Genomic DNA, 55633 nt, shown 5'->3' with positions numbered 1-55633 from the left:
CCAGCACGTACGGGCCGACCGGCAGGCCGCGGGCCTGCCACACCAGCTTCATGAAGCCCTTGTCCATGCCGACCGCGCTGGCCAGTACCCCGGCCCCGACGTAGCGGATCCCGGCCAGGTCCAGCAGGCCCTGGATCGTGCCGTCCTCGCCGTAGGGGCCGTGCAGCACCGGCAGCACCAGGTCCACCTGGCCGAGGGTCTCGGGCACCCGGTCCGGCTCGACCACCAGCAGCCCGGCGGCGTCGGGGTCGAACGGCAGCGCCAGCGCGCGGCCCGCGCCGCTCACCTCGGGCAGCCGCCCGTCCTCGATGGCCAGCCGCTGGTCGGCGGGGGCCAGCACCCAGCGGCCGTCGCGGGCGATGCCGACCGGCACCACCTCGTAGCGGTCCCGGTCGATGGCGGCCATGACGGCGCCGGCGGTGACGCAGGAGATGGCGTGCTCGGAGCTGCGCCCGCCGAACACCACCGCCACGCGGATCTTTGAAGCCTGGGACATGATGCCCGACCCTACCGCCGATCAGCCGGGGTCGGCCACGAGCGGCTCGGCGGGCCGGGACCGGGGCACCTGCCCGGCGGCCCGCGCGACGGCGTCCAACGCGTGGGTGAGGGCGCGGATCAGGTCGTCGGCGTCCTCCAGCCCGACGGCGAGGCGCACCGCGCCGGGCTCGACGCCCGCGGCGGCCAGCCCCGCCGCGTCCAGGTGCCGGTAGGTGGTCGAGGCCAGGTGGACGGCCTCGGTGCGGGCGCCGCCGGAGACGTCGGCCGCGCCCAGCGCCTCCACCAGCGCGGGCCCGGCCTCGGAACCGCCGCGCGGGGTGAGCACGACGACCGCGCCGAAGCGGGTGCCCTCGGGCCCGGCGTCGAACAGCTCGCGCGCCAGGCCGTGGCCGGGGTGGCCGGGCAGGCCGGGGTAGGCCACCGACGCCACGGCCGGGTGCCGGGCCAGCGCGGCGGCGACGATGCTGGCGGTGTCGCAGTGGCGGCGCACCCGCAGCGGCAGCGTGGCGAGCGCGCGGCGCAACGCCTGCGCCTGGCCGGGCGCGAGCACCGCGCCGGTCGCGGCGTGGACGCGCCGCACCTCCGCGAGCCGCGCGGGACGGGCGACGACCGCGCCGCCGTGGCCGCCGAGGTAGGGCGTGGCGGTGTGCACGACGAGATCCGCGCCGTGCTCCAGCGGGCGGCACACCACCGGCGTGGCCCAGGTGGACTCGACGGCCAGGACCGCCCCGGCCTGGCGCGCGACGGCGGCCAGCGCGGGCAGGTCGGCGGGCGCGGCGGGCCCGGCCAGCGTCTCGGCCCAGACCAGGCGGGTGGCGGGCCGCAGGGCCGCGCCGACCGCCGCCGGGTCGGTGAAGTCGGCGAAGGTGGCCTGCACGCCGAACCGGGCCAGCGGGCCGGTCAGCAGGGCGCGGACGGCGCCGGACGCCGAGTGCGGCGCGACCACGTGCGCGCCCGCGCCGGCGAACGCCAGGAAGACGGCGGTGGCGGCGGCGGTGCCGGACGCGAACGCCTGCCCGCCGACGGGCTCGCCGAGGCGGTGCCCTTCCAGGGCCGCCAGCCCCGCGGCGAACGCGTCGCCGGGCTCGCCCGGCAGGCCGCCGGTCGGCAGGTGGGCGGCGCGGGTGTTCTCACCTGAGGCGCGGATGTCCGTACGCATCGCGCACAGTCTGTCACACTCCGTAGCGCTCCGGCTTCGGGGAACGCGAGATCAGCGAGATCGCCGCCTCCTTGATCGGCACGTCGCGGTGCAGCACGTTGACCACCGCCTCGGTGATCGGCATCTCCACGTTGTGCTTGCGCGCCAGTTCCAGCACCGGTTCGGCCGACTTGACGCCCTCGGCGGTCTGCTTGGTGACCGCGACGACCTCCTCCAGCGACATGCCGCGCCCCAGGTTCTCGCCGAAGGTGCGGTTGCGCGCCAGCGGCGAGGAGCAGCTCGCGATCAGGTCGCCCATCCCGGCGAGTCCGGCGAAGGTGTGCTCGTCGGCGCCCAGCGCCGCGCCCAGCCGGGCGATCTCGGCGAGCCCGCGCGTCATCAGCAGCGCCTGGGTGTTGGCGCCGAAGCCCAGCCCGACCGACATGCCCACGCACAGGCCCACGATGTTCTTGACCGCGCCGCCCAGCTCGACGCCGATCACGTCGGTGCTGGTGTAGACGCGGAAGTAGGGGGTCATGGTGGCGGCCTGGAGGCGCTCGGCGTTGTCCTGGTCCACGCACGCCGACACCGCCGCGCTCGGCTCCCCGGCGGCGATCTCGCGGGCCAGGTTGGGGCCGGAGAACACCGCGACCCGCTCGGCCGGGACCTGCGCGACCTCGGCGATCACCTCCGACATGCGGCGGGTGGTGCCGAGCTCCACGCCCTTCATCAGGCTGACCAGCACCGCCTCGGGCGGCAGCAGCGGCACCCAGGCGCCCAGGTTCTCGCGCAGGGTCTGCGCCGGGACGGCGAGCGCGACGAAGTCGGCCCCGGCGAGCGCCTCGGCGGGGTCGGTGGTGGCGCGCAGCCCGTCGGGCAGCAGGATGCCGGGCAGGTAGTCGGGGTTCTCGTGCCGTTCGTCGATCGCCTCGACGACGCTCGCGCGGCGCCCCCACAGGGTGACCTCGCCGCCCACGTCGGCCAGCATCTTGGCGAACGTGGTCCCCCACGACCCGGCCCCCATCACGGCGGTGCGGAACGTCACGTGACCTCCTTGCCCTTCGCGTCGCGGTCCTGGCCCCGAGCGACCTGCCCGGCCCCGGCCTCCGGCGCGCTCCCGGCCTCGCGCTCGGCCTCGCGCTCGGCGGCCGCCGAGACGGCCGCGTCGGGCGCGGCCACCGGGTCGGCGGACGGGGCGCGGCGCTCCTCCCGGACCCTGTGGTGATCGTAGAGCTGCCGGGGCGGTTCCTCGCCGCGCAGATCGCCGAGCAGCCCGGCGATCGCGTGCATGATCTCGGCCGTCGCGCGGTGCAGGGTCTCCTTGGTGAGCGGCTCCCCGGCGTAGGCCGACAGGTCCACCGGCGGTCCGGCCGCCACCCGCATGGTCTTGCGCGGGATCGGGTGGAACCCCTTCTTCAGCCTGCCGCGCAGCCCGCTCTGCTCGCCCTTCTTGTAGGGCAGCAGCTCGTGCGCGCCCCAGCTGGCCACCGGGACGACCTGGGCGCCGGTCTTCAGCGCCATCCGCGCCACCCCGGTCTGGCCGGTCATCGGCCACAGCTCCGGGTCGCGGGTGCAGCTGCCCTCGGGGTAGAACATCAGGCACTCGCCGCGCCGCAGCGCCGCCTCGGCGTCGCGCAGCGCCAGCGCCGCGTCGGCGCTGTCGCGGTAGACGGGGATCTGGCCGGTGCCGCGCAGGATCGCCTTGAGCACCGGCACCTCGAACAGCGTGGACTTGGCGAGGTAGACGGGGTAGCGGCCGGACTCGTAGACGAAGTGGGCGAGCGCCAGCGGGTCGGACTCGGAGATGTGGTTGGCCGCGATGATCACGCCGCCGGTGCGGGGCACGTTGCCCCGGCCGCGCCAGTCCCGCCTGAGCAGCCCGTACAGCAGCGGGCGCAGGATGACGATCGTGAACCGCCGCCAGGCCGGCGAATAGCCCTCGCTCACGGCCCTTCCCTCCTCGATCCGAATCCCCGCGCCGGACGTGGGGTGTCCTCAAGTGTCGCGGTTGGGAGCGCATAGTGTCGAGCTGACATGTTTACCGCAGAGCGCGAGGCGCCTTCTCTCCCGTGGTCGCTCGTGGTGCCCGTCAAGGTGCTGGCGCGGGCCAAGACCCGCATGGCCGAGGCCGCCGGGCCGCACCGCGAGGCGCTGGCCCTGGCCGTGGCGACCGACACGGTCGGCGCGGCGCTGCGCTGCGCCCGGGTCCGCGATGTGATCGTGGTCACCGACGACCCGCTGGCCGCCGCCGAGCTGTCGGCGCTGGGCGCGCGGGTCGTCCCCGACGAGCCCGACGTGGGCCTGAACCCGGCGCTGGTCTACGGCGCTGGTCGCGGCCGCGAGTGGTCCCCCGACGCCGGGGTGGGCGCGCTGTCGGCCGACCTGCCCGCGCTGCGGCCCGAGGAGCTGGCGCGGGTGCTGGACGCCGCCGCAGCGGCCCCCGAGGCGTTCGTTCCGGACGCCGCCGGGATCGGCACCACGCTCTACACGGCCCGCCCGGGGGTGCCGTTCGCGCCCGCGTTCGGCGGCGAGTCCCGGGCCGCGCACCGGTCGCGCGGGGCGCGGGAGCTGCTGCTCGACGGCATCGACAGCGTGCGCCGCGACGTGGACACCCTGGACGACCTGAAGGCGGCGCTGGCGCTGGGCCTCGGCCCCCGCACCGCCGCCGTGGCGGCGCTGCTGCCCGCCTCGGGCTCGTTCGCCTAAGGTTGCGCCCATGCAGGCGACCGTGCGCACCTATGACGCCGAGACCCGGTCGGGCAGCGTGCTGCTCGACGACGGGACCGAGCTGCCCTTCGACGCGGCGGCCTTCGACGCGGGCGGCCTGCGGATGTTGCGCTGGGGCCAGCGGGTGCGGCTGGCGCTGCGCGACGGCGCCGTCTGGGTGATCACCCTGGCGACCTTCCCGCTCCCCGACCGTCCCGCCTAGGGCCTCAGAAACACAACAGCGCCCGGGACCGGATCGCTCCGGTCCCGGGCGCCGCCGCGGGAAGTGCCCCTACTTCTTGCCGGCCACCAGGTTCTTGAAGTCGGCGCCGGCCTTGAACTTCGGCACGGACGTCGCGGGAACGTCGATGGTCTTGCCCGTCGCCGGGTTCCGGGCCGTGCGGGCAGGCCGGTCGGCCTTCTCGAACGAACCGAACCCGGTGATCGCGACCTTGTCGCCCTTGGCGACGGCGGTCTGGATCGTCTCCAGGATGGCATCGACGGCCTCGGCGGCGGCCTTCTTGCTGCCGAGCCGCTCGGAGATGGCGTCCACCAGCTCACGCTTGTTCATGGGTTACTCCTCTAGTTCCCCCCTTGCCCGAACGAAACTAAGGGAGCCCAGGCACCGACACAATCACCCCCACGGAAGAGTTCCCGTGTCGCAGGCGTTTTTGTCGGCCTCGCCCCCGTCTCGCCGGGCGCCGGACCGAATCCGGCCACCACGCACGCTATCGGGCACCGGGCGCCCGGCGAAAATCGGCTCCGTGGTCGGCGATGAAGGCGTCCAGTCGGCGGGCGGCCAGGTCGGCGTCCCGCTTGGCCAGGTCGGTGATCGCCAGAAGGTGCCTGATCAGCCGCCTGCGGGGCTCCGGCGGCAGCGGCGCGACGAGCCGGTGCGCCTCGCGCAGCCGCCGCGCCAGGCGGGTCAGCGCCGGGTCGTCCCACTCCGGTCCGGTCCACGGGACCGTGCTCACGCGCATGCCCCCTCACGACGGTCGAGCGTGCCCTCGCACACCAGGAATTGTCCTCGGTGCGCGGGCACGCCCGACCACCCGGGGTACCGGTTTCCGGCGGATCCCCAGGTCAGGAGCCTGACCGGGCGCTGACCGGCGGGGTCACACGGTCGTGGGCAGCCAGCCGGGGCGGGCGCTCTCGAACGCGGTGACGTCGTCGGCGTGCCGCAGGGTCAGGCCGATGTCGTCCAGGCCCTCCAGCAGCCGCCAGCGGGTGTAGTCGTCGATCTCGAACGGGGCCGTCAGGTCCCCGGCGCGCACCTCCCGCCTGTCCAGGTCGACGGTGATCTCGGCCTGGGGGTCGCTTTCGGCGCGGGACTGGAGGGCCTCGACGGTCTCGGCGGGCAGCACGACCGGCAGCAGCCCCATCTTGGTGGCGTTGTTGCGGAAGATGTCGCCGAAGCGCGGGGCGATGACCACGCGGAACCCGTACTGCTGGAGGGCCCAGACGGCGTGCTCGCGGGAGGAGCCGGTGCCGAAGTCGGGCCCGGCCACCAGCACGCTGGCGCCCTGGTACTCGGGCTTGTTCAGCACGAACCCCGGGTCCTCGCGCCAGGCCGAGAACAGGCCCTTGTCGAAGCCGGTGCGGCTGACCTGCTTGAGCCAGACCGCCGGGATGATCTGGTCGGTGTCCACGTTGCTGCGGCGCAGCGGGACCGCGCGCCCGGTGTGGGCGGTGAAGGCTTCCATGGCTTCCGGGCTCCCTTACAGGTCGGCGGGCAGGTCGGCGGGCGCCGCCAGGCGGCCGCGGACGGCGGTGGCGGCGGCGACGGCGGGCGACACCAGGTGGGTGCGGCCGCCGGGTCCCTGCCGGCCCTCGAAGTTGCGGTTGGAGGTGGAGGCGCTGCGCTCGCCGGGGGTGAGCTTGTCGGGGTTCATCGCCAGGCACATCGAGCACCCGGCCTCGCGCCACTCGGCCCCGGAGGCGGCGATGACCTCGTGCAGGCCCTCGGCCTCGGCCTGCTCCTTGACCGCCATCGAGCCGGGGACGACCAGCATGCGGACGCCGTCGGCGACCCGGCGGCCCGCCAGCACGCCCGCGACGGCGCGCAGGTCCTCGATGCGGCCGTTGGTGCAGGAGCCGACGAAGACGGTGTCCACGGCGATGTCGCGCAGCGGGGTGCCCGCCGTCAGGCCCATGTACTCCAGCGCGCGCTCGGCGGCCTGGCGCTCGTCGGGGTCGGCGTAGGCGGCGGGGTCGGGCACGCTGTCGCCGAGCGGCAGGCCCTGGCCGGGGTTGGTGCCCCAGGTGACGAACGGGGTCAGGGTGGTGGCGTCGATCACCACCTCCCTGTCGAAGACCGCGTCGTCGTCGGTGCGCAGGGACGTCCAGTACTCGACGGCGGCGTCCCAGTCGGCGCCCTGCGGGGCGTGCGGGCGGCCCTTCAGGTACTCGAAGGTGGTCTCGTCGGGGGCGATCATCCCGGCGCGGGCCCCGGCCTCGATGGACATGTTGCAGACCGTCATGCGGCCCTCCATCGACAGCGACCGGACGGCCTCGCCGCGGTACTCGATGATGTGGCCCTGGCCGCCGCCGGTGCCGATCTCGGCGATGATCGCCAGGATCAGGTCCTTGGCGGTGACGCCGGCGGGCAGCGCGCCCTCGACGGTGACGGCCATCATCTTGGGCTTGACCTGCGGCAACGTCTGGGTGGCCAGCACGTGCTCGACCTCGCTGGTGCCGATGCCGTGGGCCAGCGCGCCGAACGCGCCGTGGGTGGAGGTGTGGGAGTCGCCGCACACCACCGTCATGCCGGGCTGGGTCAGGCCGAGCTGCGGGCCGATGACGTGCACGATGCCCTGCCCGGCGTCGCCCATCGGGTGCAGCCGGATGCCGAACTCGGCGCAGTTCTTGCGCAGCGTCTCCACCTGCGTGCGCGACACCGGGTCGGCGATCGGCTTGAGCAGGTCGGTGGTGGGGACGTTGTGGTCCTCGGTGGCGATCGTCAGGTCGGGGCGGCGCACCGGGCGGTCGTTCAGCCGCAGCCCGTCGAACGCCTGCGGGCTGGTCACCTCGTGCACCAGGTGCAGGTCGATGTAGAGCAGGTCCGGTTCGCCCTCGGCACGTCGCACGACGTGCGCGTCGTACACCTTCTCGGCCAATGTGCGGCCCATCGCTCCACCTCACCTGATGTCGGCGGCGGCGCTCCGCTGCGCCGCCCGTCACGGGGACCTCGACTTGCATCTCAAATTACGAGACGGCAATATCAAGACATGGACAACTCTAGCGGAGTCGGCGTACTTGACAAAGCGGTGCTGGTGCTGAACGCGTTGGAGGCCGGTCCGGCCTCGCTGGCGCAGCTCGTGCAGACCACCGGTCTGGCCCGGCCCACCGCGCACCGGCTCGCCGTCGCCCTGGAGCACCACCGGCTGGTGCACCGCGACACGCAGGGGCGGTTCATCCTGGGCCCGCGCCTCGCCGAATTGGCGGTGGCGGCGGGCGAGGACCGGCTGCTGGCGATGGCGCAGCCGATCCTGGCGCAGTTGCGGGACCTGACGGGCGAGAGCGCGTCGTTGTTCCGGCGGCAGGGCGACGTGCGGGTGTGCGTGGCCGCCGCCGAGCGGACCAGCGGGTTGCGCGACACCGTCCCGGTGGGGGCGGCGCTGCCGATGACGGCGGGGTCGGCCGCGCAGGTGCTGCTGGCGTGGGAGGAGCCCGACCGGATGCACCGGGGGTTGCGCGGGGCCAAGTTCGAGGCGACGACGCTGGCGTCGGTGCGGCGGCGGGGCTGGGCGCAGAGCGTGGGCGAGCGCGAGCAGGGCGTGGGCTCGGTGTCGGCGCCGATCCGGGGCGCGGGCGGCCGGGTGATCGCGGCGGTGTCGGTGTCGGGGCCGCTGGAGCGGCTGACCCGCTCCCCCGGGCGGCTGCACGCCGGGCCGGTGATGGCCGCCGCCGAGAAGATCTCCGAGGGGATGCGCCGCACCACCGGCTGACGTCCCCCGCCCCCGGCCCGTCCCTGCGCAGGGGCGGGCCTTCGTGCTTTAGGGACGCAGAGCCGCCAGCAGGTCTTCCAGGTGGTCGCGGAAGAGGGCGGGCATGTCCACGTGCTCGGGGTCCAGCAGCCACTGCGTCTGGAGCCCGTCCATGAGCGCGATGATCCGGGACGCGTGCGCCTCGGCGTCCAGGCCGGGCCGCAACTCCCCCCGTGCCGCCGCCTCGCGCAGCGCCTGGGCGATCTGCGCGCGGGTGCGGGTGTAGCGGGTGCGGGCCCACGCGCGGGCGGGGTGGTCGTTGGTGACCGCCTCGCTGGTGAGCACAGTGAAAAGGCGCACCAGCTCGGGCGTGCGCGCGTTGTGCTCGACCAGCCGCACCATGCCCGTCAGCAGGTCCAGCCCCGGCGGCGGCCGCCCGGCGTCGTCGAAGAACCGCTCCACGTCGCGCTGGTCACGCAACTCCAGCACCGCGATCAGCAGTTGCTCCTTGGTGCGGAAGTGGTGCAGCAGGCCGGGCTGCGAAAGCCCGGCGCGCTCGGCGACCCGCGCCAGCGAGGTGCCCCGGTAGCCGTTCTCGGCGAACTCCTGCATCGCCACGTGCAGGATCTGCTCGCGTCGCGCGTCGCCGGAGGCGTAGCCGCGCCGCCGGTCCGTCCTGGTCGCCACGGTCCCCCACTCTACGCAGCCGATATGAGTAACGTACGAATAACAAACCTACCGACTACTCGGTAAGCGGGCATAGAGTCGCCGCAGAGCGGCGATCTCCGCCCGTACGTCAAGGAGGCCCGATGACCATCGACGAATCCGATCTGCGCGCGCGGCTCGCCAGGCTCGGCCTGGAGGAGAAGGTCACGCTGCTGACCGGGGCCGACTTCTGGACGTTGCCGCCCATGGCGAAGATCGGGCTGCGGAAGCTGGTCATGTCCGACGGCCCGAGCGGCGTGCGCGGCACCCGCTGGGACGAGCGCGAGCACAGCCTGCTGTTCCCGAGCGCCACCTCGCTCGGCGCGACGTGGGACACGGCCGCCGCCGAGCGCACCGGGCGGCTGAACGGCGCGCAGGCCCGCGACAAGGGCGTGCACATGCAGCTCGCCCCCACCATCAACCTGCACCGCACCCCGCTCGGCGGGCGGCACTTCGAGAACTACGCCGAGGACCCGCTGCTGGTCGCGCGGATCGGCGCGGGCTTCGTGCGCGGCGTGCAGTCGGCGGGCGTCGCCGCGACCGTCAAGCACTACGTCGGCAACGACTCCGAGACCGAGCGCAACTCCTACGACGCGATCATCGACGAGACCACGCTCGACGAGCTGTACCTGCGGCCGTTCAGGGAGACGGTGTCGGCGGGCGCGTGGGCGGTCATGGCCGCCTACAACGCGGTCAACGGCCCGACCATGACCGAGCACGGGCACCTGCTCACCGACGTGCTCAAGAACACCTGGGGCTTCGACGGCGTCGTGGTGTCGGACTGGTTCGCCATCGGCTCCACCGTGGCCAGCGCCGAGGCGGGCATGGACCTGGAGATGCCGGGGCTGCTGGGCCCGGCCAACCACTGGAAGGACAAGCTGGTCGCAGCCGTCCGTGACGGCAAGGTCGCCGAGGAGCTGATCGACGACAAGGTGCTGCGCGTGTTGCGTCTGGCCGCCCGCACCGGCGCGCTGGAGGGCTACGACGTCCCCGCGGGCGTCACTACCCCCGACGATGCCCGCGCGCAACTGCGCGAGCTGGCCGCTCGGTCCATGGTCGTGCTGCGCAACGAGGGCGGCGCGCTGCCGCTGGCCGCGCCGCGCCGGATCGCGCTGATCGGCCCGAACGTGCGCCGCTTCGGCGCGCAGGGCGGCGGCAGCGCGCACGTCAACCCGGCCGACCAGGTGCTGCCGGAGGAGGGCCTGCGCGAGGTGTTCGGCGACGCCGAGTTCTCGGTGCACGCGGGCGTCTACCCGCACGAGCGCCTCGCCCCGCTCCCGATCGGCCTGTGCACCGACCCCGAGACCGGTGAGCGCGGCGTGCGGGTGACCTACCTGGACGCCGACGGCGGCGTGGTGAAGTCGGAGGCGCGCGCCGCGACCAAGCTGATGTTCATGGAGGGCCTGCCGGAGGGCACCGTCAAGATCGCGGTGGCGGCGAAGGTGCGGGTGGCGGCGTCGGGCGTCCACACGTTCGCGGTGGCGGGCGTCGGCCGCTACGTGCTCACGCTGGGCGAGCAGGTGCACGAGCTGGACGTGCGGCCCGAGGGCGACGACCCGTTCATGGCGTTCCTGGCCCCGCCGGAGCTGCGCGTGGAGACCGAGCAGCAGGCGGGCACCGAGCTGGCGCTGGAGCTGGTCCACACCGTGGACCCGGGCGCGCTGTTCGGCGCGGCGACCTTCGGCGTCAACTACTTCGAGCCGCACCTGCCCGAGGACGAGGAGCTGGCCGCCGCCGTCGCCGCCGCCCGCGCCGCCGACGTGGCGGTCGTGCTGGTCGGCACCAACGACGAGGTGGAGAGCGAGGGCTTCGACCGCACGACGCTCGCGCTGCCGGGCCGCCAGGACGAGCTGGTGTCGGCGGTGGCCGCCGCCAACCCCCGCACCGTCGTCGTGGTCAACGCCGGTTCGCCCGTGCTGATGCCCTGGCGCGACGAAGTCGCGGCGCTGGTGTGGGCGTGGTTGCCGGGCCAGGAGGGCGGCGGCGCGATCGCCGACGTGCTGGCCGGTGCGCGGGAGCCGGGCGGGCGGCTGCCCACCACGTTCCCGGCGAGCGAGGAGAACATCCTGCTGCCGTGGCCGAAGGACGGCGTGCTGGAGTACGCCGAGGGCACCGCGATCGGGTACCGGCACTACTCCCCCGAGGACGTGGCGTTCCCGTTCGGGCACGGCCTCGGCTACACGACCTGGGAGTACGAGGCGCTGACGGTGTCGGGCGGCGTCGCCGAAGTGACGATCAGCAACTCCGGCGGGCGTGACGGACGCGAGGTCGTCCAGGTCTACGCCTCGGGCGAGGGCGTGCCGATCCGCCTGGCGGGCTTCGCCGTGGCCGACGTCTCCGCCGGTGAGAGCACGACCGTGCGCGTCGAGCTGGACGAGCGGCTGCCCGCGTCCGCCACCCGTCTCCAGGCGGGCCGGTCGATCGCCGACCTGCGCCTGGAGACCCGGGCCTGACGGAGGATCAGAGGTCGAGGGGGCGGTAGAGCGGGATCTCCGCCTTCTCCAGCTCCTCGCGCAGCGCGAAGTAGGCGTCGCCGAAGGGGTCCTCGCCGGTCAGCGGCATCAGGCCGCGCCGGATCGCCACGTCGTGCGGGGCGAGCGCGGCGGCCGCGCCGACGTGGCGCAGGGCCGCTTCGCGGCGGCCGTCGCGGGCCAGCCAGATGGCCAGGCGGGCGTGGGCGCGGGCGCGCTGCTCGTCCTCGGTGGGGACGCGCAGCAGCTCGCGGGCCTGCTCGGCGGTCAGCCCGGCGTCGCCCTCCAGCACCCAGCGGCGCAGCGCGGCGTAGGACGCCTCGGAGTCCAGGCCGTTCATCGACCGGAACAGGTCGGTGGCGGTCTGGGTCTCCTGGGGGCGGGCGACGCGGCCCTGCTCGTCCACCCACACCACGGTCGGGACGTTGACGACGTCGTACCGCTCCGCGACCGCGCCCTCGGCGTCGATCAGCGCGGGGTGGGCGGGCGCGGCCTCCTCGATCCACGGGCGGGCGTCCTCCGGGGACCGGTCGCAGGCGATGGTGACGACGGTGAAGCCGTGCTCGGCGAGGGCGGCGTGCCGTTCCTGCCAGGCGGGCAGGTCGTAGCGGCACCCGCACCAGGACGCCCAGAACACCAGCGCCACCTTGCGGCCCCGGAAGTCGGCGAGCGAGACGCCGTCCAGGGTGAAGTCCGGTGCCAGACCCGTGGCGGGGCCCTGCGGCTTGTCGGCGAACGCGACGGCGCGCTCGGCCTCGTCGACGACGGCGACCTGGCCGGTCAGCCCGGCGAACGCGGCCACGTCCACCCCGTCCGGCGTCTCGGCCTCGGCTGCGCGGAAGGCGGGCAGGCACGCTTCGCCCCGGCACCAGCCGTGCGGCTTGCGCTCCCAGCCGAGCAGGGGGCGGTCGAGCGGGGCGAGCAGGCGCCCCCGCGCGTCCGGACGTGCGTCGAGATCGAAGTCGCGGTCGGCGGTCACGGCGGTGAACACGGCGCCCCCTCTTTGTTGGATAGTGGCGATATCCAATAGTTGGATAGAACTACTATCCAGTCAAGGGGGTAACCGGATGCTGATCTCCGAGTTGAGCGACCGCAGCGGGCTCACCGTGCAGACGATCAAGTTCTACATACGCGAGGGCCTGCTGCCCAAGGGCACGCTGGCCGGTGCCACCCGGGCCAGCTACGACCGCTCCCACCTGGAGCGGCTGCGGCTGATCCGCGCGCTGCGCGAGCTGGGCGACCTGCCGGTCTCGGCCATCCAGAAGATCGTCATGGCGATCGAGGACGAGGACACCGGGCTGCACGGGCTGTTCGGCACCACGCAGTACGCGCTGGGCCCGCACATCAGCCCGCCCGACGACCCGCACTGGCGCGCCGCCCGGCAGGACGTGGACGCGCTGATCGGCGAGCTGGGCTGGCGCGTCACCGAGCGGGCCCCGGCCCGCGACCTGCTCGCCCAGACCTTCGTGGCGCTGCGCCGCCTCGGCTTCCCGATCACCCTGGCCGACCTGCGGCCCTACGTGCGGGCCGCCACCGACGTCGCCGAGCACGAGATCGCCCGCGTCGCCGACGGCGAGCCGCGCACCCGGACCGTGCACTCGATGCTGGTGTCCACCGTCCTGTACGAGCAGGTGCTGACGGCCCTGCACCGGCTCGCCCAGGAGGACGCGTCCGCGCGGCGGTTCGACGGCTGAGGTGCGACGTCCAGGGCATTGTGTCCGATTTCACGTCGCCCATCCCGTATCATGGGAACCGCAGGTCACACCTCAGGCCACCGGGGCCCGCGACGCCGCCTCCAGCGGTGGAGCCAGTGGACCGCGTCCGTCACGGACTCCCGCCGGGGAGCCGTAGGCAAGGTCGGGCGCACCGGGTCCCGGAGTGGATGTTCTTGCGCTGAACGACGGGACCCCCTCCAGTCCCGCGAGCACAAGGAACACCTCTGATGGCTCATCCCACCCCGGCGCGGAGCTTCGACACCACGTGGTTCATCCGCGCCAGCAAGGCCCTGCTCACCTTCACCGTCGGTGGCTTCGCCCTGTTCGTCGTGTTCGGCAATCTCACCGACTACTGGACGAACTTCAACTTCGTCTCGCACGTCTTCGCGATGGACGCCCAGAAGCCCTCGCTGCGCGAGGTCAGCAACATCAACTACCGGTCCGTCCCGTGGACCTGGTTCCACCACCTGGCCTACGTCGGCGTGATCATCACCGAGGCGGCCATCATGGTCTCCTGCCTGGTGTCGGCCTGGAAGCAGGCCCGCGCCCTGCGCGCGCCCGACGCGGTGTACCGCGAGACCAAGAAGTGGGGCGTCGTCGGCTGCACGCTCGGCCTGTTCCTCTGGTTCTTCGGTTTCCAGGCCGTCGCCGGGGAATGGTTCGGCATGTGGATGAACGAGACCTGGAACGGCATTCCCGACGCGGTACGGCTGTGCACCTACATCGGCGGTGTGCTGATCTACCTCACGCTCGCCAATGACCGCCTCGTTGAGACCGTCGTGGAAAAGACCGGCGGCAAGAAGGCCGTCAAGCAGTCCTGACCTGGAAGTCCGCTCCGGCCGGACCGCTCGCGCGCACGCGGGCGGCCCGGCCTTCGGCGTCTCCGGAAAACAATTCCTGCTTGCCATATAGGAATTACCCAGCAAAAGCCGTCGCCTAATATGAAGCGACTTCACCCCCGACCCGCGCCCGCGTTCTCCGCCCCACCCTTCAAGCCCCGCCCTTCGACATTGCAGAGTGAACCGCCGATGACCGCGATGGACCCCCCGGGCCCGCCGTCCGGCAGGTGGCACGACCGCCTGCTGGCCGAGGGCGAGGACCCCGACCCCCGCTTCACGCTGGCCAACGAGCGCACGTTCCTGGCCTGGATCCGCACCGCGCTGGCGATGATCGCCGGTGGGATCGGGCTGGCGCTCAGCGACCACCTGGTGGCCGGGCCGCTGCGCACGGGGCTGGCGGCCGGGTTGTCGGCCACCGGGGCGCTGGTCGCGGCGCTGGCGTTCCGCCGCTGGTTGCGCACCGAGCGCGCGCTGCGCCGGGCCGAGACGTTGCCGCTGCCCGCGCTCGCGCCGGTCCTGTCCTACGGGCTGGCGATCGCGGCGGTGGTCCTGCTGGTGGCGCTGCTGGCCGCCCGATGAGCCCGCGCGCGCCCCGGGCCCTGTGGGACCACGGGGCGCAACCCGAGCGCACCGCGCTGGCCTGGTCCCGCACCGTGCTCGCGCTGATCGTGGCGGGCCTGGTGTGCGTGCGGTTCGCGCCCACCGCGACCGGGGCGGGGCTGGCGGGCGCGGCGGTGTGCGGCGCGGCGGCGCTGCAACTGCGCCGCGCGGGGCGGCGGCACCGCAGGCGGCACCGGATGCTGGCGGCCGGGCGGCCGGTCGCCGACCCGGTCTCGATCCTGGTGGCCACCGCCGTCACGGTCGGCCTGGGAATAACGGGGACGGTGTTCGCACTGACGTGATCACCGGAAGGGTTCCGAGGGCCGTGCCGGGTCCGCCGACTCTCTACCGTCTTGGTAGGCTTTACTCTCGCTCTTCATTGTTTTCGCAGGTCTGAGGCTTCTCTGTGTCCGAATCCCGCCCGTTCATCAGTCTCGCCACCGATTTCGGCAACGCCTACAGCGCGATCTGCGCCGGAGTGATGTACTCGATCGCCCCGTCGGCCAACGTGCTGGTGCTCAGCGACGAGATCACCCCGTACGCCATCGTCGAGGGCGCGCTGCTGCTGCGCCAGGCGCTGCCGTACCTGCCCGCGGGCGTGCACGTCGGGATCGTCGACCCGGGCGTCGGCACCCCGCGCCACCCGATCGGCGTCGAGACCGGCCGCGGCGACGTGCTGATCGGCCCCGACAACGGGCTGCTGGTCCCGGCCGCCGAGGCGCTGGGCGGCGTCCGCCGCGCCCACCTGCTGGAGAACCCCGCCTACCGGCTCCCCGCCGTCTCCACCTCCTTCCACGGCCGCGACATCTTCGCGCCCGCCGCCGCGCACGTCGCCGGGGGCGTCGACCTGGCCGACCTCGGCCCGGCCGCCGCGCCGATGGAGCTGGCGCTGCCCACCCCCGAGGTCGGCGACGGCGTGCTGACCACGACCGTGCTGTACGCCGACCAGTTCGGCAGCCTGATCCTGTCGGCCGACCGCGCCGACCTGACCGCCGCGCTCGGCGACCTGCCCTACGGCACCGAACTGGAACTGACCTGGACCGCCGCCGACGGCGCGGAGCGTTCGGCGCGGGTGCCGTTCGCCGAGACCTTCGGCGCGGTCGCCCCGGGCGAGCCGCTGGTGTGGGTCGACTCCTCCGGCCGCCTCGGCTTCGCGATCAACCAGGGCGCGGCCAACGCCCGCTTCGGCCTGGTCGCCACCGGCGCCCTGACCCTCCGCACCACCTGAGACCCCACCCGCACCATCCGCACCGCTGACCGTCCGCACCACCGGACAGGCCCGACCCGCTGGAGGCCCGCCATGGCCCGCCGTTCCCTGCTGACCGCCCTCGCCGGGGTGGCCGCGCTCGCCATCGCCGCCACGGCCTGCGCCCCGCAGGAGGACTCGTCCTCCTCCGGCGCGTCGGCCTCGCCCGCCTCCTGCGCCAAGGACCAGCTCAAGCTGGTCAAGGCCGGGCAGCTCACCGTCGCCACCGACAAGCCCGCCTTCGAGCCGTGGTTCAAGAACAACGACCCGTCCAACGGCGAGGGCTTCGAGAGCGCGGTCGCCTACGCGGTGGCGGGCAAGCTGGGCTTCGCCAAGAACGAGGTCACATGGGTGACGCAGTCGTTCGACGCCTCCTACGCGCCCGGTCCCAAGAACTTCGACTTCGACATCAACCAGATCTCGGTCACCCCCGCCCGGCAGAAGGCCGTGACCTTCTCCGACGGCTACTACGACGTGCGCCAGGGCGTGGTCACCATGGGCAACGGCAAGTTCGCCGGGGCCAAGAGCCTGGCCGAGCTGAAGGACGCCAAGATCGGCGTGCAGGTCGGCACCACCTCGCTCCAGGCGGTCCGCGACCAGATCAAGCCGGGCGACGACCCGAAGGTGTTCAACAGCCAGATCGACGTGGTCAACGCGCTGAAGGGCAAGCAGGTGGACGCGGCGGTGCTGGACCTGCCGAGCGCCTTCTACGTCACCGCCGCCCAGGTCGAGGGCTCCAAGATCGTCGGTCAGTTCGACGTCGGCGGCGGCTCGGGCAAGGAGTTCTTCGGCCTGCTCCTCCAGCAGGGCAACACGCTGGTCGGCTGCCTCAACAAGGCGATCGGCGAGCTGAAGTCGTCCGGCGAGCTGGCCAAGATCCAGGACAGGTGGCTGACCGCGGCCGCGGGCGCCCCGGTCCTGAAGTGACGGTGCGCCAGTGACCGCACCCGACCACGACGCGCCGCCCGGGGCGGCCCCCGCCTGGGTGAAGAGCGCCCGGCAGCTCGACCGGGAACGCCGCCAGCGGCGGCAGAGCGTGCGTTCGGGCTCCATCGCGACGGCCTCCACGATCCTGTTCGTGGTGGTCGTCGCGGTGGCGCTCACCGCCACGCCGGGCTGGTCCCGCGTCAAGGAGACCTTCTTCGACTGGGACGAGTTCGCCACCGCGTTCCCCGACGTGCTGAGCGGCTTCTGGCTGAACGTCCAGATCTTCCTGCTCGCCGAGCCGGTCATCCTGGTGCTGGGCCTGCTGGTCGCGCTGGCCCGGGGCCTGCGCAACCCGCTGTTCTTCCCGCTGCGCGCCCTGGCGACCCTCTACACCGACGTGTTCCGGGGCATCCCGACGATCCTGCTGGTGTACCTGGTCGGGTTCGGGCTGCCCGCGCTGCGCCTGGAGGGCGTGCCGAGCAGCCCGGCCGTGCTGGGCGGGTTCGCGCTGGTGTTGTCCTACAGCGCGTACGTGGCCGAGGTGTTCCGCTCGGGCATCGACTCCATCCACCCGAGCCAGCGCGCGGCGGCCCGGTCGCTCGGCCTCAGCCAGGCGCAGAGCCTGCGCTTCGTGGTGCTGCCGCAGGCGGTGCGGCGGGTCGTGCCGCCGCTGCTGAACGACTTCGCCTCGCTCCAGAAGGACACCGCGCTGGTGGCGGTGCTCGGCCCGCTGGAGGCGCTGCGCCAGGCGCAGATCCACTCGGCCGAGACCTTCAACTACACCCCGTACCTGGCCGCGGCTGTGTTGTTCATCGCGCTGACCGTGCCAATGGCCCGCTTCACCGACCATCTCGCGGCGCGCGCCGAGCGCCGCCGCGCGTCCGGAGGGGGCGGCAAGTGAAGCCGAGCAAGCAGACCGGGCCCGACACCGGCGCCGAGCCGCTGCTGCGGATCGAGGGCGTCTGGAAGAACTACCACGGCCACCACGTGCTGCGCGGCGTCGACCTGGAGGTCGCCCCGCACGAGGTGGTCTGCCTGATCGGGGCGTCCGGGTCGGGCAAGTCCACGCTGCTGCGCTGCGTGAACCTGCTGGAGACCGTGGACGACGGCGCGATCTGGCTGGGCCGCGACGAGATCACCGACGTGGGCACCGACCCCGACGAGGTGCGCCGGCGCATCGGCATGGTGTTCCAGTCCTACAACCTGTTCCCGCACATGTCGGTGCTGGACAACATCACGCTGGCGCCGGTGCGGGCGCACCGGTGGACACGGCGCGACGCCGAGGCGCGCGCCCGCGAGCTGCTCGACCGCTTCGGCCTGGCCGACAAGGCGCACGCCTACCCCGACCGGCTGTCGGGCGGCCAGCAGCAGCGCGTGGCGATCATCCGCGCCATGGCGTGCGAACCGAGCCTGCTGCTGCTCGACGAGGTCACCTCCGCGCTCGACCCGGAGCTGGTGACCGAGGTGATGGGCATCATCCGCGAACTCAAGGACTCCGGCATGACGATGGTGCTGGCCACCCACGAGATGGGCTTCGCGCGCGACATCGCCGACACCGTCTGCTTCCTCCAGGACGGGGTGCTGCTGGAGCGCGGTCCGGCCGAGCAGATGTTCACCGAGCCGCGCGAGCCCCGCACCCGCGCGTTCCTGCAACGCGTGCTGGAGTCGCGACGGTTGTGAGCACCGATCTGGACGTGGTCGCCTGGGTGCACGCCCGCGACGGCCGGATGCTGGCGGTGCGCTCGCGCGGCCGCGACCTGCTGTACCTGCCGGGCGGCAAGCGCGAGCCCGGCGAGGACGACTGGACGGCGGTGTCGCGGGAGGTCCGCGAGGAGCTGGCGGTGGAGCTGGACGCGGGCTCGTTCCGCGCGCTGGGCGTCGTGCGCGCGGCCGCGCACGACCAGCCCGCCTTCTCCCACGTGCGGATGGCGTGCTTCACCTCCGGCTTCACCGGCGACATCACGCCGACCGGCGAGGTGAGCGAGCTCCGCTACGTGGACCGCGCCGAACGCGACCTGCTGGCCCCCGCCTCGCAGGCCGCGCTGGACCTGGCGATCGAGCACGGTCTCGTTCCCTAGCCCGCCGACCTCGGCCTTTCGCCACATCATCAACTAGCGGCGAGCGGGCCGACATGCGCCAACAGTGATTGACGTCGGCCCGGCGCACCCCGCACACTGGCCTCACCGGCACCTTTAATGAACAGAATCATCTTCGGTTGATTCAGGTGAGGACTGCATGGACGACTACATCGCCTACGCGACCGACCGCCTCAACACCGCCACCAGCACGCCCGAACTCCTGGCCGCCGCGTTCGACGGCCTGGAACTGGTGGAGCGCGCCGCCACCGCCCTGACCGCGCGCACGCCCCGCTACACCACGGCGCTGTCGGAGGCCAGCGAGGCGTGGTGGGCACTGTCTATGGCCCCCTCCCTCAACGGCCCCGCCGACGCCCGGACCGAGGCGCTGGCGACCTTCGCCCTCACCCTCGCTCAGTCGCTGGTGGCCGCGACGGCGCGGATCACCGATCCGGGCGACCGCGTCGCCTGCCTCCAGGCGGCCCGGCACCTCGGCCGAGTGCACAGCGCCCTCTGCTGACCCCTTTTCAACAACGCTCTTCACCGGCGAACACGCCCCACCAAAAACAGCGGTTAACGCCTGCCTTCTCCCCTTTTCGCCGCCCTTTTCCCTCACCCGCGCTTTTCGTACACTGCACCTTTGTGCTTTCGCGAAGGGGGCGACCGTGGGCGCGGACGAGCAGAACCGCAGGGAGCCGCCCGCACCGCCGCCGAGTTGGGGCCACTCGACCGAACCGCCCACCAGCGAACCGCCTCCCCTTCCCGCCCCGCCATGGCTCGCCTCGCAGGAGCAGCAGCCGGTAGAAGAGACGCGGCCCGAGCCGAACGCGGAGCACGGAACGGCGGCGATGCCGCTGGCCGCCCCCGTCCACCCACCGCCTGCACCGCCTGCACCGCCTGCACCGCCTGCACCGCCTGCACCGCCTGCACCGTCCGCTCCGCCCATTCGCGAAGCCGAGCAGGCACGGCCCGCCCCTCCCCCGGAGAACCCCTTCAAGGCGGACGCGTTCGAGCGTCCCCAGTCCACGCCCGAGCCGCCCGGCATCGGCCCGTCGCGGATCATCCGGCCGGGGTTGTCGTCCGGGATCGCGGTCGCCGCGATCGCCGCACTGCTGGCAGGCGGGATCGTCTACCTGGTCCGTGACGACGGCGGCGACGCGCCCGCCGCCGGAACGCGCGAGGCCGCCGCGCAGAACGCGGGCGCGCGTCCCGCCGGTCAGCTCTTCCCGGTGCCGCCCGCCCTGTTCGACGGGCACGAGCAGGCCATCACCGGCGTCGCCTCCCGGGGCGGCACGGTGGTGACCATCGGCAGCGAGACCGCCGGACGCCCCCGGGGCCAGTTCCTGACCTCCGACGACGGCGGCAAGCAGTGGCGGGCCGCCGCCGGAGGCGACGGCGTGCCCAAGGCGATCGCGGCCGGACCCAAAGGCTGGGCCGCGCTCGGCGACAACAACGGGGTCACCACCTGGTCGAGCCCGGACGGCAAGGACTGGACGGCACGTCCCGGCGATCCGTCGGCCTTCCAGGACGACGACGAGGCCACCGCGCTCGCCGCGACCGCGTCCGGGTTCGTGGGTGCGGGCGTCGCCAAGGACGGCAAGCCGGTGATCTGGAGTTCAACGGACGGCGCGGCCTGGCAGCGCGTCGCGGCCACCGGCCTCAAGGGCGCGCCCACGCGCCTGGCCGCCAGCGGCGACACCCTGGTCATGCAGGGCGAGGACGGGATCTCGCGCTCCACCGATGGCAGGACGTGGACGCCCGTCGAGATCCCGCAGAGCGACGGCTCCTACGGCGGGATCGTGGGCCTGGTCTCCGGGCCCGGCGGTTTCTACGCCGCGCGCGAAGGCCGGGGCAAGAGCAAGAAGAAGCGGCCCATCGCGGTGTTCTTCCGCTCGGCGGACGGCGTCGGCTGGGCGCGGTCCGGTGTGATCGACCGGCGCACCTACGTGCGGCTGACGGCGTTCGGCGGTTCGGAGGCGGGGCTCGCGGCCGTCGCGCCGCTGTCGGACGGGCGGCTGGCGGTGCACCGCAGTGGCGACGGCGCGTCGTGGCAGCCCATCGAACGGCTGGACTCGGGCGGCGGCCGCAAGGCCGAGAACACCGTCGCGCTGCCCAAGGGCGTGCTCGTCGCGGGGCGGCAGGACAACGGCGCGTACCTGACGGTGCCCGGCGCCAAGCACGGCGACGTGGACCTGCTCGCGGTGCCCGGAGCCGTGACGGCCGACCGCACCCTCGCCCGCCTGGTCGCGGACGCCGGGACGGTCCTGGCGGTCGGCAGCGCCAACGGCGACGCCGCCGTGTGGGGCACCCGCGACGGCGGTACCTGGACGCGCGCGGGCGGCACCGGCATGACCGGCGCCGGGATACAGCGGCTCGCCGGAGCCGCGCACGGGCCCGCCGGATGGGTCGCGGTCGGCCGGGGCGCGGGCCGCACGCGGCCGCTGCTGCTGACCTCCCCGGACGGCACGGCCTGGCAGGCGGCCGACGTCAGGTCCGGCGACGGCGAGTTGTCCGGCGTGGCCCACGGCCCGGCGGGCGCGGTCGCGGTCGGCTGGACGGGCTCGTCGGCGGCCTCGTGGTCCTCGCGCGACCTGAAACGCTGGGACGCGGGCGGCGGCGACCTCAAGAACTCCTGGATGCGGGACGTCGCGGCCGTCTCCGGTGGTTATGTCGCCGTCGGGGGCCGCAAGGGCGACGTGCCCGCCGTCTGGACCTCGCCCGACGGCGGCAAGTGGACCTCGGTCGCGCTGCCGCGCGAAGCGGGATCGGGCGCGCTGTTCCAGGTGGCGGCCAAGGGCGACGCGCTGGTCGCGCTCGGCCGCAACGTCCTGGTGACCTCGACCGACGGCGGACGCACGTGGAAGGCCCAGGCCGTGCCGTCCGACGCGCTGACCGCCGTGACGGCGACGCCGCGCGGGTTCGTCGTGGCGGGCGAGGCCGGATCGGACGTGGCGCTGTGGACGTCGGCGGACGGCGCGTCCTGGCGGACGGACCGGCCGCGCGGCGACGGACTGGCCGGGGACGGCGCGCAGCGGCTCACCGGCCTGGCCGTCCTGGGCGGCGACCTGCTGGCGGTCGGCACCGACCGGGGCGAGCCCACCCTGTGGCGGCGTCCCCTGCCCTGACCGGACGGCCGCGCCCGGACGGCCCGCTCAGTCCTCGGCGGAGCGCTCCGGACGCAACCGCCCCTCCCGGTCGACGCGGGCCGCCGCCAGGATCATCTCGTCCACCAGCCGCCGCGCCTCCGGCGACAGGTCCACCAGGGCGCGCAGCACCTCGGCGCGCAACGTCCCGGCGTCGACCTCGCGGCGCAGCGCCTTGAAGGTGAGGTCGTCGTCGATGGGCCCGGCCTCGCCGGGGAACCCGAAGTAGCCGATCGGCACGCCGAAGAAGGTGGCCAGCGCCGTCAGCGTCTTCAGCTGCGGGTTGTCCTGGCGGCCGGTGCGCAGCTTCCACACCGTGGTGGAGGAGATGTCCTCGCCGGTCGCCTCGGCGATCGCGGCGGCGGTCTCCACGTTGTTGCGGGCCGGCGGCGCGCCGTCCGGCCACATGTTGCCGATCAGCCACTCGACCTTGTCGGCGAGGGTCGCCGCCGGCGAGACCCCCCGAACCGCCCCCGCACGCATCTGCCCCACGACACTCCTCCGCATCACCGGTCCAACGACTTTAGTTGACCACACCGCTCCGTGTCAGCCAAGGACACGGACACTAGCCTCGGGTATCGAGGTGATCACGGAAAGCTAACCTTCCGCCGTGCCGCCGTGTCGGCGCGGCGGCCCGCCCCGGCGCGGCTGCTTTGATCGTGATCAGGTCGCAGGCCAGTCGGGGAGGTGGCCACCTGTGACAACCCGCACCACCCTTCGCGGCGCCCTGCTGGGCGGCGCGCTGCTGGCGTCGCCGCTGGCCCTGCCGCTGTCCGGCGCGTCTGCGGCGGCGGCCGAGTGCGCCGACCTGCGGGGAGCGGCCGCCTCGGCGTTCGACGCCGAGGCGTTGTGCCGGAGCCTGCGGTCGGAGATCGTTTCAGGGCGGCCCGACCTCGGCCGCGCGCTGCGCGGGTCGCTGAGGAGCGCTCCGGCGCGGCGCGAGCCGCTGTCGGGCCGCCCTTCGAAGTCCGCCCGCCGGACCGCGCCGGAAACCGTCCGCGCACCAAGGAGCAGCCGACCCGAACCCACCCCCGAGACGCCGCACGCCGGAGCCCGGACCAGCCCCGAGACGACGCGCACACCACGCCCTCCGGCCACTCCCGTCAGGGTTCCGGCACCGGCTGACGTGTCGAACCCCACGCGGCGTGCGGTGCCCTCCCCCGCCCCGACGGCGACCGTACGGGTGACGGTCCCGGCCGCGCCCACCGCGACCCGCGTGCCCGCCGAGGGCGGGATGCCGCCGAGCACCCTGGCCGCCATGGGGATCATCGGTCTGATGCTGGGCGCGTTCGCGGTGCGTCGGCGCAGGCCGCTGCCCGTTCCTGGCGCGCTCGGCGCGCGCCGGGAGCCGTCCGCGCGCCGCCTCCGGTCCGCGCCGACGTGCCCGGCCCTCCCGCCCGTTCGCGGGGAGGCCGCCACGACGGCCATCGACCTGGCCGCCCCGTCCGGGCTGGGCGTCGTCGGTCCGGGCGCGAACGCGTTCATGCGCGCGGTCCTGGTCGATCTCCTCACCGGGAACCACGCGCCCGCCAAGGTGGTGGTGTCGCGCGGCGAGATCCGGCGGATGTTCGAGGACGGCCTGGACGAGGCGCTGCTCCAGGCCCTCGCGCCCCGCCTGCACGTGTGCGAGCTGCTGGAGGACGCCATCGAGCATCTGGAGCTGGAGATCCTGATGGCCGACGCCGAGCGCGCCAACCCCGACCTCAGCCCCACCGGCGGCCGCGACCTGCCCACCGCCTACTGGATCGCGACGCCCGGCCAGGACGACGACGTGGTGCTGCCCCTGGTGCGGCGCGGCACGGCGCACCGCCTGGTCGGCCTGATGTTCGGCACGTGGCCGCACGGCCGCACCGCCGTCCTGGAGGCCGACGGGACGATCCCCGGCGGCCCGGCCGTGGTCACGCTCACCGCCGGGGAGGCGCTGGACCGGCTGCGCGCCTGCGTCACCGCCGAGCGCGGCGGCTGGTTCTGACCGGGCCCCGGACAGCGAAAAACCCCGATCGCATGATCGCGATCAGGGTTTCTTCCTGCTGGTACCCCCGAGCGGATTCGAACCGCCGTTACCGCCTTGAGAGGGCGGCGTCCTAGGCCACTAGACGACGGGGGCCGGGACTTTCGTCGCCGTCGCGATCTCTCGCTCCGGCTCGGCCAGCTTAGCGGAGTTTCCCTATCGAAAAACCCCGACCGCGTTGCGGTCAGGGCTCCGCATGCACTGTGCGCGTACCCCCGAGCGGATTCGAACCGCCGTTACCGCCTTGAGAGGGCGGCGTCCTAGGCCACTAGACGACGGGGGCTTGCCTGTGCTCCACCCACTTTCGTGGGTGAACCGCTGGGGTACCAGGACTCGAACCTAGACTAACTGAACCAGAATCAGTCGTGCTGCCGATTACACCATACCCCAGTGCCGTGAACTTCCGTCCCGGTCCGAAACCGTTCTGGTTGCTCGCGCCTCGAAGAGAATACAGGACCTCGGGACTTGCGCCAAAACGAATAGCCGGGCCCGCCCGCCGGACGGGCCCGGCCCCCGCCAGGCGGGCCCGTTCTCGCAGGTCAGCCCATGGATTCGACGACGAAAAGCTCCAGTTGCACGTCGTCGGGGTCGCGGAAGCTGAGCACCGGCCCCCACGCCGTCTCGGCGACCGGCGAGTGCACCACGCCCCGCTCGGCGAACCGGGCCCGCCACCGCTCCAGCTCCGCGCGGTCGGCGACGCCGAACGCCAGGTGGTCCAGGCCGGGGTTGCGGTGGTCGAAGGGGACGCCGCCGGCGTCGTCGTGCTGCGTGAAGCCGATGATCATCAGCCCCTCGGGGTAGACGCAGATGACCTCCGTCCAGCCGTCGTTGTCGAGCCTGGCGAACTCGGTGAGGCCGAACAGCTCGCGGTACCAGCGCACGCTGGTGTCCAGGTCGCGGACCGTCAGGGACAGGTGGGACCAGCCGGTGATGGCGGGCACGGCGTCTCCTCGATACTCCGGGTCGGAGCATCCGACGATACTCCGGACTGGAGTATCGTCAAGGGCATGTCCCGGGAACCGACGACCACCTCGTACGCGATCCTGTCCCTGCTCGCCGTGCGGCCGTGGACGACCTACGAGCTGAAGCAGCAGATGGAGCGCAGCCTGCGGGTGATGTGGCCGCGCGCCGCCAGCGTCGTCTACGAGGAGCCCAAGCGGCTGGTGGCGGCCGGCCTCGCCGCCGCCCGCGCCGAGTACACCGGCCGCCGCCGCAGCACCGTCTACGCGATCACCGACGCGGGGCGCGCGGCGCTGCGCGCCTGGCTGGACGAGCCGGGGGCCGGGCCGGTCACCGAGTTCGAGGCGATGGTGAAGGTCGCCTTCGCCGACCACGGCGACCTGGAGCAGCTGCGCGCGCAGCTCGGCGCGATCCGCGCGGACGCCGAGCGCCGCGTGGCGGTCGTGCGCGAGCGGATGGAGCAGTACGAGGGGTCCGGCGGCCCCTATCCCGACCGGCTGCCCGTCATCGCCCTGGCGGCCCGCTTCCAGCGCGAGCAGAACGAGATGTTGCTGCGCTGGGCGCGCTGGGCCGAGGAGGAGGTCGCCCACTGGGACGGCGTGACGCCCGAGACCGGCGCCCGCGTCCCGCCGGACGCCTTCGGCGAAGCCGACGGCGAGGAAGGCCCCGATCAGGTCAGCGGGTGAAGTCCGGCGGCCCCATGTGCTGGTCGCCCCACTCCACCAGCGGCCGCAACCGCCGCCACGCGTCGCGGACGCGGTCCACGACCTCGGGGGTGTGCATCCAGGGATCGGCGGGCCAGCCCTGGTGGGCGTACAACGAGCGGTGCCGCATCAGCTCCAGGCGCGGGTGGTCCTCGGGCGTGCCCCGGGGGCGGGTCTTGAGCCGGTCCCCCGAGATCTCCAGCCCGGAGGCGCGCAGCCCGGCCACGATCTCCTCCAGCGCCTTGCCGGACAGGTCCTCGGTGACGGCGGCGCGGTAGCGGCGCAGCTGCTCGGGCGTGGGCGAGTACAGGCCGCCCGCGGCCAGCACGCCGTCGGCGTCGACCTCGACGTAGAAGCCGGCGGTGGTGATGGCGCCCTGGTGGGTCTTGTAGGGCGTCTTGTCCTTGCTGAACCGCACGTCGCGGTAGGGGCGGAAGAGCTTGGCCGCGCCGAACCCGTCCTCCAGCTCGGCGCACAGCAGCCGCAGCGGCTCGCGGACGTGCTCCTCGTAGACGTCCCGGTGCGCCGCCCAGTAGGTCTTGCTGTTGTCGGCGAGCAGGCCCTCGTAGAAGGCGAAGGTCTGGTCGGTGAAGCCGCTGAACGTCATGGCAGCCCCCTGAGAGTGAAAGGTCGTACGGCGTCCCCGCCAGAGTAGGGACGCCGTACGACAGAACCGCTCAGCAGAACCGCTCAGTCGCGGGCGACCACCCGGTTGCTGAGGTCGCCGACGCCCTCGATGCTGACGGTGACCTCGTCGCCGATCTCCAGCGGCCCGACGCCCGCCGGGGTGCCGGTCAGGATGACGTCGCCGGGCAGCAGGGTCATGACCTGGCTGACGTGGGCGACCAGCGTCGGGATGTCGTGCAGCAGGTCGGAGGTGCGGGCGTCCTGCCGCACCTCGCCGTTGACCAGGGTCCGGATCGCCAGGTCGGAGGGGTCGACCTCGGTCTCGATCCACGGCCCGAGGGGGCAGAAGGTGTCGAAGCCCTTGGCGCGGGTCCACTGGCCGTCGCGCTTCTGGAGGTCGCGGGCCGTGACGTCGTTGGCGCAGGTGTAGCCGAGGACGGCCTCGTGGGCGCGGGCGACCGGGATCTCGCGGACCATGCGGCCGATGACCACCGCCAGCTCGCCCTCGTAGTCCACCTGGCGGGACAACTTCTCGGGGTAGGCGATCGCCTCCCGGGGGCCGATCACGGCGGTGGACGGCTTGGCGAAGATCACCGGCTCGGCCGGCGGCTCGCCGCCCATCTCGCGCGCGTGCTCGGCGTAGTTCTTGCCGATCGCGATGACCTTGCTGGGCAGGATCGGCGCGAGCAGCCGCACGTCGTCCAGCGGGAAACGCCGCCCGGTGAACTCCAGGTCCCCGAACGGGTGGGCCGCGATGACGGCGATGGTGTTCTCTTCGACCACCCCGAAGGCCATGCCCTCGGCGGTGGAGAACCTCGCGATACGCATGTCCGCAGCCTAGTGCCCGCCTGACCTGGAGCGGCTAGAAGCCGCAGGGTCGCTTGTCCAGGCGGCAGCCCTTGGGGTCGGCGGCGGTCCCGGCCGCGCCGTACTGCACCTCCCAGGTGCCGCCCGGCTCGATCGGCGCGGCCTTGGGCAGGTTGCGGATCTCGACCTTGGAACCGCGCTTGACGAGCTCGGCGCCCCAGATGTTGCGCACGTTGCCGCCGGGCGCCTCGAAGGTGATCCGCCACCCCTTCATGGGCTTGCTGCCCTTGTTGGTGATGACGAACCTGCCCTCGAAGTAGCCCGGGTCCTGCTGGACGAGCTGGTAGGAGACGCCGTTGCCGGGCTTGAGCGGCCCGACCGGCGGAACCGAGGAGGGCGCGGTCGGGACCGGCTGCCCGGCCGACGGGGCGGTTGCGCCGGGCTGGGCCCCGGGCGGGGCGGACGACGCGCCGGGCTGGCCGGGCGCGGCTCCGGGGCTCGCGCCCGTGGTCGGGGCCGTTCCGGGGCTGGCTCCCGTACTCGGGGTCGCTCCGGCGGACGGCTGGGCGGAGGTGGCGGCGGCCGTCGAGGGGGAGGTCTTCCCGGCGGCGGCGGGCTTGCCGGAGCCGCCGTTCAGCAGCAGGGTCGCGGCCGCGCCCGCGCCGAGCACCAGGACGGCGGCGACGGCCGCGATGAGCACGGCCGGACGGCGGGACCGCTTGCCTGCGGGCGGTCGCGGCGGGGGCGGCGCGGACTGGGGAGGCGAGGCGGGCGGCGCGGGCGGCGTCGCGAACGGGGTGGGCGGCAGGACGACGTGCGGCCCTTGCTGGGACTCGGCGCGCATGCTGGTCGGCGCGGTGGGCGCTTCGGCCACCATGTGCGCGGGGGCCGGGCCGACCGGGGTGCCGTGGTCGGGCGTCGGGGCGGTGGACGACGCGGCGGCGGCCCCCGCGACCGCCGGTCCGGGCGGCGGCTGCTCGGACGGGACCGCCTGCTCCGCGCCGAACTGCTCGGTCCAGGGCGCTTCGCCGCCCTGCGGGACGCGGTGCGGCTCGGTGCGGCCCTCGGGGTCGGGGCCGGTCGGCGGCGGAGGCACCGGGGTCGGCTTGGCGAGGTCGGTCACGGTGGCGGGCGGGCCGTCGTCCTGCCCGGCCGGAGCCGGACGGTCGACGATGGTGACCTCGACCTCGTCGTCCCGGCGGTCGTCATCGCGCGGCGCGTCGACGACGGTGCCGTCGGTCCCGCTCCCCTGCGGCTCCGCCGGAGGCGTGCGCCCGGGAAGGCGGAACTCGGTGGTGCTCATGTGGTCCGGGGGCACGTACCCGGGGTCCTCGCCGCTCAACTCGTCACCTTCTCCACCGCCGGCTCCACTGCCGGTCTCACCAGAGTCCGACGGCCGGCGCGCCGTTCCGGTTCGGCCCGGAGCGCGGTCAACCGGCCGGGGCCGGTTCCAGGCCCCGGCGGGCGGCCTGCCGCTGGTGCCGGTCGAGCATGACGGTGATCAGCTCGATCGCGTCGGGGGTGGTGGCGTCCGGCGCGCCGCTCAGCCAGCGGCTGGCCTCGGCCAGCAGCTCGGCGGCGGTGTCGGGCGCGGCGGGCAGCCGCTGGTCGGCCAGCCGGCCCAGCACGTCGCCCAGCCGCAGCGCCGCGTCGGCGCGCCCGGCCTCGGCGGCCTCGCGGTACCACTCGGCGGCGCGGTCCAGGTCCCCGTCGCGCTCGTAGAGGTCGCCCAGCCCGAAGGCGACGTCGGACCACGGCCCGTCCGCGCGGGCTCCCGGGACCTCCGGGCACCAGGGTCGCACAGGCATGAGATCACTCCGGCTCGGGACGAGGAGAACGGCGCGCGGGTTCCGCACACGGCCGCGGCTACACATGGTGGCGGTCACACGTGATCTCCGCCACCGCTTTGGCCAGGTTTGCCGACTTTTCTTCGCACCGGTCCGGCTACCGTCAGCGACGAACCGTTCCGTGGTGCCAGCACGGGCCGTGCGGCGGCCGGTCGATAGGGTCGGGTGCAGTCGTCCGTACAGCTGTCTGCTCAGTCGTCTCGCAAGGGGGTGCGACGGTGTCCGTCGTCAAGATCAATGTGCTCACGGTGCCCGAGGGCATGGGATCCGAACTGGAGAAGCGGTTCGCGGGCCGCGCCGGGCTGGTCGACTCCGCCGAGGGGTTCGAGGGCTTCCAGCTGCTGCGTCCGGTGGAGGGCTTCGACCGCTACCTGGTCGTCACCCAGTGGCGCGGCGAGGAGGACTTCCAGCGCTGGACCGAGAGCCAGGCGTTCCAGCGCGGCCACGCCCAGGCCGCCAAGGACGCCGAGGCCCGGCAGGGGCACGGGGAGGGCCAGGGTCATGGCCACGGCCATGGGCACGGCGGGCCGGTCTCCTCCGCCGCCGAGGTCTGGGGCTTCGAGATCGTCCAGACCGCCGAGCCCAAGGGCTGACACGGCGCGAGACGGCCGCCGGAGGGTCTCCGGCGGCCGTCGTCGTGTCCGGCGTCAGGACGCGACCAGGTCCTGGTAGTCGGGGTGCTTGTCGATCCAGCCCTTGATGAACGGGCACTGCGGCACGGCCTTCGCCCCCTTGGCGCGGACGTCGTCCAGCGCGCCGCGCGCCAGGGCGCCGCCGACGCCCTTGCCCTCGTAGGCGGAGTCCACCTCGGTGTGGGTGAAGACGAGCGTGTCGCCCTCGGTCTCATATTCGGCGAATCCCGCCAGCTCGCCGTCCACGCGAATCTCGTAGCGGCTCTGGTCGGCGTTGTCGGTGACCTTCGTGTCCATGAACCGATCATGCCCGGCGCAGGGCGCGATGAACTCCGGCAGGGCGACCGCCCTGATCAGCCCGCCTCGTAGCCCGCGTGCAGCAGGCAGTAGCTGACCGCCTCCTCCAGCGCCTGCCAGGACGCGGCGATGACGTTGTCCTCCACGCCGACGGTGCCCCACTCGCGCTCGCCGTCGCTGGACTCGATCAGCACCCGGGTCCGCGCGCTGGTGCCGTGCGAACCCTCCAGGATGCGGACCTTGTAGTCCACCAGCTCCATCCGGGCCAGCTCGGGGTAGAGCCGCTCCAGGGCGGTGCGCAGCGCGTTGTCCAGCGCGTTGACCGGGCCGTTGCCCTCGCCGGTGGCGATGATGCGCTCGCCCTTGGTGTGCAGCTTGACGGTGGCCTCGCTGACCATGACGCCGTCGGCGCGGCGCTCGACGATGGTGCGCCAGGACTCGACCTCGAAGTGCCGCTGCCGGACGCCGGTCAGCTCCTCGCGCAGCAGCAGCTCGAAGGAGGCGTCGGCGGCCTCGAAGGTGTGGCCGGTGTTCTCCAGCTCCTTCACCCGGTCCACCACCTGCCGGGCCTTGTCGCCCGACAGGTCGTAGCCCAGCTCGCGGCCCTTCAGCTCGACCGAGGCGCGCCCGGCCATGCTGGACACCAGCATCCGCATGTCGTTGCCGACGGCGGCCGGGTCGATGTGCTGGTAGAGGTTGGGGTCCACCTTGATCGCCGAGGCGTGCAGCCCGGCCTTGTGCGCGAACGCCGACAGGCCCACGTAGGGCTGCTGCGAGCCGGGCGCGACGTTGGTGACCTCGGAGACCGCGTGCGCGATGCGGGTCATCTGGGCGAGCTGCCGGTCGCTGACCAGGTCCATGCCGCGCTTGAGCTGGAGGTTGCCGACCACCGTGAACAGGTTGGCGTTGCCGCTGCGCTCGCCGTACCCGTTGGCGCAGCCCTGCACGTGGGTGGCGCCCGCCTTCACGGCGGCCAGGGTGTTGGCGACCGCGCAGCCGGAGTCGTCGTGGCAGTGGATGCCGACGCGGGCGCCGACGCCGACCACGTCGTGCACGACGTCGGCCAGCTCGTCGGGCAACATCCCGCCGTTGGTGTCGCACAGGGCGATGACGTCGGCCCCGGCCTCGGCGGCGGTGCGCACGACCTCCAGCGCGTAGGCGCGGTTGGCGGCGTGACCGTCGAAGAAGTGCTCGGCGTCCAGGAAGACGCGTTGGCCCTCCGCACGCAGGTGGGAGACCGTGTCGCGGATCATCGCGAGGTTCTCCGCCAGCGTCGTGCGGAGGGCCAGCTCGACGTGCCGGTCGTGACTCTTGGCGACCAGGGTCACGACGGGCGCGCCCGAGTCGCGCAGGGCGGCCACCTGGGGGTCGTCGGCGGCCTTCGCACCGGCCCGGCGGGTCGCGCCGAACGCGGTGAGCTGCGCGTGCCTCAGGTCCAGCTCGGTCCGAGCGAGCCTGAAGAACTCGGTGTCCTTGGGGTTGGCGCCCGGCCACCCGCCCTCGATGAAGCCGACGCCGAGGTCGTCCAGGTGCCGCGCGATCGCGAGCTTGTCGGCGACGGTGAGGTTGAGCCCCTCCTGCTGTGAGCCGTCGCGCAGCGTGGTGTCGTAGACGTGGAAGGCGTCGCCCTGCATCTGCTTCCCCCTAGGGATGTGGGCCGGGTGGTGATCATGGCGTCCGGAGAAACAAAAAGACCCCTCACGGACGTGAGAGGTCTGCGCGCCGGCGGTGTTCCGTCAGTGGCCGGCGCGCCAGCCGATAATCAGGAGGCTGTGGCGCATGATGACGGAAGTCTGCCACAGCCGTCTCGTATTCGTCACATCGCGTCTCGCCTGTTGAGACGCGAGGGACCGGCCGCCCGGCCCGTGGGGGCATGCCGGGCGGCCGGGACGGGCTCAGATGATCTTGTGGACCCAGCCGTAGGGGTCGGGCCGGGAGCCGGACTGGATGCCCAGCAGCTCGGCGCGCAGCTTCATCGAGATCTCGCCGGGCTCGCCGTCGCCGATGCGCCACTCCCGGTCGGGGCCCCTGACCGCGCCGACCGGGCTGATGATGGCGGCGGTGCCGCAGCCGAACACCTCGCTGATCTCGCCGGACTCGCAGCCCGCCTGCCACTCCTCGATGCTGATCTTGCCCTCCTCGACCGGGATGCCGAGGTCGGGGGCGAGCTTGAGCATGGAGTCGCGGGTGATGCCCGCCAGCAGCGTGCCGGTGAGCGCCGGGGTCAGCAGGCGCGCTTCGGAACCGGAGCCGTAGACGAACATCAGGTTCATCGACCCCACCTCCTCGACCCAGCGGTGCTCGACGGCGTCCAGCCAGACGACCTGGTCGCAGCCCTGCGCGACGGCCTCGGCCTGCCCGGCGAACGAGGCGGCGTAGTTGCCGCCGGTCTTGGCCTCGCCGGTGCCGCCGGGCGCGGCGCGGGTGTAGTTCTGCGACAACCAGACGGTGACCGGCTTGATGCCGCGCGGGTAGTAGCTGCCCGACGGCGAGGCGATCACCATGAACAGGTACTCCTGGGACGGCTGGTTGACGCCGAGCACCCGGGAGGTCGCGAACATGAACGGGCGCAGGTAGAGGCTGTAGCCGGGCGTGCCGGGCACCCAGTCCCGGTCGGTGCGGACCAGGACCTCCAGCGCCTGGACGAACAGCTCCTCGGGGATCTCCGGCATCGCCATGCGCCGGGCCGAGCGGTTCATCCGGGCGGCGTTCATGTAGGGGCGGAAGGACACGATCGAGCCGTCGTCCTGGCGGTAGGCCTTGAGGCCCTCGAACAGCTCCTGCGCGTAGTGCAGGACCTGGCTGGCCGGGTCGAGCGGGATCGGCCCGTACGGCTGGAGCCGGGCGTCGTGCCAGCCCTTCTCCGCGGAGTACCGGATGGTGACCATGTGGTCGGTGAAGTGCTGCCCCCAGCCGGGGTTCGCCAGGATCGCCTCGCGGTCGGCGGCCGGCGTCGGCCGCTCGTTCGGCGTGACCTCGAAGTCCAGGGTGTTGCTGCTCATCGCGGTTTCCTCTCGCGGATCGCCGGCGCGGCCCCGTTGCCGCACGGCATTCCTTAGTCCCTATTGTCGTACTTCGTCTAGACCCACTCCTCGTCCACGGCGCGCATGACGAAACCGGGCGCGCCGCGAGGCACGCCCGGAGTGTCCTGCTCTACAGGTGGCGCGCCGCTAGCCGGATACTCGCTTGGCGATGGCGTCGCCGATCTGGGCGGTGGAGCGCGCGCCCTGCCCGCGCCGCTCGGCCAGGTCGTCGGAGACGGCCTGCTCGACGCGGCGGGCGGCGGCGTCCGCGCCCAGGTGGTCCAGCAGCATGGCGACCGACAGGATCGTGGCGGTCGGGTCGGCCTTGCCCTGCCCGGCGATGTCGGGGGCGCTGCCGTGCACCGGCTCGAACATCGAGGGCGCGGCGCCGGCCGGGTTGAGGTTGCCGGAGGCGGCCAGGCCGATGCCCCCGGCGATCGCGGCGCCGATGTCGGTGATGATGTCGCCGAACAGGTTGTCGGTGACGATCACGTCGAAGCGCTGCGGCTGGTTGACGAAGAACATGGTGGCCGCGTCGACGTGCACGTAGTCCGTGGTGACCTCGGGGAACTCCGCGCCGACCTGCTTGAGGACCCGCTGGTAGAGCTCGCCCGCGTAGGTGAGGACGTTGTCCTTGTGGACCAGCGTCAGCTTCTTGCGGGCGCGCTTGGCGGCGACCTCGTAGGCGTAGCGCACGACCCGCTCGACGCCGAAGGCGGTGTTGACGCTCTCCTGGGTGGCGATCTCGTGCGGGGTGCCCTTGCGCAGCACGCCGCCGGTGCCCGCGTACAGGCTCTCGGTGCCCTCGCGGACCACGACCATGTCGATGTCGGCGGGCTTGATCCCGGCCAGCGGGGTGGTGACGCCCGGGAACAGCTTCACCGGGCGCAGGTTGACGTAGTGGTCCAGCTCGAACCGGGCGCGCAGCAGCAGCCCGCGCTCCAGGGTGCCGCTGGGGACGCTCGGGTCGCCGATCGCGCCGAGCAGGATGGCGTCGTGGCCGCGCAGCTCCGCCAGCACCGAGTCCGGCAGCGTCTCGCCCGTGCGGTGCCAGCGCGCCGCGCCCAGGTCGTAGGGGGTCTGCTCGAACGCCAGGTCGAAGGCGGGGGCGACGGCCTGGAGGACCTTCAGCCCCTCGGCGACGACCTCGGGGCCGATCCCGTCACCGGGGATGACCGCGAGGCGGATGCTGCGGGAAGCCATGCGCGCACTCTACCGCAACCGTCTCAGTTCGTGAGCATTGGTCTCAGCCATCGAGACGGGGGTCTCGCCCGGCGCGGGCGCGCGACTTGACGGCGGAGGCAGGCAAAGGGGACGCTCTGGGCGACAAGTTAACAATCGAGGCGGCAGTGCGCAGGAACCTGGTGCGATTCCAGGACGGTCCCGCCACTGTGACCGGGGAGTCTCCCCCGCACGCGACCACGGCCGTGGCACGGCTGGAAGGTCGGAGGGAGACGGCGATCCGGGAGTCAGGACACTCACCTGCCGTCCTCCCATCACCGGGGCGAGTGAACCCCGTGAGGAGAGCATGACATGGCGCAGTCCGCCGTTCCCTCGTCGTCGGCACGCCCGGCGCCGGTGCGCGTCCCCGTCCGCGACATCCTGCCCTGGGCGGTGTTCGCCGCGGTGCTCGGCGTGGTGCTGATCTACTTCGTCGGCGCGGAGCAGGGCGCCACCTCGTTGTTCGGCGGCACCTGGGTGCACGAGTTCACCCACGACGGCCGGCACCTGCTCGGCTTCCCCTGCCACTAGAGCGGCGGTCGAACCACCATCATGATGAGATCACTGCTGGTCCGGGGCATGCTCGCCGGGCTGGCCGCCGCGGCGGTTGCGTTGCTGATCGCCTGGATCTACGGCGAGCCCCAGGTCGGGCACGCCATCTCCTTCGAGGAGTCGCAGGCCGCCGCCGAGCACGCCCACCACGCGGCCGGAGCCGCCGCCGAGGCACCGGAGGAGGAGGTGGTCAGCCGCACCACGCAGAAGACCACCGGCCTGATCACCGCGCTCGGCTTCTACGGCGTGGCGGTCGGCGGGCTGTTCGCCATCGCGTTCGCGTTCGCCTACGGGCGGCTCGGCGCGCTGGGCGCCCGCGCCACGGCCGCGCTGGTCGCGCTGGCCGGGTTCGTCGCCGTCGAGCTGGTGCCGTTCCTGAAGTACCCGGCCACTCCCCCGGCGGTCGGCAACCCCGACACCATCGGCAGCCGCACCGCGCTGTACTTCGGCATGGTCGCGCTGGGCGTCCTCGCCACCGCCGCCGCGGTCATCGTGGGGCGGCGGCTGACGCCGAAGCTGGGACTGTGGAACGCCTCGATCGTCTCCACGGTCGGCTTCGCCGTCGTGCTGGGCGTCGTGTACCGGCTGACGCCCAAGCCGGACGCGGTCGCCGACGGGTTCCCCGCCACGGTCCTGTGGGACTTCCGGCTCGCCTCGCTCGGCCTCCAGGTCGCCCTGTGGGCCACGCTGGGCCTGCTGTTCGGCTACCTGACCGAGCGGGCCTTCGAGAAGCAGCGGGCCAAGCCCGAACCGGTGAACGCCTGACCGTTCCCGACCCGGACCCGCGCAGGTGACCTCCTGCGCGGGTTCAGTGTTTCCGGAGGCCGCAGTCGCCGCACATCTCGCCGCCGGGCGGCACGCGGTAGTACAGGCAGCAGCTCCGCCGCACGAACCCGGCCCGGCCGAACGAGCCGGTGCCCAGCAGCGGTTCGCGGAGCAGCAGGTCGTCGATGAGGGCGCGGACGGGCGCGGCCAGCTCGGGGCGGGCCGTCGCGGCGTGGACGGTGCCCACCAGCGCGGACGCGACGTTGCCCCACATCAGGCCGTCGGCGAGGCGGGCCACCTCGCGCATGGCCTCGCGCAGCGGCCGCAGATGGCCGTCCACGACGGTGCGGTGGAGCAGCGCGGCACCATCGCGGGTACGGCCGCCGGTATGCCAGCCCGTGGGCTCGGCCAGCCTCAGGGAGATCGACGCGCCGGGCACCCAGCGCCAGTGCAGCGTGGACAGGTTGGGCACGACGCCGAGCGCCGCCGCCGCGACCGCCGGGGACCACACGCGCGCGGCCAGGCCCTGGAACAGGATCGAGGCCCCCACGCGCGGCTCGCCGGTGCCGAGGCCCTCGGCGTACCGCTCGGCCATCCCGCGCAACTGCGCAGCGTCGATCTCCGGCATCGGCCGCCACGCCGGGTCGGCGGCCTCGGCCGGATCGGTGGAGAGGGTGAAGAACGGGCCCAGCGCCGCGACCTCGCGCAACACCCCGGCGACGTCCGTTCCGGCGGCTGTTCCGGCAGTCGTGCGAGCAGTCGTGCGGGCGGGCTCGGTTCTCACCCGGCCCAGGCTACTTGCCCGAGCTGCCCCCGTTGTCGCGGCGGTCCAGGGCGGTCTGGAGGGCGCGCGCCGCCTCCTCCTGGGAGTCGTCGGCGGGCACGGCGAAGGTCGTGTCGTTGTTCATGGGATGCGCTCCATGGTCGCAGGGACGCCGCCGTGGGGACGGCGGCGCGGATGGCGTTGTCGGGCCGCCCTCCGGGAGCGCCGTGGTTCACACGGCCCGCCGGCCGGCCCGCGCGGCTGCGAAGGGTCACTACGAAGCGCCGCTCGGCTACCAGTCACGGTACCTTCGGGTTCGCCGGGTGTCCCGAGCGGTGGCCGAACTTCCCACATGGTGAGACAGTCAACGCGTTGAGCTGCGGAAACGCGGAACGCCGCGTCCCCAGGATCGGGGACGCGGCGCTCGCGGTGTCGCGGTGGGGGCTCAGGCCTCCAGGTCCACCCGGCGGCCGGCGTCGGCGCCGACCTCGGCGCAGATGGCGTCCACCAGCTGGGTCGGGATCGCCGAGTCGACGGTCAGCGCGATCAGCGCCTTGCCGCCCTTGACGTCCCGGCCGACCTGCATGCTGGCGATGTTGACGCCCGCGTCGCCCAGCAGCTTGCCGACGGTGCCGACGATGCCGGGCCGGTCGGTGTAGGCGAAGAAGCCCATGTGCGCGGTGGGCACCAGCTCCATGTCGTAGCCGTTGACCTCGATGATGCGCTCGATGTGCTTGGGCCCGGTCAGGGTGCCCGACACCGAGACCACGGTGCCGTCGCCCATGGTGCCGCGCACCTGCACGACGTTGCGCCAGTCGGGGCTGTCCTCGGTGGTGGTGAGGGTGACCTCGACGCCGCGGTCGCGGGCCAGCAGCGGGGCGTTGACGAAGGTCACCGCCTCCTCGGTCACGTCCACGAACACGCCCTTGAGCGCGGCCAGCTCCAGCACCTTGACGTCGTGCTCGGCGATCTCGCCGCGCACCACCACGTCGAAGCGCACCGGCACGCCGCCGGCCAGCGCGGTGAAGATGCGGCCGAGCTTCTCGGCCAGCGGCAGGCCCGGCTTGACGTCCTCGGCGACCGCGCCGCCCTGGACGTTGACGGCGTCGGGCACGAACTCGCCCGACAGCGCCAGCTTCACCGAGCGGGCGACCTGGGTGCCGGCCTTCTCCTGCGCCTCGTGGGTGCTGGCGCCCAGGTGCGGGGTGACCACGACGTTGTCGTGGTGGAACAGCGGGCTGTCGGTGCACGGCTCGGTGGAGAACACGTCGATGCCGGCGCCGGCCACGCGGCCGTCCTTGAGGGCGAGGTCGAGCGCGGCCTCGTCCACGATGCCGCCGCGCGCGGCGTTGACGATCCGCACGCTGGGCTTGACCTCGTGCAGCTCCTTGTCGCCGATGAGGCCGAGGGTCTCGGGCGTCTTGGGCAGGTGCACGGTGATGAAGTCGCTGCCCTGCAGCAGCTCGTCGAGGGTGACGAGCTTGACGCCGAGCTGGGCGGCGCGGGCGGCCTGCACGTACGGGTCGTAGGCGACCACGTTCATGTCGAAGGCGGCCAGACGCTGGGCGACCAGCACGCCGATGCGGCCGAGGCCGAGGACGCCGACGGTCTTGCCCTGGAGCTCGACGCCGGTGTACTTGGAGCGCTTCCACTCGCCCTGCTTGAGGGCGGCGTGGCCCTGCGGCACGTTGCGCGCGGTGGCCAGCAGCAGCGCGACGGCGTGCTCGGCGGCGGTGACGATGTTGGAGGTGGGCGCGTTGACGACCATGACGCCGGCCTTGGTGGCGGCCTCGACGTCGACGTTGTCCAGGCCGACGCCCGCGCGGGCGACCACGCGCAGCTTGCGGGCGTGCTGGAACACCTCGGCGTTGACCTTGGTGGCGCTGCGGACGATCAGCGCGTCGACGTCTTCGACGGCGGGCAGCAGCGCGGCGCGGTCGGCGCCGTCGACGTGCCGGACCTCGAAGTCGGATTCGAGGACGGCGATGCCGGCCGGGGAGAGTTCTTCTGCGACGAGGACGACGGGCTTGCTCAAGGAACAGTCCTTCGGAACGTAGGTGCGGTGCGGGTTGCCGTGAATGCGCGAGTCCACCTCGTCGTGTCCCCCGCCTGCGCCCGAGTCTATCCCTCCCGGGGCCGCCGCTTCGCGAGCGAGGCGACACACCCCGGAACGAGCCGAATGTCACCTGGAGGGCTCTTTGCCAGGTAAGAGACCCCGTGCAAGGCTCCGGCCCGTTCCCGGGGGGCGGGAACGGGCCGGAGCGGTGGGGGGTGCGGGACACCAGAGGAGGGGGCGCCCCGCACCCGGGCGGGGAGCGGCCGCTAGTGGCCGGGGCCCTTGGCGGGCCTGCCCGGCGTGAACAGCCAGGTCCGGAAGACCTGGTCAAGGCGCTCGCCGGAGACGCGCTCGGCGTGTGCGACGAACTCCTCGATGGTGGCGGTGCCGTTCCGCTTGGCGGCGGTCCAGGACCTCACGATGCGGAAGAAGTCCCGGTCGCCCACGGCGGCGCGCAGGGCGTGGACGGCCAGCGCGCCGCGGTCGTAGACCGCGCCGTGGAACTGGTTGGCCGCGCCGGGGTCGCCCGGCTTGACCTGCCAGAACTTGTCGCCCGCGGCGTACTGGGCGTAGGTGCGGTCGGCCCACTTCTGGGCGCTGTCGCCGCCGTGCTGCTCCGACCAGAGCCACTCGGCGTAGGAGGCGAAGCCCTCGTTCAGCCAGATGTCGCGCCAGGTGCGCAGCGAGACGCTGTCGCCGAACCACTGGTGGGCCAGCTCGTGCACGACCACGTCCACGTTGGGGCCCTTGCGGAAGAACGCCGGGCTGTAGAACGGGCGGGTCTGGGTCTCCAGCGCGAACCCGGCCTTGACGTTGGGCACGTAGCCGCCCAGCGCGTCGAACGGATAGGGGCCGAACACCTTGCTGCCCCACTGCACGACCTCGGCGCTGCGCTCCAGGCTCTGCTGGGCGTTCTTGCGCACGTCGGCGGGCAGGTCGCGGCTGTAGGCGTTGACGACCGGCAGGCCGTTGGGCGCGCGCGAGGTGGTGACGTCGAACTTGCCCACCGCGAGCGTGGCGAGGTAGCTGGCCTGCGGCCGGTGCTCGCGCCAGTCGTAGCGGGTCCAGCCGCCCGCGCGGCGCGTCCCGGTGGCGCGGCCGTTGCTGACGGCCTGGTAGCCGTCGGGGACGGTGACCGACACGTCGTAGGTGGCCTTGTCGGTGGGGTGGTCGTTGCTGGGGAACCACCACCAGGCGCTCTCGGGCTCGTTGGCGGCGACCGCACCGCCGTCCGGGGAGCGGTGCCAGCTGGTGATGCCGCTGACCTTGACCTGGCCGGGCGTGTCGCCGTAGGTGACCACGGTGGTGACGCGCTGGCCCTTGCGCAGCGGCCGGGCGGGGGTGATGACCAGCTCGTGCGCGCTCGCGGTGCGGAAGGCGGCGCGGCGGCCGTTGACGGTGACGCCGGTGACCTTGAGGCCGAAGTCCAGGTTGAAGCTGGTCAGGGCCTGGGTGGTGCGGGCGGTGACGGTGGCGGTGCCGTCGAGCCGGTCGGTGGCGGGCTGGTACTTCAGCTTCAGGCCGTAGTGGGAGACGTCGTAGCCGCCGTTGCCGTATTCGGGATAGTAGGGGTCGCCTACGCCGGACGAGCCGGGGCCCGCGTGCGGGGGTGCGGCCTGTGCCGCGCCGGTGAGCGCGCCGCCGGCCAGGACGACGGCGGCGCTCACGGCCACGCCTGCGGAACGGGTCGCGATCCGCGTGCTGGTGTTGCCCAATGCGCTCAGCTCCTTGGGGGAGGGAGGGATTGGAGAGTTAACCTACTGGAAAAGTATGAAATAAACAGGCAACACGCCCGTGACGGCGCTCACACGGGCCGCCCGGCACCGCTCGGGGCTCAGGCCGCGTTCGGCTCCTCGGGCTCGGGCAGGGCGGCCAGCACGGCGGCGACCCGGTCGGCGTCGGCCACCTCCACGTGCGGCACGTCCACGAACACCCGCAGCGGCCCCGCCGACAGCCCCAGCCCCTCGGCGACTTCCATCTGGACGCCGCGCAGCGGGATGTAGGACAGGTAGGCCCGGTAGACGTTCTGCGAGCGGAACATCGCCGTCATGATCAGCCGGTAGCCGCGGATGCGGAACGACAGCGCGGCCAGGCACGGCACGGTGTCGGCCGCCTCCCCCGGCACCGTCAGCGAGATCCACGCGCTGGTGGTCCAGGGCCGGGCGCGCAGCAGGTCGGCGACCCAGCGCAGCTGGTCCACCCCGTGCAGGTCGCGCAGCCGGACGCCGTACTCCCCCGGCCGCTCCCGGCGCGTGCGCTCGCGCGACCAGCGGGCCAGCCGGGCGCGGTCGCCGTACCGCTGGAGCAGGGGGTCCTCCCAGCTCAGCGAGGAGATCTCGAACAGGATCGGCGGGCCCTCGATGATCGGGCCGCGGTCCTCCAGACCGGCCTCGCCGGCGGTCCAGACGTGGCGCAGCAGGGCCGCCCACGCCAGCCCGCAGGTCTCCCAGCGGCGGACGGCCCGATCGGCGGTCGCCATGTCACGACTCCCCGCCATTTTCCGCCCCGGAGTCCGCATTGCGGAGCGGGGAATTACCTGCCAGGGGGAATGCGCTCCCGGAAACCAATTGCGGCCCCGGTGTCCTGTCGGGCCCCCGGCTCCCGTGAAGTTGATGGACATTCATCTCTTCCGCCCCACCGCCGCCGCGGCACGGGTCACCGGCGGGTTTTCGCTGGTGCGCCGGGGATCACCACCGCTGATGCGACTTTTACCCAAGTATCGGACAAAGAATGCCAAAGCGATAGGGCAATTCTCGGTCGTGACCACCTAGTGGACGGATCATCCAAATCGGCGCGCCGAAAGTGGCGGCCGCCGCCGCGCCCGTCACCAGGGATCGGGAACGTCCCGGTGCAGCACCACATAACCCGAACCCCGGAACACCTCGCGGTACCCCTGGTCGCGCAGCGTCTCCACTCGCTGACGCTGCTCGCCGAGGTCGCGGAACGGGAACGTCCACGCCCCCACGTCGGCCACCACCCACGGCGCGCGGCGCGGCTCGCGGTCCCACAGCAACACCCGCGCCCGCCCCGACAGGGCGGGCCCGACGGAGTTGGCCGACTCCACCAGCGCGCCGTCGGGGACCAGCGCGGCGGCGCGGGCGGCGGCCCGGCCGCGCTCGTCCGTCCCGTAGAAGGAGGGCCGGGCGAGGTCGCCGAGCGCGAAGAACGGCACCGTCGCCATCGTCGCCAGCAGGACCACGCCCAGCGCCCCGGTGACCGCCGGGACGGGCGCGCGGCGGCCCGCCGCGCGGCGCAGCCGGTCCGGGAGGCCGCGCGGGGAGGAGCCACGCGGGGACGGGCCGCCCCGGGACGGGCCGCGCAGGCGCGGGGCGAGCAGCCGGTGCAGCCGGAGCGCGCCGTCCACCGACGCCATGACCAGCACCGCGATCAGGAACGCGTTGTAGTGGTACTTGGGCTCCCACCAGTTGGCGAACCGGTCGGCCAGCATCCGCTCGGCCAGCAGCGGCACGGCGGTGAGGGTCAGCGGGGAGGCCAGCGGCAACAACAGCAGCGGCAGCAGCAGGACCGCCAGCGTGGTGAGCTTCATCGGCGGCGTGCCCAGCGCGACCAGCGCGTCCCAGGGGTGGGTCAGCAGGTGCACGGCGACGTCGGGCATGTCCCGGCCGAGCGACCCGTAGGCCCAGTAGTAGTCGTTGTCGCCGCCGAACGCCGCGATCAGCACCTTCGACGACACCCACGTGGCGGCCAGGCCCACCGCCACGTACCCGGCGGCCCGGCGGCGCTCGCCGCGCCGGGTCAGCAGGTACAGGCCGAAGCCGACCAGCAGCAGGCCCATGTCCTCCTTGACCAGCAGCAGGCCGGACGCGGCGAGCGCGGCCTGCCACCGGCGGCCCGCGTCGTGCCGCTCCACCATGAGCGCCGACAACACCGGGACGAAGGCGACCTCGTGGAAGTCGAAGGCCAGCGCCTCGGCGACCGGCCACGACAGCGCGTAGGCCCCGGCCGCGCAGTGGGCGGCGCGCGGGCCGGCATGGCGGGCGGTGTAGGCCCAGATCGGCACGATCGCCAGCGCGAACAGCACCGCCTGCGCCACCAGCAGCGTCTCCGGGCCGTCGTGCAGCCGGTAGAAGGGGGCGAGCACGGCCAGGATCGGCGAGAAGTGGTCGCCGAGGATGGAGAAGTCCGGCCCGAAGCCGTTGTGCACACCCTTGACCATCGCGATCGGCGGGTCGAGGCGGCTGTAGGAACGGACCGCCTGGTCGAAGATCACCAGATCGTAGGTGCTGGCCCGGAACCGCCACAGCCGCACCAGCGAGTAGGTCGCGTAGACCGCCGCCGCGAGCACGACCGCCAGGCCCAGGCCCACCGGCGCGCGCCGGGACCTCCGGGGGGACGACGACGGGGCCCGCTCGGTCTTCCGCTCCACCGCTACCGCCTCAGCCACGCGCCAGGAGGCTACCAGCCTCCCGGCACACGCCCGATCCACCCGCCCAACGGCACGCCGGGCGGATGGACCGAGTGGATGAACCGAGCAGGCAGACCGAGCAGGACGCCCAGGCGCGTGGACCAGGCGCGTGGACCGGACGGGCAGGGCAGGCGGACCGGGCGGACGGGCAGGGCAGGCGGACCGGGCGGACGGGCAGGGCGGACAGATTGGGTGGGTCGGGCAGAGGGGTCGGGCCGGGCGGGTCAGGCGGCCGTCCGGCGTGCCAGCGGCAGCCGCGACCGGGTGAACAGCCCCGCCGCCGCCATCGCGACCAGCGGCACCACGATCCCGATCAGGCTGAGCGTGGTCCACGGGATGTCCACAATCACGCCGTGCGCCAGGCCGGCCGACTGCTCGCCCGGTGGAACGGTCTCGGGGGTGGTGAGCGGGCGCGCCACCGCGATGCCCGGCACCAGCCCGGCCGCGATGCCGAGCCAGCAGCCGAGGACGGCGATGAACCCGGCCTGGCCCATCATCAGCAGCCGCCGGGTGCGCGGGCGCGCGCCGATCGCGGCGAGGGTCGCGAGGTCGGGCCGGGAGTCGGCGGCCGACAGGCCGGTGGCGATCAGGGAGCCGCCGAGCGCCAGCACCGCGCCCGCCAGCGCCATCAGCAGCAGGGGCAGGGTGTTGGAGCTGGTGAAACCGCGCTCGACGTAGATCGCGTCGAGCACCCCTTCCGCTCCCCCGGGGGCTCCGGCGAGGCGCTCGGCCAGCCGGTCCTGCTCGTCCCTGGTGATCCGGTGGTCGGCGCGGTCCACGCCGAACCCCCTGGTCTGCAGGGGCAGCCCGAAGCGGGCGGCGACGCGCGGCGGCACCAGCGCGCCCACGTGCGCGTCGGCGCGGACGGCGACCGCCGGGACGCCGGTGACGGCGCGCAGCTTCTTGAGCCGGTCGTTCTCGTAGACGCTGACATCGACGTCGATCGTGTTCCCGGCCGGCGGCGGCGCGCCGAACAGCACGACCTTGCCCGCCGCCAGCGCGCCGGTCACCTCCGGCACGTCCCGGCCGAGCAGCAGCCGCGCCTCGCGCGCCCCGCCGACCACGTTGTCGGCGACGCCGTCGTCCGCGTGGGCGGGGAAGGAGGCCAGCGGGCACGGCGTCGGGCTCAGGCAGGAGGAGTCCGGGCCGGGCAGGCCGCGCAGCGGGACCGCCGGGACGCCGGGCAGCTCGCGCGCCAGCGCCTGCCGGACGCCGTCCTCCCGGCCGTCCTGCGCGCGCAGCAGCGCCGACCCGTCGGGCAGCCGCGGCCGGTACTCGACCCGGTTCTGCGCGAAGTCGCTGGCCGCGCCGATCGCCAGCACGGTGAGCCCGGCGACCGCCGTCATGATCGCGGCGACGGCGGGGGCGGCCCGGCCCCGGTTGCGCGCGCCGTCGCGGACCGCCAGGCGCAGCGGCAGCGGCAGCGCCCCGGCGGCGCGCCCGGCCAGGCCGACCACCCACGGGCCGACCATGACGCAGCCGATGATGATCGCGACGGTGCCGAAGGCCGCGCCGTACTCCCGCCACCACCGCACCCCGACCAGGCTGAGCGCCATCCCCGCCGCGATCAGCAGGCCACCGGCGATCGGCCAGCCCCGGCGGGCGGGCGCGCGGTCGCGGCGGCCCGCCAGCGCGGCCACCACGTCCATCCGCGCCGCCTGGAGCGCCGGGGCGAGCGCGGCGAGCACGCCGCTGCCCGCGCCGAGCAGCATCGTCGCCGCCAGCAGCCCCCAGGGCACCTCGAACGGGCCGAACGGCTCGGCCGTCCGCGGGTTCAGCGTCCACGCGGCGAGCCCGGCCGCCGCGATCCCGCCCGCCGTGCCGAGCAGGGCCGCGGCGCCGCCGATGACCACGCCGCTCGCCAGCACCACCGCGCGCAGGTGCGGCGCGTCGCCGCCGACGGCCGCGACCAGCGCGAGCTGGCGGCGCTGGCGGCGCAGCCCCACCGCGAACGCCGGGCCGGCCAGCAGCACGATCTCCAGCACGATCATCGCGACGGCCATGGCCACGACGGCGACGCCGGACGCGTCCGTGCCGCCGCCCCGCGAGGAGGGCTCGCCGGGCGGCGGGTCGAGGACCACCGCACGCGACAGGGCGGTGATCCCCTCGGCGTTGAGCCCCTTGACGTCGGACCAGGTCACCGGCTTGCCCGCCGCCAGCAGCCACTGCGGCCGGTCGGCCTGCCGGGCGGGCAGCGCGCCGGGCAGGAGGAGGGCGGTGGCCTCCTTGGGGGCGCGTGGCGCGGCCACGAACCCGACCAGCTTCTTGGCCGTGCCGTCCCGGCCCACCCGCACCGGCGCGCCCAGCCGGAACCCGCCCTTCTCGAACACCGGCCCGAGCGCGATCTCGTCGGGCGCGGCGGGCAGCCGCCCCTTCCTGACCTCGAACATGCCGCGCAGCAGCGGGTCGCGCGCGTCGGTCTCGGTCACCTCGGCCTGGCGGGAGCCGCGTGGCGTGCGCACGGCCTCCTTCCGGACGCCGATCGGGACCAGGCGGGCGGACGGCCCGAACCGGGCGGCGGCCTCGCGCTGGATCTCCGGCGTCGTCCAGGGGCGCTCGTCGCCGCCGGGCCCTGCCTCCCCCTCCCGGAAGAAGGTGGCGCCGTCGTCGTCGGGCAGCTGGTTGACGGGTGTCCGGGCGGTGCCGGTGAGCCGCGCGTCGGCCCGGCCGATCTCGTACGGCAGCGCCTCGCGCGGCGTCCACTCGCCGGTCCGCAGCAGCACCGCCATCGTGCTGACCACCAGCACCGGCAGGCCGATCATGGCCAGCACCAGCGCGGTGCGGCCCCTGGAGCGGCGCGCGTCGCGCCAGGCGATCCGGTACGCCGCCCTCATGCCGCTCACCGGGCCTCCAGCAGCGTCTCGGGGCCGGGGCGCGGGCCGGTGCCGTCCACCATGCGGCCGTCGCGCAGGAAGACCACGCGGTCGGCCCAGGCGGCGTGCCGGGACTCGTGGGTGACCATCAGGCAGGCCGCGCCCGCGTCGCAGCGGCCCCGCAGGATCCGCATGACCTCCTCGCCGGTGTGGCTGTCCAGCGCGCCGGTGGGCTCGTCGGCCAGCACCAGCCGCCGGTCCCCCGCCAGCGCGCGGGCGATGGCCACCCGCTGCTGCTGGCCGCCCGACATGTCCTCGGGGAAACGGTCGGCCAGCTCGGGGACGCCGACCTCGGCGAGCGCGTGCACGGCCTCGCGCCGGGCCTGGCGGGCGCGCACGCCGTCCAGCTCGCGCGGCAGCATGACGTTCTCGGCGGCCGTCAGGCTGGGGATCAGGTTGAGGTCCTGGAAGACGTAGCCGATCCGCTGGCGGCGCATCCGGGCGACGCCCGCGCGCGGCAGCGCGCCGAGGTCGACGCCCTCGACCAGCACCTGCCCGGAGGTGGGGGTGTCCAGGCCCCCGGCCAGCGTCAGCAGGGTGGATTTTCCCGAGCCCGACGGGCCCATGACCGCGACGAACTCGCCGGGGTCGAGCCGCAGGCTGAAGTCGCGCAGCGCGTGCACCAGGCCCGCGCCGGAGCCGTGGTCGCGCGCGACCCGGTCCATGATCAGGACGCTCATCGGCGCGCCTCCTCGTCGTCGGGGGCGGCGGCCTGGGCGGGATCGGAAGCCGGGGCGGGCTCCGCCGCCGGGAGCGGGCCCAGGCGCGCCAGGTAGCTCTCGCAGTGGTCCAGCCAGCGCACCTCGGCCTCGGCCTGGAAGATCATCGATTCGAGGACCAGCCGCCAGGCGCGGTCGCCGGCGTCGGCCGGGGCGGCGGGCGCGTCGCGCTTGAGGCGGGTGAGGTCCTGCAACGAGCGCAGCGTGGCGGTGCGCTGGGTCTGCACGACCCGGCCGACGTCCACGCCGGGCGCGGTGACGGCCATCGCCAGCTTGATCGCCAGCTCGTCGCGGGGCCGGTCGGCGCGGGCGACGGGCGTGGCGAACCAGCGCCGCACCTCCGCCTCCCCGGCCGGGGTGACGCGGTAGACGAGGCGGCCCTCGTCGTCGGCGCCGACCCGGACGACCAGCTCGTCGCGCTCCAGCCGCGACAGCGTGGAGTACACCTGCCCGATGTTGAGCGGCCAGGTCGCGCCCGTGGCGGTCTCGAACTCGGCGCGCAGCTGGTAGCCGTAGCGAGGGCCGTGGGAGAGGAGGGCCAGGAGGCCGTGACGGATGGACATGGATACCAAGTATGCATACCGAGTATCCCCTTGGCAATACTCAGTATGTACGCGCCGCGACGCGTCACCGTGTTTCACTGTGCGCGATCAGCCCGGGGCCTACCGTGAAAAGCCCCGCCGACCTGGAGAACCCCCGTGACCTCGGACTGCACCGTCAGCGTCCTGCGCGACGTCCTCCGCGTGTACGACCACCGCTTCCTGGACCTGGGCCGCGCGCAACGCGACCGCCTGGTGGACGGCACCCGCCGCGTCCTCGGCGACGGCGGCCTGAGCGACGCCGCGCGCGCCGCCCTCCCCGCCTCCTACCGGCTGCGGGCGTTCTGCATCCAGAACGGGCTGCGCGAGGAGCTGGAACGCCTCATCCGCGACGAGGTGCGCGGCAGCCCGGCGGGCGCCGTCGTGGTCGGCGGCCGCGTCTACGCCCTGTACCCCTACCTGCGCGGCGTCCCCCGCCAGGACGCCGACATCACCGCCGAGGTCGGCGTCGAGCACCGGCTGGACGCGGTGTGCTGGCAGAACAAGCGCGAGGTGCGCGTCCGCGGGCTCGCGCGCCTGGAACGCATCGAGACGCACCGCACGGCGGTGGACGTCGTGCTGCGCGAGCGGCGGAGCAGGACCGAGCACCGCATCGCCGCCGAGCCGTGCGAGGACGGCTTCGAGGCCGTCGCCGACATGGACGTGCCGGGGCCGGGCCGCTGGGACGTGTACGTGGCGGCCACCGCCCTCGGGGTGACGCGCGAGGCGCGCTTCGGCACCGTGCGCGGCCCGAGGCTGAGGACCGAGCCGCAGTCCAGGACGCTCGGCTCCGGCGACGAGGCGACCGTCTACCTCACCAAGGGCGGGCACCTGGCGGTGCTGGTGCGGGGCGCGGTCAGGCCCGCGCCGTTGCGCACCAAGATCCGGCGGCGGCTGGTGCGCTGAAACGGCCGCCGGCCGGGTGGTGGAACACGACCGCCGCGCCCGGAAGGCTCCGGGCGCGGCGGTCGTCGGGACGGGACCGGCTCAGTCGTTCAGCCAGCTCATCATCGGGCGCAGCGCGCCGCCGGTCTTCTCGATCGGGTGCTCGGCCAGCTCCTGGCGGTACTTGCCGAACTGCACCTGGCCGCCCTCGAACTCGGCCACCAGCTCCTTGGCGAACTCGCCGGACTGGATCTCGGCCAGGATGCGCTTCATCTCCGCCTTGGTCTCGGCGTTGATGACGCGCGGGCCGCGGGTGTAGCCGCCGTACTCGGCGGTGTCGGACACCGACCAGTACATCTTGGAGATGCCGCCCTCGTACATGAGGTCCACGATCAGCTTCAGCTCGTGCAGGCACTCGAAGTAGGCGACCTCGGGCTGGTAGCCCGCCTCGGTCAGCACCTCGAAGCCGGTCTTGACCAGCTCGGCGGCGCCGCCGCACAACACGGCCTGCTCGCCGAACAGGTCGGTCTCGGTCTCCTCGGTGAAGGTGGTCCTGATGCCGCCCGCGCGCAGGCCGCCGATGGCCTTGGCGTAGGACAGCGCCAGCGGCCAGGCGTTGCCCGACGGGTCCTTCTCCACCGCCACGATCACCGGCACGCCGCGGCCGGCGGCGAACTGGCGGCGCACCAGGTGGCCCGGCCCCTTGGGCGCGACCATGGCCACGTCCACGCCCTCCGGCGGCTCGATGAGGCCGTAGCGGATGTTCAGGCCGTGGCCGAAGAACAGCGCGTCGCCCTCGACCAGCGCGGGCTTGATGTCGTTCTCGTAGATCCCGCGCTGGAGGTGGTCCGGCGCCAGGATCATGATCAGGTCGGCCTCCTCGGCCGCCTCGGCCGGGGTCAGCACGCGCAGGCCCTCGGCCTCGGCCTTCTCCCGGCTCTTGGAGCCCTCGGGCAGGCCGATGCGGACGTCCACACCGGAGTCGCGCAGGGACAGGGCGTGCGCGTGGCCCTGGCTGCCGTACCCGATGACCGCGACGTGCCGGCCCTGGATGATGCTCAGGTCCGCGTCGTTGTCATAAAACATCTCGGCCACTGTGCTGTTGCCTTTCTCTCGGTACGGGTCGCCCGTGGCCCGCGCGCGGTGGCGCGGGCCCGGCGCCGTGTCTGTGGGTGTAGGCGGGTGCGCCGGGTCAGGCGCTGCGTTCGATGGCGCGCAGCGAGCGGTCGGTGATGGAGCGCGCGCCGCGCCCGATGGCCACCATGCCCGACTGCACCAGCTCCTTGATGCCGAACGGCTCCAGGATGCGGATGAACGCGTCCAGCTTGTCGCGGTTGCCGGTGATCTCGATGGTCACCGCGTCCGGCGCGACGTCCACGACCTTGGCGCGGAACAGCTGCACGGTCTCCAGCACCTGGGACCGGGTGTCGGCGTCGGCGCGCACCTTCACCAGCAGCAGCTCGCGCTGCACCGACTGCGTCGTGTCCAGCTCCACGATCTTCAGGACGTTGATCAGCTTGTTGAGCTGCTTGGTGACCTGCTCCAGCGGGAGCTCCTCGACGTTCACCACGATCGTCATCCGGGAGATCTCCGGGTGCTCGGTGGTGCCCACGGCCAGCGACTCGATGTTGAACCCGCGCCGGGAGAACAGGGCCGCGACCCGCGCCAGGATGCCCGGCTTGTTCTCCACCAGCACTGACAGGGTGTGCAGGCTCATCGTCAGTCTCCGTTCTCCCAGTCGGGGGCGAGGTCGCGCGCGATCTTGATGTCGTCGTTGCCGGTGCCGGCGGCGACCATGGGCCACACCATCGCGTCCTGGTGCACCACGAAGTCGATCACCACGGGGGCGTCGTCGATCTCCATGGCCTTGGCGATGACCGCGTCCAGGTCCTCGGCGTTGTCGCAGCGCAGCCCCACGCAGCCGTGCGCGTCGGCGAGCTTGACGAAGTCGGGGATGTACTTGGCGTCGGCGGCGGCGCCCTTCAGCCGGGTATTGGAGTAGCGCTCGTTGTAGAACAGCGTCTGCCACTGCCGGACCATGCCGAGGTTGCCGTTGTTGATGACCGCGATCTTGACGGGGATGCCCTCGATCGCGCAGGTGGCCAGCTCCTGGTTGGTCATCTGGAAGCAGCCGTCGCCGTCGATGGCCCACACCTGGGTGCCGGGCGCGCCGACCTTGGCGCCCATCGCGGCCGGGACGGCGTAGCCCATGGTGCCCGCGCCGCCGGAGTTGAGGAAGGCGCCGGGCCGCTCGTACTTGATGAACTGCGCGGTCCACATCTGGTGCTGGCCGACGCCCGCCACGTAGTAGGCGTCCGGGCCGACCAGCCTGCCGATGCGCTCGATGACCTGCTGCGGCGACAACGAGCCGTCCGAGGGCTCGTCGTAGCCCAGCGGGTAGGTCTCGCGCCAGGCGTTGAGCTGGCGCCACCAGTCGGCGTAGTCGCCCTTGCGGCCGGCGTCGTGCTCGGCCTGCACCGCCACGATCAGGTCGGCGATGACCTCGCGCGCGTCGCCGACGATCGGGACGTCGGCGTGCCGGTTCTTGGAGATCTCGGCCGGGTCGATGTCGGCGTGCACGACCTTGGCGTGCGGCGCGAACCCGTCGAGCTTGCCGGTGACCCGGTCGTCGAAGCGCGCGCCCAGGGTGACCAGCAGGTCGGCCTTCTGGAGCGCGCCGACCGCGCCGACGCTGCCGTGCATGCCGGGCATGCCCATGTGCTGGGGGTGGCTGTCGGGCAGCGCGCCCTTGGCCATCAGGGTGGTGACGACCGGCGCGCCGGTCAGCTCGGTCAGCACCTTCAGCTCGGCCGCCGCGCCCGCCTTGATGACGCCGCCGCCGACGTACAGCACCGGCCGCTCGGCCTCGACGATCAGCTTGGCGGCCTCGCGGACCTGCTTGGAGTGCGGCCGGGTGACCGGGCGGTAGCCGGGCAGCTGCATCTGGACCGGCCACTGGAAGCCGAAGGTGGCCTGCAGCGCGTCCTTGGAGATGTCCACCAGGACCGGGCCGGGCCGGCCGGTCGAGGCGATGTGGAACGCCTCCACGATCGTGCGCGCGATGTCCTCGGCCCGCGTGACCAGGAAGTTGTGCTTGGTGATCGGCATCGTGATGCCCGCGATGTCGGCTTCCTGGAAGGCGTCGGTGCCGATGGAGGCGCTGGCCACCTGCCCGGTGATCGCCACGATCGGCACCGAGTCCATGTAGGCGTCGGAGATCGGGGTGACCAGGTTGGTGGCGCCCGGCCCGCTGGTGGCCATGCACACGCCGACCTTGCCGGTGACCATCGCGTAGCCCTGCGCGGCGTGCCCGGCGCCCTGCTCGTGGCGGACCAGGATGTGGCGGACCTTCTCCGAGTCGAAGAGCGGGTCGTACGCGGGGAGGATCGCTCCTCCGGGAATGCCGAACACCGTGTCGACGCCGACGTTCTCCAGGGCGCGGACCAGCGCTTGGGCTCCCGTCATCTGTTCGGTCGTCATGTTCCAGTTTCCTTGGGGAGAAGTCTGTGCTCCTGGGAACGGGTGATCGTTCGAAGGTCACACGGCCAACAAAAAACCCCCGCCGCCGGATGGCGGTCGAGGGGCGCGCGCAGGTGGAAAGACTTGATCAGCCTGCGCGCCGACCAAGTACTACGAGGATGATGGAGCTGTTCTGCACGGTGCCCACTTTCGCCGACTTCCCGCCGCTGGTCAAATCCGTGGACATATCGTCTCACAGTTCGAGACGGCGCCGGTTCGGACGGCGGGTCAGCCCGCGGGCAGCGCCGAGCCCTCCAGCGGCAGCGGGGACGGGCCCTGCGCGCCGTCGCGGGGGCCCAGGTTGGTGCGCACCAGCGACTCCACCCGGCCCGCCGCCATCGGCCGCGCCACCAGGTAGCCCTGGCCGCGCGGGCACTCCATCTCGCGCAGCAGCTCCAGCTGCTCGGGGCGCTCGATGCCCTCGGCCACCACGGTGAGGCCGAGGTCGCGGCCCAGCCGCACGATGGTGCGGGTGAGCAGGGTGAGGGTCTCGTCGCGGCCGAGGCCCGCCACGAACGACGGGTCGATCTTGATGATGTCCACCGGGAGCTGGCCGAGGTAGGCGAGCGAGGCGTAGCCGGTGCCGAAGTCGTCGATGGCCAGGCGCACGCCGAGGTCGCGCAGCGCCGACAACCGCCGCGCGTTCTGCCCGCCGTCCTCGACCAGCACCTCCTCGCGCACCTCCAGGGTGAGCGCGTGCGGCGGCAGGCCGGTGTCGGCGAGCGCCGCCGCGACCGACTCGACGAAGCGCGGCGCGGCGATCTGCCGGGCGGTGAAGTTGACCGACAACGTCACCTCCCAGGCGTCGGCGCGCCAGCGGGCCACCTCGCGGCACGCCTCGCGCAGCACCCAGTCGCCCAGCGGGATCATCAGGCCGGACTCCTCGGCGGGCCCGATGAACTCCTCCGGCGGCACCGCCTCGGTGCCGCGCCACCAGCGCACCAGCGCCTCCACGCCGGTCACCCGGGAGGTCGCCAGCTCCACCACCGGCTGGAACTCCACCGCGAACTGCTCCTCGGCGAGCGCCCGTTGCAGGTCGCTGCCGAGCTCCAGGCGGCGCACGACGTCGGCGTGCATGTGCGGGGCGAACACCTCGACGCGGCCGCCGCCCAGCTCCTTGGCGCGGGCCATGGCCAGGTCGCCGTTGCGGATCAGGTCGGCGGCGCTGCGGCGGACCCGGCGCGCGCCGTCGCGCGGGGAGTCGGGGGCCTCGTCGCCGGGGAAGGCGATGCCGACGCTGGCGGACAGCACGATGCCCTTGCTGCCGACCCGGTAGGGGTCGGCCGACAGCACGCGCAGCAGGCGCTCGGCCAGCTCGACGGCGGTCTGGGAGTCGCGGCCGCCCTGCGGCTCCTCGGGGAGCTGCACCAGCACGGCGAACTCGTCGCCGCCCCAGCGGGCCACGGTGTCGTCGGCCTGCACGGTGGCGCGCAGCCGCCGGGCGGCCTGGGCCAGCACCTGGTCGCCGGCGGCGTGCCCGGCCGAGTCGTTGACGGCGGTGAAGCCGTCCAGGTCGACGAACAGCACCGCGACGCGGCCGCCGCCCTGCCGGATCAGCACCTCGCGGGTGCGCTCCTCGAAGTAGGCGCGGTTGGGCAGGCCGGTCAGGCCGTCGTGGAAGGTCAGGTGCGCGACCTGGCGCTGGAGGGCGGCCTGCTCGCTGAGGTCGCGGGTGGTGATCAGCAGGCGGCCGGGGGCCTCGCCGGTGCCGCTGTAGCGCGACACGGTGGACTCGGTGGGCAGCCAGGTGCCGTCGGCGGCGCGGACGCGGCAGGCCACCCGCAGGGTGTCCAGGCCCGTGTCGAAGCCGGGGTCGGCGAGGTCGCCGGCGTCGTCGTCCAGGAAGTCGGCGAACACGCCCTGCACGCGGGGCAGGTCCTCGGGGTGGATGATCTCGCCGAGGGGGCGGCCCAGCAGCTCGTCGGCGCTGTAGCGGTAGGTGCGCAGCGCGCCCTGGCTGGCGTACTGGACGACCGCGTCCAGATCGCAGATCAGCACCGCGTCGTTGATGCTCTCCGACAGCGCGCGGAAGTGGTCCTCGCCGGTGTCGACGGCGCGGCGCAGCGCGGCGTTCTCGTGCAGCAGGCCCGCCAGCCGCACCAGCAGCACCACCGTGGCCGACCCGGCGACCAGGGTGACCACCGGCTCCAGGCCGTGCGAGGCGGTCAGCGACTGCCCGGCCACGAACACCGCGGCCGCGGCGGCGACCGCGGCGGTGGTGATGCCGGGGCCGATCATGCGGCCGTGGCCCTGGTCGCCGTCGGCGTCGTCGGCCTCGTCCTCGGGGCGCGGCGCGGTCCACGGCACCAGCAGCAGGAGCAGCAGGCCGCCCAGGCGCAGGATGTCGGCGGGGTCGTCGGCGGGCGCGCCGCCGCGCAGCCGGACCACGGTGGTCACCACGTCGGCGGCGGCGAAGGCCACCAGCGCGCCGTAGCCCATCCAGGCGGGCCGCCGGTGCCCGCGCCCGGCGCCCAGCGCGAACGGCAGCGCGCCGCAGACCAGCACGATGTCGATCAGCGGGTAGAGCAGCTCCAGCAGGAATTCCAGGGTGGTCTCGCCGGACTGCTGGTACAGGTTGCCGAACAGCCCGACCCAGCCCAGGACGAACAGCGCGCAGGCGCAGACGTAGGTGTCGGCGGCGTATCTCAGCCAGGTGCGGGCGTCGCGGGACGGCCTGATCGGCACGACCAGGCCCACCACCAGCGCGACCACGGCCGCGACGTAGAACAGGTCGGTGACCGAGAGCGACAGCGCGCTGCGGCTCAGCACCGAGGCGGTGAACGCCGAGCCGACCGCGCCGACCGTCCAGCAGGCGGCGGCGATGCCGTACCAGCGCCAGGAGGCGCGCCACAACGTGCCGCCGGAGCCGTCGGCCGCGCCCTCGGGCCGCCGGGAGGCCGGCAGCAGGGAGGCGGCGGCCGCGCCCGCGGCGGCGGCCTCGGCCCAGGCGATGAAGGCGGTGCCGCCCCAGCCCAGCAGCGAGCCCACCGCGTAGAGCAACCCGACGATCGCGACCGTGCCCACCGGCACCGCCCGTCGCGGCAGCCGCCTGGCGTTCTCGCCGCTCATCGCGCCGTGTCCCTTTCTGCCCAGCGGAGCGTCCGTGCTCCACGCGGACGCCGCATCACGTCCCGGATATCGGCCCGTCCATCCCACCCGGCGCATGGATAACGCCCGGCACCTGTCGGATCGTGCCCCGCGCCGGATGAGCGCCGGGGCCGCGACGAGCACCTCGGCTGCGCCGGTGCTCGGTCAGCGACGTTGCTGCAGTGCGGGATCACCGTGATGTTCAATGTACGTTCCGTAGGTCACGGAGCGATTGAGGCTGGGCGTCCTCCCGGCGACAAAGCTCGGGCCAGGCGATCGCGACGGGGCGTAACGAAGCATAGCCGGTGCGTACCCGGCGTGAACGGCGGCCGGACGTGGCCGTTGTGCGGCGGGACCGGGTTGTGCCTTGATGGCCCTATGCGCCGCGCCCTCGCCCTAGCGACCGCCGTGACCCTGCTGGCCTCCGGCGCGTGCAGCGCCGAACCGGAGAGCGCGGCCCCGGCGACTTCGCCCCCGCCCCCACCGTCCCCGGCCGCCAAGGGCGGCCTGGGCGAGCCGCGAGTGCTGGTGAAGGGACGGCAGGTCACGTGGGGTCTGGCGTTCCTGCCGGGCGGGGACGCGCTGATGACCGAGCGGCGGAGCGCGCTGCTGCTGCGGGTCTCCCCCAGCGGCAAGGTGACGGAACTGGGCAGGGTGCCCGGCGTGGCGCCCCACGGCGAGGGCGGCCTGCTGGGCGTGGCGGTCTCGCCTTCCTACGACTCGGACAAGAACGTCTACGTCTACTTCACGGCGGCGTCCGACAACCGGATCGCCCGCGTCCGCTACGAGGGCGGCGCGTCGTTCGGCAGGCCCGAGGTCCTGGCGACGGGCATCCCGAAGGCCGTGAACCACAACGGCGGCCGCCTGGCGTTCGGCCCGGACGGCATGTTGTACGCCAGCACAGGCGACGCGGCGCAGCAGGGCAACTCCCAGGACCGCCAGTCCCTGGGCGGCAAGATCCTGCGCCTGACGCCGGACGGGAAACCGGCCCCCGGCAACCCGTTCAAGACGCGGGTCTGGACCTGGGGCCACCGCAACGTGCAGGGCCTGGCCTGGGACGAGGCCAAGCGGATGTACGCCACCGAGTTCGGCCAGGACCGCTTCGACGAGATCAACCACATCGTGAAGGGCCGCAACTACGGCTGGCCGCTGGTGGAGGGCATGGCCCCGAGCAACGGCGAGTTCACACAACCTCTGCTCACCTGGGCGACGAGCGAGGCGTCCCCGTCGGGCCTGGCCTACGCGAACGGCTCGCTGTGGGCGGCGGCGCTGCGGGGCCGCCGCCTGTGGCA

53 protein-coding genes, 3 tRNA genes, 1 pseudogene and 1 riboswitch (2 of these 58 only partly in view) are annotated in these 55633 nt (G+C 73.5%); of the genes and pseudogenes, 22 read left to right on the top strand and 35 right to left on the bottom strand.

Annotation, left to right across the window (positions count from 1 at the left end; translation table 11 throughout):
* The 4 genes in view from AH6_RS19095 to AH6_RS19080 are tightly spaced (at most 21 nt apart) and all read right to left on the bottom strand, a layout consistent with a single transcriptional unit that may run on beyond the window.
* Positions 1–496, bottom strand: partial view of a D-alanine--D-alanine ligase family protein gene (locus tag AH6_RS19095; protein ID WP_067481653.1) — the 5' end (the start) only. The gene continues 614 nt to the left of window position 1, outside the view; 496 of the gene's 1110 nt are visible here — the first part of the coding sequence; the start codon lies at positions 494–496; the stop codon falls past the left edge of the window.
* A 21-nt stretch (positions 497–517) separates the two neighbouring features.
* Positions 518–1657, bottom strand: coding sequence for a trans-sulfuration enzyme family protein (locus AH6_RS19090; protein WP_067481652.1), 1140 nt, complete (start codon positions 1655–1657; stop codon positions 518–520).
* A gap of 13 nt (positions 1658–1670) precedes the next feature.
* A complete protein-coding gene (locus tag AH6_RS19085; protein ID WP_067481765.1) occupies positions 1671–2660 on the bottom strand; it encodes an NAD(P)H-dependent glycerol-3-phosphate dehydrogenase in 990 nt (329 codons plus the stop codon).
* A gap of 17 nt (positions 2661–2677) precedes the next feature.
* Positions 2678–3583 (bottom strand): lysophospholipid acyltransferase family protein, encoded by a 906-nt coding sequence (locus tag AH6_RS19080; RefSeq protein WP_083983152.1) that lies wholly within the window; start codon positions 3581–3583, stop codon positions 2678–2680.
* A gap of 87 nt (positions 3584–3670) precedes the next feature.
* Between AH6_RS19080 and cofC the strand changes: the two genes are divergently transcribed.
* Complete coding sequence (gene cofC / locus AH6_RS19075; protein ID WP_067481651.1) at positions 3671–4342, top strand: 2-phospho-L-lactate guanylyltransferase; 672 nt, start codon at positions 3671–3673, stop codon at positions 4340–4342.
* A gap of 10 nt (positions 4343–4352) precedes the next feature.
* A complete protein-coding gene (locus AH6_RS19070) occupies positions 4353–4565 on the top strand; it encodes a hypothetical protein (RefSeq protein ID WP_067481649.1) in 213 nt (70 codons plus the stop codon).
* A 69-nt stretch (positions 4566–4634) separates the two neighbouring features.
* Here AH6_RS19070 and AH6_RS19065 read toward each other — a convergent pair whose 3' ends face one another.
* The 4 genes from AH6_RS19065 to leuC all read right to left on the bottom strand — a co-directional run bounded on the left by AH6_RS19065 (position 4635) and on the right by leuC (position 7470).
* On the bottom strand, positions 4635–4913 hold the full coding sequence (locus AH6_RS19065; RefSeq protein ID WP_067481647.1) for an HU family DNA-binding protein: 279 nt from the start codon (positions 4911–4913) through the stop codon (positions 4635–4637).
* Between the two features lie 157 nt (positions 4914–5070).
* Complete coding sequence (locus AH6_RS19060) at positions 5071–5316, bottom strand: SCO5555 family protein (protein ID WP_067481763.1); 246 nt, start codon at positions 5314–5316, stop codon at positions 5071–5073.
* Between the two features lie 141 nt (positions 5317–5457).
* The gene (gene leuD, locus AH6_RS19055; protein WP_067481645.1) at positions 5458–6045 is read right to left on the bottom strand and encodes a 3-isopropylmalate dehydratase small subunit; all 588 of its coding nucleotides are present in this window, start codon (positions 6043–6045) and stop codon (positions 5458–5460) included.
* 15 nt (positions 6046–6060) lie between these two features.
* On the bottom strand, positions 6061–7470 hold the full coding sequence (gene leuC / locus AH6_RS19050; protein WP_067481643.1) for a 3-isopropylmalate dehydratase large subunit: 1410 nt from the start codon (positions 7468–7470) through the stop codon (positions 6061–6063).
* 99 nt (positions 7471–7569) lie between these two features.
* Between leuC and AH6_RS19045 the strand changes: the two genes are divergently transcribed.
* Positions 7570–8289 (top strand): IclR family transcriptional regulator, encoded by a 720-nt coding sequence (locus AH6_RS19045; RefSeq protein WP_083983150.1) that lies wholly within the window; start codon positions 7570–7572, stop codon positions 8287–8289.
* Positions 8290–8337: 48 nt separating this feature from the next.
* Here the strand turns inward: AH6_RS19045 and AH6_RS19040 are convergent, their stop codons facing one another.
* On the bottom strand, positions 8338–8955 hold the full coding sequence (locus AH6_RS19040) for a TetR family transcriptional regulator (RefSeq protein ID WP_067481640.1): 618 nt from the start codon (positions 8953–8955) through the stop codon (positions 8338–8340).
* Positions 8956–9077: 122 nt separating this feature from the next.
* Between AH6_RS19040 and AH6_RS19035 the strand changes: the two genes are divergently transcribed.
* Positions 9078–11426, top strand: coding sequence for a glycoside hydrolase family 3 protein (locus AH6_RS19035; RefSeq protein WP_067481639.1), 2349 nt, complete (start codon positions 9078–9080; stop codon positions 11424–11426).
* A 7-nt stretch (positions 11427–11433) separates the two neighbouring features.
* Here the strand turns inward: AH6_RS19035 and AH6_RS19030 are convergent, their stop codons facing one another.
* Positions 11434–12435 (bottom strand): redoxin domain-containing protein, encoded by a 1002-nt coding sequence (locus AH6_RS19030; RefSeq protein ID WP_245679376.1) that lies wholly within the window; start codon positions 12433–12435, stop codon positions 11434–11436.
* A gap of 76 nt (positions 12436–12511) precedes the next feature.
* Between AH6_RS19030 and AH6_RS19025 the strand changes: the two genes are divergently transcribed.
* The 11 genes from AH6_RS19025 to AH6_RS44720 all read left to right on the top strand — a co-directional run bounded on the left by AH6_RS19025 (position 12512) and on the right by AH6_RS44720 (position 21971).
* Positions 12512–13138: a MerR family transcriptional regulator gene (locus tag AH6_RS19025; RefSeq protein ID WP_067481637.1), complete on the top strand. Its 627-nt coding sequence runs from the start codon at positions 12512–12514 to the stop codon at positions 13136–13138.
* Between the two features lie 248 nt (positions 13139–13386).
* Positions 13387–13980 (top strand): DUF2165 family protein, encoded by a 594-nt coding sequence (locus tag AH6_RS19020; protein WP_067481635.1) that lies wholly within the window; start codon positions 13387–13389, stop codon positions 13978–13980.
* A 207-nt stretch (positions 13981–14187) separates the two neighbouring features.
* Positions 14188–14577 (top strand): YidH family protein, encoded by a 390-nt coding sequence (locus AH6_RS19015; protein WP_067481633.1) that lies wholly within the window; start codon positions 14188–14190, stop codon positions 14575–14577.
* A complete protein-coding gene (locus AH6_RS19010) occupies positions 14574–14900 on the top strand; it encodes a DUF202 domain-containing protein (RefSeq protein ID WP_067481632.1) in 327 nt (108 codons plus the stop codon). Before AH6_RS19015 ends, AH6_RS19010 begins: the two co-directional genes overlap by 4 nt.
* Before the next feature lie 104 nt (positions 14901–15004).
* Positions 15005–15826 carry an SAM hydrolase/SAM-dependent halogenase family protein gene (locus tag AH6_RS19005; protein WP_067481629.1) on the top strand — a complete coding sequence of 274 codons (822 nt, stop codon included), beginning with the start codon at positions 15005–15007 and terminating at the stop codon, positions 15824–15826.
* A gap of 72 nt (positions 15827–15898) precedes the next feature.
* A complete protein-coding gene (locus AH6_RS19000) occupies positions 15899–16771 on the top strand; it encodes an ABC transporter substrate-binding protein (protein ID WP_067481627.1) in 873 nt (290 codons plus the stop codon).
* A 10-nt stretch (positions 16772–16781) separates the two neighbouring features.
* Positions 16782–17672: an amino acid ABC transporter permease gene (locus tag AH6_RS18995; RefSeq protein ID WP_067481625.1), complete on the top strand. Its 891-nt coding sequence runs from the start codon at positions 16782–16784 to the stop codon at positions 17670–17672.
* Positions 17669–18451: an amino acid ABC transporter ATP-binding protein gene (locus AH6_RS18990; protein WP_067481623.1), complete on the top strand. Its 783-nt coding sequence runs from the start codon at positions 17669–17671 to the stop codon at positions 18449–18451. The genes AH6_RS18995 and AH6_RS18990 overlap by 4 nt, the downstream gene beginning before the upstream one ends.
* The gene (locus AH6_RS18985) at positions 18448–18849 is read left to right on the top strand and encodes an NUDIX hydrolase (RefSeq protein ID WP_067481621.1); all 402 of its coding nucleotides are present in this window, start codon (positions 18448–18450) and stop codon (positions 18847–18849) included. The genes AH6_RS18990 and AH6_RS18985 overlap by 4 nt, the downstream gene beginning before the upstream one ends.
* A 157-nt stretch (positions 18850–19006) precedes the next feature.
* The gene (locus AH6_RS18980) at positions 19007–19366 is read left to right on the top strand and encodes a hypothetical protein (RefSeq protein ID WP_067481619.1); all 360 of its coding nucleotides are present in this window, start codon (positions 19007–19009) and stop codon (positions 19364–19366) included.
* A gap of 145 nt (positions 19367–19511) precedes the next feature.
* Entirely contained in the window at positions 19512–21971 is a 2460-nt protein-coding gene (locus tag AH6_RS44720) for a sialidase family protein (protein ID WP_169807880.1), read from the top strand.
* Positions 21972–21998: 27 nt separating this feature from the next.
* Here AH6_RS44720 and AH6_RS18970 read toward each other — a convergent pair whose 3' ends face one another.
* A complete protein-coding gene (locus AH6_RS18970) occupies positions 21999–22481 on the bottom strand; it encodes a hypothetical protein (RefSeq protein WP_083983146.1) in 483 nt (160 codons plus the stop codon).
* A 205-nt stretch (positions 22482–22686) separates the two neighbouring features.
* Here AH6_RS18970 and AH6_RS43850 point away from each other — a divergent pair, with 205 nt between their 5' ends.
* Positions 22687–23961 (top strand): hypothetical protein, encoded by a 1275-nt coding sequence (locus AH6_RS43850; protein WP_157431564.1) that lies wholly within the window; start codon positions 22687–22689, stop codon positions 23959–23961.
* A 59-nt stretch (positions 23962–24020) separates the two neighbouring features.
* Here AH6_RS43850 and AH6_RS18955 read toward each other — a convergent pair.
* From AH6_RS18955 to AH6_RS18940, 4 genes are all read right to left on the bottom strand, one after another.
* A tRNA-Glu gene (locus AH6_RS18955) sits at positions 24021–24096 on the bottom strand.
* A gap of 114 nt (positions 24097–24210) precedes the next feature.
* Positions 24211–24283 (bottom strand) — tRNA-Glu (locus AH6_RS18950).
* A gap of 35 nt (positions 24284–24318) precedes the next feature.
* Positions 24319–24390, bottom strand: a tRNA-Gln gene (locus AH6_RS18945).
* A 149-nt stretch (positions 24391–24539) separates the two neighbouring features.
* Complete coding sequence (locus AH6_RS18940; protein WP_067481610.1) at positions 24540–24941, bottom strand: VOC family protein; 402 nt, start codon at positions 24939–24941, stop codon at positions 24540–24542.
* Between the two features lie 66 nt (positions 24942–25007).
* Between AH6_RS18940 and AH6_RS18935 the strand changes: the two genes are divergently transcribed.
* On the top strand, positions 25008–25646 hold the full coding sequence (locus AH6_RS18935; protein ID WP_067481609.1) for a PadR family transcriptional regulator: 639 nt from the start codon (positions 25008–25010) through the stop codon (positions 25644–25646).
* Here the strand turns inward: AH6_RS18935 and AH6_RS18930 are convergent.
* The 4 genes from AH6_RS18930 to AH6_RS18915 form a co-directional block, all read right to left on the bottom strand.
* Positions 25636–26271 carry a DUF2461 domain-containing protein gene (locus AH6_RS18930; protein WP_067481607.1) on the bottom strand — a complete coding sequence of 212 codons (636 nt, stop codon included), beginning with the start codon at positions 26269–26271 and terminating at the stop codon, positions 25636–25638. The genes AH6_RS18935 and AH6_RS18930 overlap by 11 nt on opposite strands.
* Positions 26272–26354: 83 nt before the next feature.
* The gene (locus AH6_RS18925; RefSeq protein WP_067481605.1) at positions 26355–27119 is read right to left on the bottom strand and encodes a fumarylacetoacetate hydrolase family protein; all 765 of its coding nucleotides are present in this window, start codon (positions 27117–27119) and stop codon (positions 26355–26357) included.
* 34 nt (positions 27120–27153) lie between these two features.
* Positions 27154–28440, bottom strand: coding sequence for a cellulose binding domain-containing protein (locus tag AH6_RS18920; protein WP_067481603.1), 1287 nt, complete (start codon positions 28438–28440; stop codon positions 27154–27156).
* An 88-nt stretch (positions 28441–28528) separates the two neighbouring features.
* Positions 28529–28906, bottom strand: coding sequence for a hypothetical protein (locus AH6_RS18915; protein WP_067481601.1), 378 nt, complete (start codon positions 28904–28906; stop codon positions 28529–28531).
* Between the two features lie 257 nt (positions 28907–29163).
* On the opposite strand from AH6_RS18915, the gene AH6_RS18910 reads away from it, so the two are divergent.
* A complete protein-coding gene (locus tag AH6_RS18910; RefSeq protein WP_067481599.1) occupies positions 29164–29538 on the top strand; it encodes an antibiotic biosynthesis monooxygenase family protein in 375 nt (124 codons plus the stop codon).
* A 54-nt stretch (positions 29539–29592) separates the two neighbouring features.
* On the opposite strand, the gene AH6_RS18905 is transcribed toward AH6_RS18910, so the two are convergent.
* The 4 genes from AH6_RS18905 to AH6_RS18890 all read right to left on the bottom strand — a co-directional run bounded on the left by AH6_RS18905 (position 29593) and on the right by AH6_RS18890 (position 34100).
* Entirely contained in the window at positions 29593–29874 is a 282-nt protein-coding gene (locus AH6_RS18905; RefSeq protein WP_067481597.1) for a GNAT family N-acetyltransferase, read from the bottom strand.
* Positions 29875–29930: 56 nt separating this feature from the next.
* Positions 29931–31508: a citramalate synthase gene (cimA, locus tag AH6_RS18900; RefSeq protein WP_067481595.1), complete on the bottom strand. Its 1578-nt coding sequence runs from the start codon at positions 31506–31508 to the stop codon at positions 29931–29933.
* 261 nt (positions 31509–31769) lie between these two features.
* Positions 31770–32876 (bottom strand): branched-chain amino acid aminotransferase, encoded by a 1107-nt coding sequence (locus tag AH6_RS18895; RefSeq protein WP_067481593.1) that lies wholly within the window; start codon positions 32874–32876, stop codon positions 31770–31772.
* 168 nt (positions 32877–33044) lie between these two features.
* Complete coding sequence (locus AH6_RS18890) at positions 33045–34100, bottom strand: 3-isopropylmalate dehydrogenase (protein ID WP_067481591.1); 1056 nt, start codon at positions 34098–34100, stop codon at positions 33045–33047.
* A gap of 128 nt (positions 34101–34228) precedes the next feature.
* Positions 34229–34397: riboswitch (cobalamin riboswitch) on the top strand.
* Between the two features lie 33 nt (positions 34398–34430).
* Between AH6_RS18890 and AH6_RS18885 the strand changes: the two genes are divergently transcribed.
* Both AH6_RS18885 and AH6_RS18880 read left to right on the top strand, forming a co-directional pair.
* A complete protein-coding gene (locus AH6_RS18885; protein ID WP_067481588.1) occupies positions 34431–34649 on the top strand; it encodes a CbtB domain-containing protein in 219 nt (72 codons plus the stop codon).
* 21 nt (positions 34650–34670) lie between these two features.
* Entirely contained in the window at positions 34671–35435 is a 765-nt protein-coding gene (locus AH6_RS18880) for a CbtA family protein (protein WP_067481586.1), read from the top strand.
* A gap of 43 nt (positions 35436–35478) precedes the next feature.
* Here AH6_RS18880 and AH6_RS18875 read toward each other — a convergent pair whose 3' ends face one another.
* The 8 genes from AH6_RS18875 to AH6_RS18840 form a co-directional block, all read right to left on the bottom strand.
* On the bottom strand, positions 35479–36219 hold the full coding sequence (locus AH6_RS18875; protein ID WP_067481584.1) for a (2Fe-2S)-binding protein: 741 nt from the start codon (positions 36217–36219) through the stop codon (positions 35479–35481).
* Positions 36220–36643: 424 nt separating this feature from the next.
* The gene (gene serA / locus AH6_RS18870; RefSeq protein WP_067481757.1) at positions 36644–38233 is read right to left on the bottom strand and encodes a phosphoglycerate dehydrogenase; all 1590 of its coding nucleotides are present in this window, start codon (positions 38231–38233) and stop codon (positions 36644–36646) included.
* A gap of 287 nt (positions 38234–38520) precedes the next feature.
* Positions 38521–39969, bottom strand: coding sequence for a M1 family metallopeptidase (locus AH6_RS18865; RefSeq protein WP_067481579.1), 1449 nt, complete (start codon positions 39967–39969; stop codon positions 38521–38523).
* Between the two features lie 119 nt (positions 39970–40088).
* Positions 40089–40733 (bottom strand): thymidylate synthase family protein, encoded by a 645-nt coding sequence (locus tag AH6_RS18860; RefSeq protein ID WP_245679375.1) that lies wholly within the window; start codon positions 40731–40733, stop codon positions 40089–40091.
* 345 nt (positions 40734–41078) lie between these two features.
* Positions 41079–42659 carry a DUF2079 domain-containing protein gene (locus tag AH6_RS44715; protein WP_169807879.1) on the bottom strand — a complete coding sequence of 527 codons (1581 nt, stop codon included), beginning with the start codon at positions 42657–42659 and terminating at the stop codon, positions 41079–41081.
* 245 nt (positions 42660–42904) lie between these two features.
* Entirely contained in the window at positions 42905–45514 is a 2610-nt protein-coding gene (locus AH6_RS18850) for an FtsX-like permease family protein (protein ID WP_307190392.1), read from the bottom strand.
* 5 nt (positions 45515–45519) lie between these two features.
* Positions 45520–46233 carry an ABC transporter ATP-binding protein gene (locus AH6_RS18845; RefSeq protein ID WP_067481573.1) on the bottom strand — a complete coding sequence of 238 codons (714 nt, stop codon included), beginning with the start codon at positions 46231–46233 and terminating at the stop codon, positions 45520–45522.
* Entirely contained in the window at positions 46230–46835 is a 606-nt protein-coding gene (locus AH6_RS18840; RefSeq protein ID WP_067481571.1) for a PadR family transcriptional regulator, read from the bottom strand. The genes AH6_RS18845 and AH6_RS18840 overlap by 4 nt, the downstream gene beginning before the upstream one ends.
* A gap of 135 nt (positions 46836–46970) precedes the next feature.
* Between AH6_RS18840 and AH6_RS18835 the strand changes: the two genes are divergently transcribed.
* Complete coding sequence (locus AH6_RS18835; protein ID WP_067481569.1) at positions 46971–47756, top strand: hypothetical protein; 786 nt, start codon at positions 46971–46973, stop codon at positions 47754–47756.
* An 81-nt stretch (positions 47757–47837) separates the two neighbouring features.
* Here AH6_RS18835 and ilvC read toward each other — a convergent pair whose 3' ends face one another.
* From ilvC to AH6_RS18815, 4 genes and pseudogenes are all read right to left on the bottom strand, one after another.
* Entirely contained in the window at positions 47838–48821 is a 984-nt protein-coding gene (ilvC, locus tag AH6_RS18830) for a ketol-acid reductoisomerase (protein WP_067481753.1), read from the bottom strand.
* 106 nt (positions 48822–48927) lie between these two features.
* A complete protein-coding gene (ilvN, locus tag AH6_RS18825; RefSeq protein WP_067481567.1) occupies positions 48928–49452 on the bottom strand; it encodes an acetolactate synthase small subunit in 525 nt (174 codons plus the stop codon).
* A 2-nt stretch (positions 49453–49454) separates the two neighbouring features.
* Positions 49455–51218: pseudogene (locus AH6_RS18820) on the bottom strand (acetolactate synthase large subunit); the annotation flags it as partial.
* A 264-nt stretch (positions 51219–51482) separates the two neighbouring features.
* On the bottom strand, positions 51483–54323 hold the full coding sequence (locus AH6_RS18815; RefSeq protein WP_067481563.1) for a putative bifunctional diguanylate cyclase/phosphodiesterase: 2841 nt from the start codon (positions 54321–54323) through the stop codon (positions 51483–51485).
* A 396-nt stretch (positions 54324–54719) separates the two neighbouring features.
* Here AH6_RS18815 and AH6_RS18810 point away from each other — a divergent pair, with 396 nt between their 5' ends.
* Positions 54720–55633: the 5' portion of a PQQ-dependent sugar dehydrogenase gene (locus tag AH6_RS18810; protein WP_067481561.1), read on the top strand. It continues 160 nt past the right edge of the window; 914 of the gene's 1074 nt are visible here — the first part of the coding sequence; it begins with the start codon at positions 54720–54722; its stop codon lies beyond the right edge, outside the window.

The sequence above is a fragment of the Actinomadura hibisca NBRC 15177 genome, from assembly GCF_001552635.1.
In the GTDB taxonomy this organism is placed as follows: Bacteria; Actinomycetota; Actinomycetes; order Streptosporangiales; family Streptosporangiaceae; genus Spirillospora; species Spirillospora hibisca.
This window is presented reverse-complemented; position numbering and strand designations above follow the sequence as displayed.

What these genes read in the sequence shown, in the direction of transcription:
- AH6_RS18850 (WP_307190392.1), bottom strand. Translation starts at nt 45,514, where the DNA reads ATGAGGGCGGCGTACCGGATCGCCTGGCGCGACGCGCGCCGCTCCAGG.
- AH6_RS18845 (WP_067481573.1), bottom strand. Translation starts at nt 46,233, where the DNA reads ATGAGCGTCCTGATCATGGACCGGGTCGCGCGCGACCACGGCTCCGGC.
- AH6_RS18890 (WP_067481591.1), bottom strand. Translation starts at nt 34,100, where the DNA reads ATGGCTTCCCGCAGCATCCGCCTCGCGGTCATCCCCGGTGACGGGATC.
- AH6_RS19000 (WP_067481627.1), top strand. Translation starts at nt 15,899, where the DNA reads ATGGCCCGCCGTTCCCTGCTGACCGCCCTCGCCGGGGTGGCCGCGCTC.
- cimA (WP_067481595.1), bottom strand. Translation starts at nt 31,508, where the DNA reads ATGCAGGGCGACGCCTTCCACGTCTACGACACCACGCTGCGCGACGGC.
- leuD (WP_067481645.1), bottom strand. Translation starts at nt 6,045, where the DNA reads ATGGAAGCCTTCACCGCCCACACCGGGCGCGCGGTCCCGCTGCGCCGC.
- AH6_RS19010 (WP_067481632.1), top strand. Translation starts at nt 14,574, where the DNA reads ATGAGCCCGCGCGCGCCCCGGGCCCTGTGGGACCACGGGGCGCAACCC.
- AH6_RS18980 (WP_067481619.1), top strand. Translation starts at nt 19,007, where the DNA reads ATGGACGACTACATCGCCTACGCGACCGACCGCCTCAACACCGCCACC.
- AH6_RS18925 (WP_067481605.1), bottom strand. Translation starts at nt 27,119, where the DNA reads ATGCGTATCGCGAGGTTCTCCACCGCCGAGGGCATGGCCTTCGGGGTG.
- AH6_RS18885 (WP_067481588.1), top strand. Translation starts at nt 34,431, where the DNA reads ATGGCGCAGTCCGCCGTTCCCTCGTCGTCGGCACGCCCGGCGCCGGTG.
- cofC (WP_067481651.1), top strand. Translation starts at nt 3,671, where the DNA reads ATGTTTACCGCAGAGCGCGAGGCGCCTTCTCTCCCGTGGTCGCTCGTG.
- AH6_RS18895 (WP_067481593.1), bottom strand. Translation starts at nt 32,876, where the DNA reads ATGAGCAGCAACACCCTGGACTTCGAGGTCACGCCGAACGAGCGGCCG.
- AH6_RS18930 (WP_067481607.1), bottom strand. Translation starts at nt 26,271, where the DNA reads ATGACGTTCAGCGGCTTCACCGACCAGACCTTCGCCTTCTACGAGGGC.
- AH6_RS19065 (WP_067481647.1), bottom strand. Translation starts at nt 4,913, where the DNA reads ATGAACAAGCGTGAGCTGGTGGACGCCATCTCCGAGCGGCTCGGCAGC.
- AH6_RS19090 (WP_067481652.1), bottom strand. Translation starts at nt 1,657, where the DNA reads ATGCGTACGGACATCCGCGCCTCAGGTGAGAACACCCGCGCCGCCCAC.
- leuC (WP_067481643.1), bottom strand. Translation starts at nt 7,470, where the DNA reads ATGGGCCGCACATTGGCCGAGAAGGTGTACGACGCGCACGTCGTGCGA.
- AH6_RS19045 (WP_083983150.1), top strand. Translation starts at nt 7,570, where the DNA reads ATGGACAACTCTAGCGGAGTCGGCGTACTTGACAAAGCGGTGCTGGTG.
- AH6_RS18905 (WP_067481597.1), bottom strand. Translation starts at nt 29,874, where the DNA reads ATGGACACGAAGGTCACCGACAACGCCGACCAGAGCCGCTACGAGATT.
- AH6_RS19070 (WP_067481649.1), top strand. Translation starts at nt 4,353, where the DNA reads ATGCAGGCGACCGTGCGCACCTATGACGCCGAGACCCGGTCGGGCAGC.
- ilvC (WP_067481753.1), bottom strand. Translation starts at nt 48,821, where the DNA reads ATGTTTTATGACAACGACGCGGACCTGAGCATCATCCAGGGCCGGCAC.
- AH6_RS19020 (WP_067481635.1), top strand. Translation starts at nt 13,387, where the DNA reads ATGGCTCATCCCACCCCGGCGCGGAGCTTCGACACCACGTGGTTCATC.
- AH6_RS19085 (WP_067481765.1), bottom strand. Translation starts at nt 2,660, where the DNA reads ATGGGGGCCGGGTCGTGGGGGACCACGTTCGCCAAGATGCTGGCCGAC.
- AH6_RS19015 (WP_067481633.1), top strand. Translation starts at nt 14,188, where the DNA reads ATGACCGCGATGGACCCCCCGGGCCCGCCGTCCGGCAGGTGGCACGAC.
- AH6_RS18840 (WP_067481571.1), bottom strand. Translation starts at nt 46,835, where the DNA reads ATGTCCATCCGTCACGGCCTCCTGGCCCTCCTCTCCCACGGCCCTCGC.
- AH6_RS18915 (WP_067481601.1), bottom strand. Translation starts at nt 28,906, where the DNA reads ATGCCTGTGCGACCCTGGTGCCCGGAGGTCCCGGGAGCCCGCGCGGAC.
- ilvN (WP_067481567.1), bottom strand. Translation starts at nt 49,452, where the DNA reads ATGAGCCTGCACACCCTGTCAGTGCTGGTGGAGAACAAGCCGGGCATC.
- AH6_RS19025 (WP_067481637.1), top strand. Translation starts at nt 12,512, where the DNA reads ATGCTGATCTCCGAGTTGAGCGACCGCAGCGGGCTCACCGTGCAGACG.
- AH6_RS19035 (WP_067481639.1), top strand. Translation starts at nt 9,078, where the DNA reads ATGACCATCGACGAATCCGATCTGCGCGCGCGGCTCGCCAGGCTCGGC.
- AH6_RS18860 (WP_245679375.1), bottom strand. Translation starts at nt 40,733, where the DNA reads ATGGCGACCGCCGATCGGGCCGTCCGCCGCTGGGAGACCTGCGGGCTG.
- AH6_RS18880 (WP_067481586.1), top strand. Translation starts at nt 34,671, where the DNA reads ATGATGAGATCACTGCTGGTCCGGGGCATGCTCGCCGGGCTGGCCGCC.
- AH6_RS18815 (WP_067481563.1), bottom strand. Translation starts at nt 54,323, where the DNA reads ATGAGCGGCGAGAACGCCAGGCGGCTGCCGCGACGGGCGGTGCCGGTG.
- AH6_RS18935 (WP_067481609.1), top strand. Translation starts at nt 25,008, where the DNA reads ATGTCCCGGGAACCGACGACCACCTCGTACGCGATCCTGTCCCTGCTC.